We start from the raw sequence: 57,671 nt of genomic DNA, 5'->3' as shown, positions 1-57,671 counted from the left end.
GTGTACGAACTGGAGCCGCGGGAGGCGGAGTTCTTCCAGGGCGACGCGCGCCGCCGCCACGTACGCCTGAGGTACGCGCACACCGACGGGGCCTGGACGAAGGAGCTCCTCTGGCCCTGACCCGGTCCTCGGGCGCTCTCAGGCCGGCCGGAAGACGGGCACGGCGAACCCGCCCCGATCCCTCCGGAAGGCGACCCGCAGCTCCATCCCGACCCGCAGCTCCCCTTCCGGGCACTCCACGACCTCGGTCATCATCCGGGGCCCTTCGGCGAGGTCGACGACGGCGGCCACGTACGGGGTGCGTTCGCCGAAGGGCGGCAGGTCGTTGCGGTGGACCACGGACCAGGTGTAGAGGACGGCCCGCCCGTCGGCGGCCCGCCACCGGACCACCTCGGGGTCGTCGCTCCAGCAGTAGGGGCAGAACTCGCGGGGGTAGTGGTGCGCGCGCCCGCACGCGTCGCAGTGCCGCAGCAGCAACCGGCCCTCGGCGCAGGCGTCCCAGTAGGTCCGGGTGAAGGCGTCGGCCTCGGGAACGTCGAAGCGCGGCGCGGCGCCCATCAGAACAGCCCCAGCGCGGCGTCGAGCGACCAGCTCTGCCAGGACATGGCGAACAGCGCGACGACCGAGATGAGCGCCATCATCGCGTTCTGCCCCTGCTCGGCCCAGTCATGGATCATGAGCGTGAAGTACAGAAGGTTGAGCAGCAGCCCGCCCACGAGCGCGACAGGCGTCAGCAGTCCGAGCACGAGCCCGAGCCCCAGGGCCAGTTCGGCATAGACGACGACATACGCCATCGTCCTCGGCCGGGGCCGCACGACGACGTCGAACCCGCTGCGCACGGCGTTCCAGCGGTGTTGTCCCGCCACGTCGGCCGCCCACGCGATCCCGGTGCCGCGCTCGAGCCACCCCTTCTTGTCCTTGTGCCGCCAGCTCTCCAGCCACCACAGACCGAGGCCGATACGGAGCACGGCGAACCATTCGGCGCCGCTGAGCCCTATCGCGTCCATGCGCGTCAGCCCCCTCCCGCCCTTCCGCGAACCACATTCCTGACGGTACGTCAGTTCAGCGCACGGGCGCCGCGCACGCAAGAGCCCGCACCCGCACCACACGCCGCCCGCCCTTCCCCGTGATCGATTCGCAACCGATTCCGGTCTCGCCCGAGACCCACCAAGTGACCGCGCGATTACGCTCCCGCACATGACCGCCCCCACACCCCCACAGGCCGCCCGCAGCCATGAACGTCCGCCCGTGTACGTGATCGGCGGCGGACCAGGCGGCCTGGCGGCGGCGGCAGAGCTGAAGGCGCACGGCGTCCGGGCCGTCGTCCTGGAGAAGTCCGACCGGGTCGGCGCCTCCTGGCGCCGCCACTACGACCGCCTCCACCTGCACACCACGCGCCGCCTCTCCGCCCTCCCCGGCCTGCCGATGCCGCGCCGTTTCGGCCGCTGGGTGTCGCGCGACGACGTCGTGCGCTACCTGGAGAAGTACGCCGAGCACCACGACCTGGAGGTGGTGACCGGGGTCGAGGTCACCGGCGTCGACCGGGCGCCCGACGGCGCCGGATGGCTGCTGCACGCGACCGGCGGCCGCGAGCTGACGGCGACCGCCGTGGTGATCGCCACCGGCTACAACCACACCCCGCGCCTGCCCGCCTGGCCGGGCGCCGACACGTACCCGGGCAGGCTCCTGCACGCGAGCGAGTACCGCGCGCCCGGCCCGTACGCGGGTCAGGACGTGCTCGTCGTCGGCGTCGGCAACACCGGGGCCGAGATCGCCGTCGACCTGGCGGAGGGCGGCGCCGCGCGCGTCCGCCTGGCCGTGCGCACCGCGCCGCACATCGTGCGCCGCTCCACGTTCGGCTGGCCGGCCCAGCGCACCGGCATCCTCTGCCGCCGCCTGCCGGTACGACTCGTCGACCGGATGGCCCGCCCGCTGGCGAAGCTGAGCGTGCCGGACCTGTCGGCGCGGGGGCTGGCGCGCCCGGAGACGGGCCTGTACTCACGGGCCCGCGCGGGCGCCATCCCGGTGCAGGACGTGGGCCTCATCGCGGCGGTGCGCGCGGGCAAGGTAGAACCCGTGGCGGCGGTCGAGTCGTTCGAGGGCGCGGAGGTGGTCCTCGCCGACGGCACCCGCGCGACCCCGGACGCGGTGATCGCGGCGACGGGCTACGACCACGGCCTGCACCACCTGGTGGGCCACCTGGACGTCCTGGACCCGGTGACCGGCCGCCCCCGCCCGCACGGCCGCCGCACCCTCCCGTCGGCGCCCGGCCTCTACTTCACCGGCTACACGAACCCGATCAGCGGGATGCTCCGCGAGCTGGCCCTGGACGCGGAGCGGATAGGCAGGGCACTGGCGAAGACACCGCGCTAGAGCGACCGGCTCCCGCCTCCCCGGCCGGGCGACAGCCTTTGCCTGCACACCTGTTCCTGACGGAGCGTCAGTTCAGTAACCTGACTGGGCGTCAGTTACTTCGTGTTGTCGCTGTCACACAGGAGCGGGCGGACCGATGCTTGGATCGACTTACGGCACCCTGACCACCGACTCCCGCCGGGCCCGCGTCATCGCCTGCGGTGAGCACCCCGGCCCCGCCGTGCACGGCAGAACGGGCACCGACGACCGCGACGTGAGCGGCCGCCCGCTGCACGCCGACGTACCCGACCTGGACCGCTTCTTCCGCCCCGAGACCGTGGCCGTCGTCGGGGCGTCGGACGCCGAGGGCCGCCCGCACACGGGGATCACGCGGCAGCTGAAGCGCTGGGCGGAGCGGGTGGGCGCGCGCCTGTACCCGGTGCACCCGACGCGCGAGACGGTCTTCGGCCTGCCCTGCTTCCCGTCCGTGCGGGACCTGCCGGTCCAGGTGGACCTGGCGGTGCTCCTGATGGCGGACCCGCTGCCGGTGATCGGGCAACTGGCGGACGCGAAGGTGAAGTACGCGGTGGCCTTCGCGTCGGGGTTCGCGGAGACGGGCGAGGAGGGCGCGGCGGCCCAGGAGCGGCTGGCGGAAGCGGTCGCCCGCTCGGGGATGCGCCTCCTGGGCCCGAACACCAACCTGAACGCCTTCGAGCACTTCCGCGAGGATCTCGACGGCCCGGCGATCGCGCTGATCACACAGTCCGGCCACCAGGGCCGCCCCGTCTTCGCCCTCCAGGAGCTGGGCATCCGCCTCTCCCACTGGGCCCCGACGGGCAACGAGGCCGATCTGGAGACGGCCGACTTCATCCAGTACTTCGCACGCAGGCCCGAGGTGGGCGCGATAGCCGCGTACATAGAGGGCCTGAAGGACGGCCGCGCGTTCCTGCTGGCCGCCGACCGGGCCGCGCGCGAGGGCGTGCCCGTGGTGGCGGTGAAGGTGGGCCGCACGGAGACGGGCGCCCGCACGGCCGCCTCGCACACCGGAAAGCTCACGGGCGCGGACGCGGTGGTGGACGCGGCGATGCGCCAGTTCGGCGTGGTGCGCGTGGACGGCCTGGACGAACTCCAGGACACGGCGGCGCTCCTGGCCCGCGCGCGGGCGCCGCGGGCGGAGGGCGTGGCGGTGTACTCGATCTCGGGCGGTACGGGGGCCCACTTCGCGGACCTGGCGACGGCGGCGGGCCTGCACCTCCCGCCCCTCTCGGAGCAGAAGCAGGCGGAGCTGCACGCGTGGATCCCCGACTACCTGAACGTGGCGAACCCGGTGGACAACGGCGGCCACCCGGTCGGCGACCGGCGCGGCCGCAAGATCATCGACGCGATCCTCGCGGACCCCTCCATCGGCGTCCTGATCTGCCCCATCACGGGCCCCTTCCCCCCGATGAGCGACAAACTGGCGCAGGACCTCGTGGAAGCGGCGGAGCACACGGACAAACTGATCTGCGTCGTCTGGGGCTCCCCGGTGGGCACCGAACCCGCCTACCGGGAGACACTCCTGGCCTCCTCCCGGCTGGCGACCTTCCGCACGTTCGCCAACTGCATCACAGCGGTCCGCGCCCACCTGGCCCATCACCGCTTCAAGGCCACCTACCGCTCCCCCTTCGACGAGGCGCCGCGCACCCCGTCCCCCTCCTTCCGCAAGGCGCAGGCCCTGATGCGCCCCGGCAGGCAGCTCAGCGAGCACGCGGCGAAACAACTGCTGCGGGCGTACGGCATCCGCGTACCGCGCGAGCAGCTGGTGACCAGCGCGGCGGCGGCCGTGCGCGCCGCCTCCCTGGTCGGCTACCCGGTGGTGATGAAGGCCTCGGCGCCCCAGCTGGCGCACAAGTCGGAGTTGGGCCTGGTCAAGATCGGCCTGACCTCGGCGAGCCAGGTCAGGGACACCTACCGCGACCTGACCGACATCGCCCGCTACGAGGGCATCGACCTGGACGGCGTGCTGGTCTGCCAGATGGTCGAGCGCGGCGTGGAGATGGTCGTAGGGGTGACGAGAGACGACCTGTTCGGCCCGACGGTGACGGTGGGCCTGGGCGGCGTACTCGTAGAGGTCCTGCGGGACACGGCGGTGTGCGTACCCCCCTTCACGGAGCACCAGGCACGAGCCGCCCTCGACCGGTTGCGCGGCCGCGCCCTCCTCGACGGGGTGCGAGGAGCGCCGCCCGCCGACCTGGACGCACTGGTCGAGGTGGTCCTGCGCGTCCAGCGCATGGCCCTGGAGCTGGGCGACGACCTGGCGGAGCTGGACATCAACCCGCTGATGGTCCTGGAACGCGGCCAGGGAGCGGTGGCCCTGGACGCCCTGGCCGTCTGCCACTGACCGGGAGCGCACCGATGCGGCCGACCGTCCTGCACACCACGGAGAACAACGTCTCCTGGATCACGCTGAACCGCCCGGAGGCCATGAACGCGCTCACCTGGTCCCAGCGCGAACGCGTCATAGAACTCCTGGAGGAGGCCTCCGCGACCCCCGCCGTCCGTGCCGTGGTCCTGACGGCGACGGGCAAGGGCTTCTGCGCGGGCGCGGACCTGCGCGACACCCCACCGACGACCGGGCCACGCGTCACCGGCGACGTCTCCCGCACGATCCGCCAGGGGGCCCAGCGCCTGATCGCCGCGGTGCTCGACTGCGAGAAGCCGGTGACAGCGGCGGTCAACGGCACGGCGGCCGGCCTGGGCGCGCACCTGGCGCTCGCCTGTGACCTGGTCCTGGCGGCGGAGTCGGCCCGTTTCATCGAGGTCTTCGTCCGCCGCGGCCTGGTCCCGGACGGCGGCGGCGCCTACCTCCTCCCCCGCCTCATAGGCCCCCACCGCGCCAAGGAACTGATGTTCTTCGGCGACGCGTTACCGGCAGCGGACGCGGAACGACTGGGCCTGGTCAACAGGGTGGTACCGGACGAAGACCTCCCGCGGACGGCACGTGAGTGGGCCGAACGCCTGGCGAAGGGCCCGACCCGCGCCCTGTCCCTGACCAAGCAACTGATCAACGCGTCCCTGGCCACGGACCGGGCCACGGCGTTCGCGGCGGAGGCGACGGCGCAGGAGCTGAACATGGGAACCCACGACGCGAACGAGGGCGTGGCAAGCTTCAGGGACCGCCGCGCCCCCCACTTCGAGGGCCGCTGAATCTCTCGTCGCGACGCCCCTTCCCATCTGACGCTCCGTCAGCTCTACTGCTGGACATGATGGGACATGCGGGTATGGCGGCCACGGTCGTCCGCTACCTCAGGTCGGTCGGCTCCCCCACGACGGCGGGCCCGGTGGACGCCCTCCCCCGCCCCGACCTGAGAGCGGTGGGCGACGACGAACGGCTCCCGGTCGACCCGGCCGAGTTCCGCCGGGTGCTCGGCACCTTCGCGACGGGCGTCACGATCATCACGGCGGCCGTCCCCGGGGAGGGCCCGGCCGGTTTCGCCTGCCAGTCCTTCGCGTCGCTCTCCCTGGACCCGCCCCTGGTGGCGTTCATGGTGGCGCGCACCTCCACGACATGGCCGCGGATCGCCCGCGCCGGCGTCTTCTGCGTCAACGTACTCAGCGCGAACCAGGACGAACTGTGCCGCGCCTTCGCCGTCAGCGGGGCGGACAAGTACGCGGGGGTCGGCCACAGCGCGGCGCCGGTGTCGGGCTCACCGCGCCTGGACGGGGCGGCGGCGTGGATCGACTGCGCGATCCACGCGGTCCACACGGGCGGCGACCACCTGATCGTGGTGGGCAGGGTGACGGCCCTGGGCACCCACGCGGAGGACCGCACCCCGCTCCTGTTCCACCGGGGCCGCTTCAAGCACCTAAGCGACTGACGACGAGCGCCCCCGCCGGACGACGAGCGACATGAGAGCGGCAACAGCGCACAAAGCACCGGCGCCGTACCACACCACGTCGTACGAGCCGAAGGCGTCCCGCGCAAGCCCCCCGAGAAAGGCGACCACCGCGGCCCCCACCTGATGGGAGGCGAGCACCCACCCGAAGACGATGGCGCTGTCCTCCCCGTAGTGCTCACGGCACAGGGCGATGGTGGGCGGCACGGTGGCGACCCAGTCGAGCCCGTAGAAGACGACGAAGAAGACCATGGGCGGATGGACGCTGGGCGCCAGCAGAACGGGCAGGAACAGCAAGGAGATCCCGCGCAGCGCGTAATACCCGGCGAGCAGCCGCCGCGCGTCGAACCGGTCGGTGAACCAGCCGGACGCGACGGTGCCGACGATGTCGAAGACACCGATGACGGCGAGCAGCGAGGCGGCCGCGGGCACGGGCATGCCGTGATCGTGGGCGGCGGGCACGAAGTGCGTCTTGACGAGCCCGTTGGTGGAGGCGCCGCAGATGGCGAAGGCCCCCGCAAGCAGCCAGAACGGCCCGGTGCGCGCGGCCTTGACGAGAACGGTGACGGCACGCCGGGCGGCCCCCGTGACGGGAGCGGGCTTGGCCACGAACTCAAGAGAACCGTACGGCGCGAGCCCCACATCAGCAGGGTGGTCCCGCAGAAGCAGCCAGACGAACGGCACCACGGAGAGAGCCGCGAGGGCGACGGTGACGGCGGCGGGCCGCCACTGATGCTCCTCGACGATCCAGGCGAGCAAGGGCAGAAAGACAAGCTGCCCGGAGGCCCCGGCAGCAGTCAACAACCCCGTCACAAGTCCACGCCGGGCGACGAACCACCGATGGGTGACAGTGGCGGCAAAGGCAAGGGCCATGGCCCCGCTCCCCAGCCCGACCAGCACCCCCCAATACAGGACGAGCTGCCAGGCGGCACTCATCCAGACAGTCAGCAACGACCCGCCGGCGATGACGACGAGGGCGACGGCGACAACCCTCCGGATGCCGAAGCGGTCCATGAGGGCGGCGGCGAACGGGGCGGTGACCCCGTACAGGGCGAGGTTCACGGAGACGGCGAACCCGATGGTCCCCCGGGACCAGCCGAAGTCGTCGTGGAAGGGCTCGATGAGGAGACCGGGCAGGGAGGCGAAGGCGGCGGCACCGATGATCGTCACGAAGGTGACGGCGGCGACGGCCCAGGCACGGTGGGGCCGCCGGCGTCGAGGGGGAGACGGGGCGAGGGAAGCGGATGGCGTCTGCGTCGTCACAGCCCGAGAATCCACCACCGCCCGCCTCGGATCGAGTGGCCCGACTGCCACCCTTCGCTAGGATCGGGCCATGCATCGCGTAGCAGTCCTGGCCCTGGACGGAGTGATCCCGTTCGAACTGGGCATTCCCCAGCGCATCTTCGGCCGCGCGAGAACAGCCGACGGCGCCCCCGCCTACTCGGTCATCACCTGCGCGGTCCGCGAGCCGGGCCCGGTGATGACGGACGCCGACTTCGCGATCCTCCTGGAACACGGCCCCGAAGCCCTGGCGACGGCGGACACGGTGATCATCCCGGCCTCCTACGAACTGGGCGAGGTCTACGAGGAGGGCCGTCTGACCCCGGACCTCACCAAAGCATTCGCCCACATCCGCCCGGGCACCCGCCTGGTGTCGATCTGCACGGGCAGCTGGGTCCTGGCCGCGGCGGGCCACCTGGACAACCGCCCGGCGACGACACACTGGGCGGACGCGGCCGCCTTCCAGCGCATGTTCCCGGCGGTCCGGGTCGACCCGGACGTCCTCTTCATCGACGACGGGGACGTCCTGACCTCAGCCGGAGTGGCCGCGGGCATCGACCTGTGCCTTCACATCGTGCGCCGCGACCACGGGGCGGCCGTCGCCAACGACGTGGCCCGCCGCACAGTGGTGCCGCCCCACAGAGACGGCGGCCAGGCCCAGTTCATCCAACGCCCGGTCCCGGAACCACACGCGACGACCACCACCAGGGCCCGATCATGGGCCCTGGCACACCTCCACGACCCCATCCAGCTGCGCGACATGGCGGACCAGGAGTCGATGTCGGTCCGCACGTTCACCCGCCGCTTCCGCGAGGAGACCGGCATCAGCCCCGGCCAGTGGCTCACCCAGCAACGCGTGGAACGGGCCCGCCACCTCCTGGAGACCTCGGCCCTCTCCATCGACCAGGTGGCACGCGACGCCGGCTTCGGCACGCCCCAGTCGATGCGCCAGCACCTACAGGCAGCACTGGGAGTGACGCCGACGACCTACCGCAGAACGTTCCGGGCGACAGCGAGCGCCTGAAGCCACCCACCGGCGCGAGGCCGCGTACGAGACGGGAGGGGCCGGTCGGGGCATGTGCGCGCGCAGCACAGTACACGCGGTGACGAGGCCCGAAGCAACGGACGAGGCCATCAAGATGGCGAGCACGCACATGCCCCGACCGGCCCCGCCCCCACCCTCGCACCTGCCGAAACGAAACGGATGGCCGCTGACAGAAGCGGAAGTCCCACCCTCCATTCCTGCGGGAGGGGGCCAGAACGTGAGTATCAGAACGTGAGTATCAGAACGTGAGCACCCCCCGGGCAACCCGCCCGCCCTCGGCATCCGCAACGGCACCAAAGAACTCCTCGACGGGATAGGTCCGAGTGACCAGCTCATCGAGCAGCAGCCGCCCTTCGCGGTACAGATCGGCGTAGAGCCGGATGTCCCGCTGAGGCCGGGAGGACCCGTACCGACACCCGAGCACGGATTTGTCGAGGAACAACGCGGCAGGCACGAAGGAGGCCTCAGCGTCGGCCGCGGGCATCCCGAGCAGGACGGCCTGCCCGTGCCGATCCAGCAGTTCGATGGCGGCCCGCACAAGGTCGACCCGCCCCACACACTCAAAGACGTGATCGGCCCCGTCGGGAAGAAGCCCCCGTACGTCATCGACGGAGGTCAGAAAATCAGTCGCCCCGAACACCCGGGCAAGACGTTCTTTCTCCGGATTGGAATCAACGGCGACGATCCGCAACGCCCCGGCGATCCGGGCCCCTTGCAGCACATTCAGCCCCACCCCACCGGCCCCGATGACCACGACGGAGTCCCCCCGATCGACCCGCGCCCGATTGAGCACGGCCCCCACCCCGGTCACCACCCCGCACCCGATCAACGCGGCGGAGGTCAGCGGAATCTCCTTGGGTATCTTCACGGCCTGGACGGCTTTGACGACGGTCCGCTCGGCGAAGGCGGAGTTGGAGGCGAACTGATAGACGGCCTCCCCGCCCGGCCGGGAGAACGGCCGCCGGGGCGCCCCGATGGCCGCACGGCACATGGTGGGCCGCCCCCGGTCGCACTCCGCACAGGCCCCGCAGTTGGCCAGCGTGGAAAGAGCAACGTGATCTCCTACGCCCACATGCGAAACCCCGTCCCCCACGGCCTCGACGACCCCGGCCCCTTCATGCCCGAGAACGACGGGCCGAGGAAACGGAATAGTCCCGTCGACCACACTCAGGTCGGAGTGACAAAGCCCGGCAGCGGCAACACGCACAAGCACTTCCCCGGCGAGAGGCTCTCTCACCTCAAGGTCGTCCACCACCCGGACCCGCCGCCCGTCGAACAGAACACCCCTCATGACGACGCCTCCTTGGGCAGGCCGAGCACCCGCTCGGCGATGATGGTGCGCTGAATCTCATCGGCCCCGCCATAAATGGTGTCGGCGCGACTGAAAAGAAAGAGAAGCTGCTGCCGATCGAGCTCATAGGGAGCGTCAGCGGACCAGTCACACCCCGAAATACCGCCGGCGGCCCCCCGAACCCGCACAGCAAGCTCCCCGAGCCGCTGATGCCACCGCCCCCAAAGCAACTTGGCCACACTGGATCCCCCCGGAACGGACCCGCCACCCACCATCCGCAAGGCGTTCCACCGCATGACCCGCAATTCGGCCCACAACTTGAAACATTCCCCGCTCACCACGGGATCCCGGAGAGCCCCACACGCACCGGCAACCCCGACGACGGACCGCAACTCCTCCTCGAACCCGATCTGCTGAGCAAGCATGGAAACCCCCCGCTCCACCCCGAGCAGCCCCATGGCAACCGGCCACCCGCCCCCACTTCCCCCACCACACACTCGGCGACGGCCCCGTCGAAGAAGACCTCATTGAATTCACACCCCCCGGTCAGCTGCCGAATGGGCCGCACATCAATGCGCCCGGGCTGATCCATGGGAACCAGCAGAAAGGAAAGCCCCCGATGCCGCCGGGACCCCACCTCCGTACGGGCCAGCACAAAACACCAGTCGGCGACATGCGCGAGCGAGGTCCACACTTTCTGCCCACTGACCCGCCACCGCCCATCTCGCCCCGGGACGGCAGCGGTCCGCAAGGAGGCAAGATCGGATCCGGCCCCGGGCTCGCTGTACCCCTGGCACCAGAGCTCCTCCCCCCGGGCGATCCCCGGCAGGAACCGCTGCTGCTGGGCCGCGCTCCCGTAGGCCAGCAGGGTGGGAGCCAGCAGGTTCTCCCCGATGTGCCCGCACCGCCCGGGCGCCCGGGCCCGCGCGTACTCCTCGGCGAAGACGACCTGCTGGGTCAGAGACCCCACCCGGTTCCCGAACCCGCCGCGCCCCCACCCGAGCCCGATCCACCCACCCCGCCCGAGCTCCCGCTCCCACTCCCGCCGCTCGGCGACCCCGAGATGCTCCCGCCCGGGCCCGCCCATCCCGACGAGCCCCGCGTACTCCCCTCGAAGACGAGAGGAAAGCCAGCCGGCCACGTCTTCCCTGAACGCGCTGTCCCCCTCACCGAACCCGAACTCCACCCCACCCACCCCACTTTTCACTGATTGGGCCGCTCTTCGGCATGGGCAGCCCGGGCCATCTCCTCCAGAACCTCGAGCATCGGCATGGGATCACTCCCCACAGCCCCGGGCAGAACCTCGGCGATCCGCTCAGGAGTCCAGCGCTTCTCGGCATAAACGGCCCGGATCTCCCGAGGCTGAGCCCACAGCGCGATCTTCGCCCCGGCAACGGTATAAACCTGCCCGGTGATCCCGGCAGCCCGAGCAGACTCGCTCAACAGATAAACGACGAACGCGGCAACATCCTCAGGCTCCCCCATCTCTTTCAGCTCGACAGGAACATTCGCGGACATCCGAGTACGAGCAACAGGCGCAACGGCATTGGCGGTGACGCCGTACTTATGCAGCCCCAAAGCAGCACTGCGCACCAACGAGATGATCCCGCCTTTGGCGGCGCTGTAGTTGGCCTGGGAGACGGACCCTTGATGGTTCCCGCTGGTGAACCCGACCAGCACACCGCTCCCCTGCGCACGCATCACCCGAGAGGCAGCCCGAAAGACGGTGAAGGTCCCTTTCAAATGGGTGGCGACGACGGGATCCCATTCCTCCTCGGACATGTTGAAGAGCATCCGCTCACGAAGAATCCCGGCAACGCAGACAACACCGTCGATCCGCCCGAACTCCTCCACGGCGACGTCGACCACCCGCTGCCCCCCGGCCATGGTGGAAACATCGTCGGCGACAGCGACAGCGCTCCCACCCGCGGCGCGGATCTCCTCGACCACCCCCACCGCGACCTCGGAAGCGGGCTCCGCACCGTCGACACGGACCCCGTAGTCGTTGACGACGACGTGCGCCCCCTCCGCGGCACAGGCGACCGCGACGGCCCGCCCGATGCCGCGCCCGGCGCCCGTCACGGCGATGACCTTGCCGGCCAGAAAGTCCCCCACGCCCGTCCCCTTCTGCCAAATCTGACGACCCGTTAGATTTACCGTCGAGCCAGATTCTACGACCCGTCAGATACGGGAAGACAAGACCCGGGAGGCCGTCGATGCCGCTGCCCGCCGAGTTCCACGAGATCGCGAAGCGCGTGAACAACTGGGGCCGCTGGGGCCCGGAGGACGAAACCGGGACCCTGAACCTGATCACGAACGACGCGGTCCACAGGGCGGCGGCCGAGATCCGCACGGGCCGCCGCGTCCCGCTGGCCCTCCCGCTGAAGGAGGACGGCGTCCAGTCGGGCCTGATCCCGGGCCGGATCAACCCCCACCACACGATGGTCCAGATCAACCAGCGGATTTTCGGCCCCGACACGGTCGCGACCAGCGACGACTCCGTGACGATGGGGCTGCAGGCGGCCACGCACTGGGACGCGCTGACCCATGTCTCGCACTCGGGCCGGCTCTACAACGGCCGCCCGGCGGACACGATCACGGCGCACGGCGGCGCGGAGTTCAGCGGCATCGACAAGGCCCTGTACGTCGTCTCGCGCGGTGTGCTGCTGGACGTGGCGGCGGCGAAGGGCCTGGACCGGCTGCCGGGCGACCACGCGGTGACGCCCGAAGACCTGGACGAGGCGGCGGAGTTCGGCGGGGTGACGGTCCGCGCGGGCGACATCGTGCTGGTGCGCACGGGCCAGATCCAGGTGTATCTGTCCGGCGACAAGCACGGCTACGGCTACCCGTCACCGGGCCTTTCGCTGCGTACCCCGGAGTGGTTCCACGCCCGCGACGTGGCGGCGGTCGCGAACGACACCCTGACGTTCGAGATCTTCCCGCCGGAGATCGAGGACCTGTGGCTGCCGGTGCACGCGCTGCATCTGGTCGAGATGGGGATGCTGCAGGGCCAGAACTGGAATCTGGAGAGTTTGTCCACAGCCTGTGGAGAAGAGAACCGCTACACGTTCTTCCTCTCGGCGATGCCGGAGCCGTTCAAGGGGGCGACGGGCACCCCGGTGGCTCCGGTGGCGGTGCTCTGAAACCCGGCCAGAGCACCTCCACGGCAACGATCCGAACTTCGCCGAGGGCCCCCGTCACAAGGGCCCTCGACGTCCCCTCGCAGCGAATCGCTGACCATAAGCGTGATCAAACGGACACCCGGCGTCAACACCCGTCCGGGTATTTGCACTTAATGCGGCAATCCTCCGGGCGCGCACGGAAGCACTGCGCGGGGGCGAACCCGGCGCACGGCCACGGCCACGGGCACGGGCACGGGCACGCACACGCAACGCACACGCGAAGGACGATCACACGGCCTCGAAGGCCGCCCCGCCGTACGCGCCCACACCACCGACGACGGCCCCGGCGCACCGGTCGAGTTCGCACCAGATGGCTTTGCCGCCGCCCTCGTGCCGCCAGCCCCACCGGTCGGCGAGCCCCTCGACCAGTTCGAGCCCCCGCCCGTTGGTCTCCTCGCGGTCCGCGTGCCGGGGCGTGGGCGGCCGGGCACTGGCGTCGGCGACCTCGACGCGCACGGTGCCGGGACACTGCTCCTGGACGCCGGGCAGCACCATCCGCAGGACGGCGGGCCGCCCGGTGTGCACGACGGCGTTGGTGACCAGTTCGGAGACGAGCAGGATCAGCGTCTCGGCCAGCGGCTCGTCGTCCTGTATCCCGGACCCGGCGAGGCGGGACCGCACCCATTTGCGGGCCCGTCCCACTTCCGCGGGGTCCGCCCCGACATCCAACTGAACCTGAAGCACCTGCACCGCTCACACCATCCGAACCGGCGGACACGTCGCCTCGCGCCACTGACCATCCTGGACACTGCCGGGGATCACGGACCGTGATCCCCTTGCTGCACAGCATGGTTGACGTACAGTCACCCCAACAAGCGCTTCGGGCATATTCCAGCGCGAAGGAGTACGCGTGCGGCATACTGTGCGACGCGTCTCGCGGGGGGTCGAACAGGCGGGCATGCGGCTCCGTCCTGCGCTGCGAGCGGCACACATCCCTGGTCCCGGAGCCGCCTCTGAGGCGACGCCGACACCGTCGTCGGGGATCAGCACCACTCGCATCTGCCACAAGGTACCCGAGCCGACGGCCGACTCCGCGCCGTGACGAGCTTCCCGAAGGACACAACCCGGTATCGACGCACCGTCACTGTCCGTACACCCTTCCTCAAGGCGTGCCGAGTGCGGCGGCGAGCGTCTCCTCGGCGGCCCGCGCGCCGCCCGCCAACTCGGCGCGCACCCAGGCCCGCTTCAGATGCAGATGGACGTCGGCTTCCCAGGTGAAGCCCATGCCGCCGTGCACCTGGAGGCAGTCGCGGGCGCCGCGCACGGCGGCCTCGTCGGCGAGCAGCCCGGCGGCGGCGACCTCGACGGGGTCGCCGGTGACGGCGGCGGCGTAGACGGCGACGCGGGCCAGCTCGACCCGTACGAGCATGTCGGCGCACAGGTGTTTTATTGCCTGGAAGGCCCCGACGGGCCGGCCGAACTGCTCGCGCTGCCGTGCGTGTTGCACCGCCATGTCGAGCGTGCGCCCCGCGGACCCGAGCTGCTCGGCGGCGTAGAGAAGCCGCGTCTCGGGCGGGACCGGCCTCTGATCGGAGGACACGACGTGCAGCGGCGTGAGCGGATCGACCGACTCGATCAAAACCCCACCCGCACCATCCCCTCTCCCACCATCTCCGCCCGCACCATCCCCGCCCCCACCATCTCCGCCCGCACCATCCTCGCCCCCACCATCCCGGCGCCCACCACCCCTGCGCCCACCATCCCCGCCCCACCCGCGCACCACATCAGCCGCACCCATCCACGGCACGAGCCCCCCGCTCGCCTCCGTCACCACCACCTCGCCCCGGGCCGCCCCCGGCACCTTCCCGGCCGCGAGGAACGTCGGCACGACCGGACCCGGCAGCAGCGCCCGCCCGCACTCCTCGAACACCACGACGGCCTCCGGGAGCCCGAGCCCGGTGCCGCCCTCGGCCTCGGGCAGGCGGAGCGAGAACAGCCCCGCGTCGCCGAGCTCCCGCCACAGGCCGCGGTCGAGGGCGGGCCGTTCGACCGCGCTCCGCAAGGCGTCCCGCCCGAACCGCCGGGCCAGCAGCCCCCGCATCCCGTCCCGCAGGCCGACCTGCTCGGCCGACAGCCGGAAGTCCATGTCAGCCCCCTCCCCCCGCCCCGGCGCCCTTGGGCAGCCCGAGGATGCGCTCGGCGACGATGTTCCGCTGGATCTGCGAGGTACCGGCGGCGATGGTGTACGACAGCGACGACAGCCGGTCCAGCGTCCACTCCTGCCCGGTGTCCAGTGAGGCCGCGCCACCGAGCACCATGGCGGCGACGTCGTACAGCCGCTGCCGCGCGTGCGAGTACCGGAGCTTGAAGACGGACCCGCCGACGCCCGGCACACCGCCCCCGCCGGCCTGCGCCTCGCTCACGTTCCACTGGGTGAGCCGCCACAGGGCGCTGAACTCGGCGTGAAGGAGGCCGAGTTCGCGCCGCAGCACGGCGTCGTCCCACCGCCCGCTCTTTCGCGCGTGGCCGGCCAGCTCGCCGAGGACCCGTCGGCAGGCGACGACCTCCCCCACGAACGCGGTCCCGCGCTCGAACGACAGGGTCACCATCGTGACGCGCCACCCGTCGTTCTCGTCGCCGATCCGGTGGCCGACCGGCACGCGTACGTCGTCGAGGAACATCTCCGCGAACTCCGTGGACCCGGCGAGCGTGCGCAGCGGCCGGACGGTGATGCCGGGCGCGTCCATCGGCATGGCCAGCCAGGAGATGCCGCGGTGTCTGGGCGCGTCGGGGTCGGTGCGGACGAGCAGTTCGCACCAGTCGGCGACCTCGGCGTGGGAGGTCCAGATCTTGGAGCCGTTGACGACATACGTGTCGCCGTCGCGCACGGCGCGCGTCCGCAGGGCGGCGAGGTCGGACCCGGCGTCCGGTTCGCTGAACCCCTGGCACCACACCTCCTCGCCGCGCAGGATCGGGGGAAGCCAGCGCTCCCGCTGTGCCGCGCTGCCCTCGGCGGCGACGGTCGGCCCCGCGTGCAGGAGGCCGACGAAGTTCGCGCCGACGTACGGGGCGCCGGCCTTCTCGGTCTCCTCCAGGAAGATCAGCCGTGTCGTCGGCGAGGCGTCCCAGTGGACGCCGCCGTACCCGACGTCGTGGAGCCGGCGCTGCCATCCGGTGTCGTAGGCGCGCCGTCGGGGCCAGTCGCCGGGCGACGGCTTGGCGGGAAGGGCCGGCAGCTCCGCGCTCAGCCACTCCCGCAGCCGCGCCCGGAACTCCTCCTCCTCATCGGTGTACGTGAGGTCCATGGTCTGAAGCCCCTCCGCGCGCGGCACCTGGGCGGCGTATCTGATGACCCGTCAGACGCAGGCTAGCCCCGCACCCCTGGACCGACAAGGAGCGCGGTCCTACCCTCGACGCTAATTCTGACGCACCGTCAGTTGCCGGAGCCGGGATGCCGGGCACTCCTTGGGGGTCACGCCATGACGCACGCCACCGCACACGCCCTGGCCGCCTCCCGCACCCTGTGGGAGCTGGTCGAACGCCGCGCCGCGCACACCCCCGACCGCCCGGTCCTCCTCCAGGGCGACCGCACGCTGACCTTCGGCGAGCTGCGCGACCGCTCCGAGCGCGTGGCGGCGGGGCTGTACGGCCTCGGCGTGCGCCCCGGCACCGTCGTCGCATGGCAGTTGCCCACCCGCATCGAGACGGCCCTGCTCTCCTTCGCCCTCGCGCGCATCGGCGCGGTCCAGACGCCCGTCATCCCGTTCTACCGGGACCGTGAGGTCGGCTTCGCGCTGCGGGAGTCCCGGGCCGACTTCTTCGCGACCCCGGGCGTCTGGCGCGGCTTCGACCACACGGAGATGGCGCACCGGCTCGGCGCGCGCGGCGTCTTCGAGGCGTACGAGGACCTGCCCGAGGGCGACCCCGCCGTCCTCCCCGCGCCGCCCGCCTCCGGCACCACGGTCCGCTGGATCTACTGGACGTCCGGCACGACCTCCGACCCCAAGGGCGTCCTGCACACCGACCGTTCGCTCATCGCGGGCGGCTCGTGCCTCGCGCACGCGCTGCGCCTGTCCGCCTCGGACGTCGGCTCGATGGCCTTCCCGTACGCGCACATCGCGGGCCCGGACTACACGGTGATGCTGCTCCTGTACGGGTTCCCGGCCGTGCTGTTCGAGCACTTCGCACTGCCGGACGCGCTGGCGGAGTACCGGCGCCACGGCGTCACGGTCGCGGGCGGTTCGACGGCGTTCTACTCGATGTTCCTGACCGAACAGCGCAAGGCCCCCGACCGGAAGCTGATCCCGACGCTGCGTCTCCTGGCGGGCGGCGGCGCGCCCAAGCCGCCCGAGATCTACCACGCCGTGGTCCGCGAGATGGGAGTGCGGCTCACGCACGGGTACGGCATGACGGAGGTGCCGATGATCACGATGGGGGCGCCGGACGACACGGCGCACCACCTGGCGACGACGGAGGGCCGCCCGCCCGAAGGCATGGAGATCCGCGTTGTGGACGAGGCGGGCAAGGAGGTCCCCGCCGGGGTCGACGGCGCGGTCCGGCTGCGCGGGGAGGCCGTCTGCCAGGGCTATCTGGACCCGTGCCAGAACGCGGACGCCTTCGACACCGACGGCTTCCTGATCACCGGCGACCTGGGCCACGTCCTGCCCACGGGGCATCTCGTCCTCACCGGCCGGGCCAAGGACATCATCATCCGCAAGGGCGAGAACATCTCCGCCAAGGAGATCGAGGACCTGCTGCACCGGCACCCGGCGGTCCAGGACGCGGCGGTCGTCGGCCTGCCCGACGCGGAGCGCGGGGAACGGGTGTGCGCCGTCCTCGAACTCCGGCCGGGCAAGGCCCCGTTGTCCCTTGCCGACCTCACGACGTACTTGCGAGGTCAGGGCCTGTCCACATTCAAACTGCCGGAACAGCTGGAGATCCTCGACGCCCTCCCCCGCAACGAGACGCTCCGCAAGGTCCTCAAGTACAAGCTGCGGGAGCGCTACGCGCGCGAGGAGGGCCCGGACGTCACTCGGGGACGGTGAAGTACCGGGCGAAGCCCTGGACGACGTCCTCCTCGGAGATCCGCCCGTCACCGTCCGCGTCGAGCGCGGCGATGGCCGTGGAAGCGGCCTCGCCCTCGACGCCCAGCGCCGTGAGCACGCGCCGCGCGGCGTCCGCGCCGACACCCGCGCCCTCCGGGCCGGCGATCGCGATGGTGGCCCGCAGGAACGGCCGCGCGATCTCGGCGAACCGCTCCGGGCTGTCCCGCAGCCGCTTCACCGCCCCGGTCACGAACTCGCCCCGGGTCACCCGCTGGTCCCCGTCCACGTCCGCGATCCCGGCCATGCCCTGCCAGAACGCCTCCGCGCCCGCGAACAGGTCCTGGCCCTTGTCGCAGCGGGCCGTCGTGTCGAACTCGGCCAGCACCGCCTTCGCCGCGACGTAGAAGTCCTCGCGGTCGATGTAGCCGTTGCCGTCCTGGTCGAAGCCGGCGAACCGGTCCGCGATCCTCCGCTCGTCCATGCGCTTGAGCCGCCTCTCACATCGGTGGTCCTGGGTCATGGGGCCTGTCCACCAGGGAGGGTACGACGGACCGGGCGCCCCGGGGCAGAGAGGAGTGCGCGGTAGGGCCCCGGGGCCGGGGGTCAGGCCGACAGCGGCTCCGCCTCGTCGTCCACCGCCGCCGCGACGTCCGGGTAGCACTCGAAGAGACGACGGACACCGAGGGCGCCGAGGACCCGGTTCACGTGCGAGCCGTCGACCGCGCCCTGCGCCGGGAGTATCAGGCGCAGACGGCCCTGGCACGACCGCATCAGCCGCCGCGTCGCGACGAGGACACTGACCCCGCTGGAATCACAGAACAGCACGTCGGAGAGGTCGAGCACGAGGCTGTGGCGGCCGTCGGCGACCGCGTCGTGCACCCGCTGGCGCAGCGCCGGGGAGCTCACGAGATCCATCTCGCCCGACACCCGTACGACGGCCCACTCGCCCCGCCCTGTCTCGCTCACCCTGAGCGTCACGCGCCACGCCTCCTCTCGCACCACCACCGAACCGGAACTGCTCATTACGTTTGCACTGCGCGGCTGCCCGGCCCGCAGTGCGCCGAAACACCCGGCGTCCCCGGTTCCTTATCACCCACCACCGTCCCACGCCGCGCAATGCGGCAAAGGAACGTGCGTTGTCGGCACCGCGGACTACATTCGACTATGGAGGCAATCAGTTCAGAGTTGGAGTGCAAGCGTTCAGTCCAGCATTTCAGGAGTACGGGCGGTCGTGAGGGGGCCCCATGCCCAAGGACACTCCGTCCCGCTGGGACCGGAGGATGCAGCAGCGCCTCGCGCACGGCGAGGCCGCCGCGCTCGGCGAGCTGTACGACCGGTTCGCGTCCCTGGTGCACGGCCTGGCCCACCGCGTCCTGGAGGACGAGGACGCCGCCGACCAGATCACCCGCGAAGTCTTCGCCCGGATCTGGGAGAACCCCGAGGCCTACGAACCCAAACAGGGCCCGCTGCGCTCCTACATCGCCACACTCGCCCACCACCAGGCCGTCCGACTGCTGCGCCAGACCGAGTCCGCCGCCCTCGTCCGCACCGGCCTCGGCACCACCGAGGACCTGGAGCGCAAGGTCCGCCACGCCTCCGCCGCCGCCCGCGCCGACTACATCGTGACATCGATGCCCGCCCCGCTGCGCGCCGCTCTCGAACTCGCCTACTTCCAGCGCCGCGATTACCGCCAGACCGCCGCCGACCTCGGCGTCACCGAGGACGAGGCGCGCCGCCGCCTCCGCCTCGGCCTCCAGCTGCTGTCCACGGCGCACGACAGCGGCACGCCGCCCGACCGGTACGGGAGGCCGGCATGAGCGGACCGCACGGACCGGGCCGCTCCGGCCCCTACGACGACGAGCCGGACCGCGGACCCTACGGCGCCACGGACGCGCCCCGCATACCGGTCCCCCGCGTCTCCGTCGAGGACGCCGGGCCGCTCCCCGACCTACCGGCGGTGGGACCCCTCGTGCTCGAGCACCGCGTCCTGAAGTCCCTGCTCGGCGCGTGGGCCCTCGCCGCCTGCTCGCCCGAGGAGGCCGCGGCCGTCGACGTCCACCTGGACGAGTGCGGCGACTGCGCCGAAGAAGCGCTGCGGCTGCGCGACGCCGTCGGGCTGCTGCACCCCGAGGAGTCCCTCGACCTCGACCCGATGCTGCGCTCCCGCGTCCTGGAGAGCTGCCTCAACCGCCGCCCCGCCCGCATCCCCGTCCCCGACTGGGCCACCTCGTACGACGCCGAGACCGCCCGCCTCGACGCGCTCCTCAAGGACATCGGCGACAGCGACTGGCACGCGCCCGTGCGGCTGCGCTGGTACGAGCACGACGAGCAGGTCAGCCGCCGCACCACGGTCGCCGGAGTGATCGCCCACCTCACCAGCGTCGACGGGCTCGTCGCCCGCGCCCTCGGCCTCGACGACCCCTGCCCGGGCACCCCGTCCGCCCTCGACGGGCTCGGGCCCACCGCGCGCACGGAGGCCCACTGGAAGGCGACGTCCACGCCGCCCACCCGGGCCGTCCGCGAGCCCTGGCGGGACCAGTCCCACGCGCTGATCCGCACCGTCTCCTTCGCCGGGTCCGACACCGGTGGCTCCGGCGGCCTCCCCGTCCCCTACGGCGACTTCGACCTCGCCCTGCGCGACGCGATGATCGACCGGGCCTTCGAGTGCTGGATCCACGCGGGTGACATCGCCGACGCCGTCGACTACCCGTACGAGCCGCCCGCCCCGCGCCACCTCAACCGCATGATCGACCTGGCGGCCCGGATGCTGCCCGGTTCGCTGGCCGCGCGGGGTGCCTCCGGCGGGGGTGGGCGCAATGTCCGCCTGGAGATCGAAGGCGCGGGCGGCGGTGAATGGCTCATCGCCCTCGACGGGGAGGCGCCGGGGCGCGAAGTGGCCCACGTCGCCCTGGACGGCGTCGAGTTCTGCCGGCTGGCGGCGGGACACGTGTCTCCCGACGAGGCGGCAGCGGGCCAGGTGGGCGACCGCCAGGCCATCCGAGACGTCCTCTCAGCGACAGCGTCCCTGAGCCGCCTGTAGCGGTTTTCCGAGTGCGGGTCTCGTCGTGGCTGGTCGCGCAGTTCCCCGCGCCCCTGAGATGCGCACTTCGTGCGCCATCTCAGGCGTGGGCGGGGGGGAAGGCGCGGCGAAGCCGCAGGCCTTCAGGGGCGCGGGGAACTGCGCGAGCGACCACGACGGCGGCGCACCCGAAAACCGATGGGGTCGCCGCACGAAGTGCGCACCCTAGGGGCGCGGGGAACTGCGCGACCAGCCACGACGGCGGCGCGGACGCGCGGACGCGGCTAGGCGAAGACGACCGTGCGGCGCCCGTTCAGGAGAATGCGCCGCTCCGCATGCCACTTGACGGCCCGCGCCAGCGCCTGGCACTCGACGTCCCGCCCGATCGCCACCAGCTGATCCGGCGTGACGTCATGCCCGACCCGCTCGACCTCCTGCTCGATGATCGGCCCCTCATCAAGATCCGCGGTGACATAGTGCGCCGTCGCCCCGATGAGCTTCACGCCCCGCGCATGCGCCTGGTGATACGGCTTCGCCCCCTTGAAGCTCGGCAGGAACGAGTGGTGGATGTTGATGATCCGCCCGCTGAGCTGCTTGCAGAGGTCGTCCGACAGCACCTGCATGTACCGCGCGAGGACGACGAGCTCGACCCCTTGCTCCCGCACCAGGTCGAGAACCTGCTGCTCGGCTTCCGGCTTGGTGTCCTTGGTGACCGGGATGTGGTGGAAGGGGATGTCGTAGGAGGCGACGAGCTCGCGGAACTCGGTGTGGTTGGAGACGACCGCGGCGATGTCGACGGGCAGCGCGCCGATCCGGGCCCGGAAGAGGAGGTCGTTCAGGCAGTGCCCGAACTTGCTGACCATGAGGACGACCTTCATCCGGTCGGAGGCCCGGTGGATCTGCCAGTCCATCCGGAAGGAGTCCCCGATGGCGGCGAAGCTGGCCCGCAGCTTGTCGACGGTGACGGGGGCGTCCGCGCTGAAGTGGACGCGCATGAAGAACAGTCCGGTGTCGTGGTCACCGAACTGCTGGCTGTCCTCGATGTTGCAGCCGGTCATGAAGAGGTAGCTCGACACGGCGTGCACGATGCCCTGCTTGTCGGGGCAGGAGAGGGTGAGGACGTACTGCTCGGGGCCGGTGGCGACAGGCGCGGACGAGTTCATGCGAAAAGGTTCGCACATCACTCTCCGCTCGCTCCATTCAAGCGATGTTCTACGCGGCCCGCGTCATGATGTGCAGCACTTCGAGGGTGTGCGGCGCCGTGTCGGGGTCCTCCCCGTCGCTCGTGGCGAGGCGAACGTGCGCGTCGCGGGCGGAGCGGACGGCGTCCGGCCAGCCGGGGTCGTCGAGGTAGGCGGAGACGGGCGCGTCGGGCCCGACCTGGTGCATGATCCGCAGGACCCGGAGCACGGCCGTGTCGACGAGGGCCGCTTCCTGCGAGTCCCGGAAGATCGTGCCGACGTATTTCTCGGCGGACCAGTTGTCGAGCCAGGTGTCCTCGACGAGGCGGTACACGGCGTCGGTCACGTCCCCGTACCCGTCCACACCCGCCAGCCAGACGTCCCGCTGGAACGAGGGGTCGGAGAGCATGTGCAGCGCGGAGCGCACATTGCTGCGCCAGCGCCACCACGGCATGTCGTTGAGTGGCATGCCGTCCATTTTCGACGAGCGACGGCCACGACGGGAAGACTTCTCCGAGCTTTGCACGGTCATCGATCGTACGTCCCGTGCCCGCGGGCCCCGATTCGCCCCCGTAATTCACCCTCGCGTCACCATGTGTTGCCCGTGGGTCACTCGGTGGTTAGAGACGTGACGGAATCGTGCGGGTCCATGACCGGTCGGCGCCACACCACGCTCAAGAACCTCTCCCGTCTCGCCGCCCTCGCCACGGGCGCGGCCCTGGTCGCCGGCTGCGGCCTTGTCCCCGGGACCACCGCGTCCGCCGGGGACGACACGGTCACCGTGATGACCTGGGCCCCGGAGCGGACCGCCGCCACCAACATGCCGGGGATGCCCGCCATGGCGCAGGCGTACGCGCGCTGGGTCAACGCCCACGGCGGCATCGGCGGCCGCAAGCTGAAGGTCCTCACCTGCAACGACCAGAACGACAGCGTGGCCGCCGCCAGGTGCGCGCGCTCCGCCGTCGACCAGGACGTCGTCGCCGTCGTCGGCTCCTACAGCCAGCACGGCCGCGCGTTCCTCTCCCCGCTGGAGTCCGCGGGCATCCCGTACATCGGCGGCTACGGGGTGAGCGAGACGGAGTTCACCAGCCCGCTGTCCTACCCGGTCAACGGCGGCCAGGCGGCCCTGCTCGCGGGCACCGGCGAACAACTCGCCGCCGACTGCGACCGCACCGTCCTGATCCGCCCGGACACCATCACCGGCGACGGGCTCGCCGCCGTGCTCAGCACCGGCCTCGCCCTGCGCGACCGGCCCGGCGCGCGGGACCTGCGCGCCGCGGAGGACGCCACCGGCTACGGCGACGAGGCCCGCGAGGCGCTGTCCACCGCGAGCGGCGACCCGACCGGTGACGGCTGCGTGGCCGCGGTGCTCGGCGACCGTACGGACACGTTCTTCGACTCGTTCCGGCGGCTGCGCGCGGACTATCCGGCGGTGCGCACGGCGACGGTCCTCGGCAGCGTCGACCAGTCCGTCATCAACCGCACGGGCGGCGCGCGAAGCCCGTACGAGGGCGCGTACGTGACCGGCTGGTACCCGGCGGCCGACGACGCGCGCTGGAACCCGATGCGCGAGGCGATCAACGAGCAGGCGTTCGGCGACAACCGGATCGACCCGGCGGACACGGGCGTGCAGACGACCTGGATCGCCTACACCGTCCTCAAGCGGGTCATCGAGGGGCTCGGCGACGGCGAGGTGTCCGCGCGGAGCGTCCGGATCGCTCTCGACAAGGGGCAACGGATCACGACGGGCGGGCTCACCCCGCCGCTGCGCTGGAACTACGCCCACCTGTCGGCCGCGGCCGGGTTCCCGCGCCTGGTCAACGCGCGGGTCACCTTCCAGCAGGTCCGCCAGGGCCGGCTCGTCGCGACCCGCAAGGGCCTGGTGGACGTGACGGACATCCTGGCGAAGGCGCCCTGAGCGGGCGCCCGGCCTTCTACAGCTGCACGGCGGTCCGCTGGGTGAGGCCGTACTTCGCGGCGATCTCGTTCCACAGCTTGGCGGCCTTCGCCTTCTGCGTGGACGCCGTCGAGCTGGCGGAGTCGCCCGCGTGGCGCTCCCCGGTCACCTTGGCGTGCCCCTTGTGGCAGCCCTTCTTCCCGGCCGCCTGGTCGCCCCACGCCGCGTAGTGGGTGTCCGCGGAGGCGGACGCCTTCCACGCCTCGGTGAGCGCCGTCTTCAGCTCGGCGTTGGCCGGGAGCTTGTCGACCGCGAGGCCGTTGAGCCGCGTCACCAGGTTGTTGCGCTGGGTCGCGGCGTCCCGCAGGGCCTGCGAGGCGGGGCCGAGTTTCTTGCAGGCGCCGATGTTCCCGACGGCCCCGACGACGGCCTCGCGGCTGTTGCCCGAGTCGGCGAGCAGCTTGTCCAGGGCGACGGCCTGCTCCTTGGCCGGGTCGGCGGCCGGCGCCGAGGACTCGGCGGAGGCGGCGGGCGAGGAGTTCGACACGGTCTCGGTCGAGTCCGTCTTCTTGTCGTCGTCACCGCCGCCGCTGAGCATGGCGCCCGCACCGATCCCGACGACGAGGAGTCCGACACCGACGGCCGCGATCATCGGCAGCTTCGATCCGGTACGGCTCTTGCGGCGCGGCGGCTCGGGCTCGTACGCCTGCTGCTGCCCGTACTGCTGGTGCTGCGGGGGCTGCTGGTGCTGCGGGTGGGGCTGGTTCGGGCGGCCGTACTGGGGCGGCGGCGTCTGCTGGGCCTGCGGGTCGAACCGCGGCATCTGCTGCGTCGCCCCGGCGGCGCTCTCCGGCTCCGTGCGGAACAGGGCGTCGAACTCGGCCGGCGGCTGCCGCTCACCCGGCTCACCCGGCCGGACGTCGTAGGCACCGCCCTGCGGCTGCTGAGCCTGGTGCGCCTGCGGCGCCTGCGGCGACGGCTGCGCGGGCACCGGCGGAATGTACTGCGTCGCCTCGCTGTCCGGGCCGCCCGGCACCGCGTCGGGCAGCGCTCCGGGCATCGGCTGCCGGACGGCGCGGCCGAGGAACTGGGTGGCGTCGGGCGCGGGGGCCTCGGGCGGCAGCGGCGCGGCCCCGGTCTGCGGCGCCTGATGCGGCTGATGCTGCTGACCCTGGTGCGGCTGGTGCTGCTGCGCCGGATACGGCTGATGCTGCTGGTACTGCTGGTGTTGCTGGTGCGGCTGATCATGCGCCTGGGGCTGCTGGGGTATGGACTGCATCGGCGGTACCGGCGCTATGTACTGCGTGGCATCGCTGTCCGAGCCGCCACCGGGAACACCGGGAACACCGGGGGCACCGGCGTACGGGGCGCCGTAGGCCCCGCCCTGCGACGCGTCGTACCCACCGGGCACGGCCGGCGGCAACGGCTGCGCCTGGTGCTGCGGCAGAGGCTGCTGCGCGGCCGGCTGACCCCACTCGTACGTCGGCATCGGCCCGGCCGCCTGAGCCTGCTGCGACTCGGGCCCCCACGGCTGGCCCCACGGGGACGCGCCCGCGGGCCCCGCCTGGTCGCCGAACGTGCCGGGCAACAGGGGAGCACCGCCGTCGGCGGGCAGCACGACGCCTTCATGCGCCTGCCGTGCCGCGGGAAGATGCGGGTCTTCACCCTGTCCGCGCTGCTGCGTCACCGGGACTCCTACGTAGGGGGGTCGGAATCGTCGGCTCACGCTACCGGGTCCCCGCACGCCCTTGCTACGCACCTCAAATCCGGGGAGCCTCCCCCGCGACAGGAGTAACAAAACAGGCCTGGTGGGCGCTGTTTACCCCGGCGCCCCGAGATCCTCGCCACGTCACGGGGAATCAGGCGGCCTGGAGCTCCATCCGCGCCCCGAACTCCCGTACGACGGCCTCCTCGGCGAACGGTTCGAGCCGTTCCTTGAAGTCCTCCAGGTACTCGGCGCCCCGGTTGGAGCGCAGCGTGCCGAGCAGCTCCACGGCCCGCACGCCCGTGGCACAGCCCTGTTCCACCTCGCGCTGCTGCACCTGGGCCGTGGCGAGCAGGATCAGGCCGATCGCGCGCCGCCTGGCCCGCGACTCCGGATGCCCGTCGAGGGACTCCTGCGCACATCGCGCCGCGTCCGCGGCCTGCCCCAAGTCACGGTGGCAGTGCGCGAGTTCGTCGGCCAGATACGCGTGGTCGAAATGGCTGATCCACGCCGGGTCGTCCCCGGAGTCCGCCTGGCCGTCGGCCCGCTCCATCGCGGCGACCGCCGCGCCCGACGCGGACTGGGCGGACCGGGCGTCCCCGAGAAGAGCGTGCCCGCGCGCCTCGGCGGCGTGGAACATCGCCTCCGCCCGCGGTGGCACGCGCCCGCGCGCCCCCTCCTGCGCCGCGCGGGCGAGCTGTGCGATCTCGCGCGGATTGCCGAGCTGCGCCGCCAAGTGGGACATGGACGCGGCCAGTACGTATCCGCCGTAGCCCCGGTCGCCGGCGGCCTGGGCGAGGCGCAGCGCCTGGATGTAGTAGCGCTGGGCGAGGCCCGGCTGCCCGGTGTCGACCGCCATGTACCCGGCCAGCTCCGTCAGTCGCGCGACGGCAGCGAACAGTTCGCGCCCGACCGATTCCCGGTAGGCCCCGCCGAGCAGCCCGCTCACGACGCTGTTCAGGTAGTGCACGAGCACCGGGCGGACGTGCCCGCTGCCGTACTGGTGGTCGAGTTCGGTCAGCGCGCGCGTCATCGCCCGTACCGCCGCCACGTCGGAGGCGCCGACCCGTGCCCCGGCGGCCCGCGCGACCTGCGAGTCCGGCACGGAGATCAGCCAGTCGCGGCTCGGCTCCACGAGCGCGGACGACGCGACCGAGGCGCCGGACAGGAAGTCCCTGCGGCCCACGTCGCTGCGCCACAGTTCACACACCTGCTCGACGGCGCCGACGACGGTCGGCGAGAACTGCAGGCCGACCCCGGACGCGAGGTTCTTGCCGTTGGCCATGCCGATCTCGTCGATCGTCACGGTCCGGCCGAGCTTGCGGCCGAGCGCCTCGGCGATGATCCCCGGCGCCCGGCCGCGCGGCTGCTGCCCGCGCAGCCACCGGGCCACCGACGTCTTGTCGTACCGCAGATCGAGCCCGTGCTCCGCTCCGCACATGTTGACCCGGCGGGCCAGGCCCGCGTTGGAGCAACCCGCTTCCTGGATGAGTGCCTGCAGCCGTTCGTTGGGCTGTCGCGCGACGAGTGGCCGTGCGGCCATGGCGTACCCCCTGCTGTGCCCGTCTCCCGGAATCCGGCTGCTCCGGCAGCCGGTCGTTGGATCACTGCCCGGCGGAGAAACGGAAGATGCACCACAAACGGGTACCAAACCGCGCACCGGATGTGACGCCACCCGGGCCGGACCCCGCACGGTCTCCGCCGCGTTCTCCGTCTCGTTCCCCCACCGCACTACCCATCGCCCGCTGCCGCCTCGCGTGCGCGCCCCCACCCGTGCATCCATGCGCCCCACATGCGGGAACGATGCTCCCCCGCCGCCCTCGCGCACGCCCGTAACCCGGATGGGCGAGGGGAGTTGAGAACGTCGTGGAAGAGACCATCGCAGGTACATCGGACGTCACCGCTCCCGCCACCGCCGCCGGACAGATCCCGCAACAGCGCGGGGAATCCCTGCTCGACACGGCCGTGCGCTACGCGGAGGAGCGGCACTGGGACGTGTTCCCCGGCACCTGGCTGGAGTTCGACGACGGCGTGCAGCGCTGCTCGTGCGGCGACGTCCGCTGCCCCGCGCCCGGCTCCCACCCCGCGCGCCCCGACTGGGCCGCGCAGGCCACCGGCAGCGCCACGGCCGCCCGCCGCCTGTGGTCCAAGCAGCCGAGGGCGTCGATCCTGCTCCCCACCGGCCGCACGTTCGACGCGATCGACGTGCCGGAGACCGCCGGGTTCCTCGCGCTCGCCCGCATGAAGCGCATGGAGCTCACCCTCGGCCCCGTCACCTGCACCCCCGACCGCCGCATGCAGTTCTTCGTCCTGCCCGGCGCCGGTCTCAAGGTCCCCGACCTCGTCCGCAAGCTCGGCTGGCCGCCCGCCTCGCTCGACCTGACCACCCTCGGCGAGGGCGGCTACGTGGCGGCGCCGCCGACCCGCTTCGGCAGCAAGGGCGCCGCCCAGTGGGCCTGCCGCCCCACCGCCGCCAACCGCTGGCTGCCGGACGCGGAGGAGCTGATCTCCCCGCTGGCGTACGCGTGCGGGCGCGAGGGACGACGCGGCTGAAGATCGCGGGTGCGCCGGGGGCGGCCCGCGTAGGGTGCGCAGACGTACGCCGACGAAGGGAGCGCCCCCAGGTGACCTCCGCCGAGGAGACCGCAGCCGTACGCGTCCACGACCTCTGGAAGTCCTTCGGACAGCAGACCGCCGTCGCCGGGATCGAACTGACGCTCCCGGCGGGCCGGTTCATCGGGCTCGTCGGGCCGAACGGCGCGGGCAAGACCACCACGCTCTCCATGGTCACCGGGCTGCTCCGCCCCGACCGCGGCACCGTGCACGTCGCCGGGCACGACGTATGGGCCGACCCCGCCGAGGTCAAGGCCCGGATCGGGGTCCTGCCCGAAGGACTGCGCCTCTTCGAACGGCTCTCGGGGCGCGAACTCCTCGCCTACACCGGCCGCTTGCGGGGGCTGCCCGGCGCGGAGGTCGACAAGCGCGCGGCCCAGCTCCTCGACGTGCTCGACCTCGCCCAGGCCCAGCACAAACTCGTCGTCGACTACTCGACCGGCATGCGCAAGAAGATCGGGCTCGCCGCGGCCCTGCTCCACAACCCCGAAGTCCTCTTCCTGGACGAACCGTTCGAGGGCGTCGACCCCGTCTCCGCGCAGACGATCCGGGGCGTCCTGGAGCGCTTCACCCGGGGCGGCGCGACCGTCGTCTTCTCCTCCCACGTCATGGAGCTGGTCGAGTCGCTGTGCGACTGGGTCGCCGTGATGGCGGCGGGCCGCATCCGCGCGCAGGGCCCCCTGGCCGAGGTCAAGGGCGAGGCGCGCTCCCTCCAGGAGGCGTTCCTCACCCTCGTCGGCGCGAGCGGACGGGACGACGGCACCTCCCTCGACTGGCTGGGCGGCAAGCGGTGACCGGCGCCGCCCCCGTCGCGGAACCGGCTCGGCGGCCCGCACCGACCGGCGTCCTCGTCCGGCTCAAACTGGCCCTGCTCCGCAACGGCCTGCGCCAGTCCGCCGGACGCCGCGCGGCCTACATCGCCTCGGCCGTCGCCGTCCTGCTCGTCGGGGCGCTCCAGCTCCTCGGCCTGATCCTCCTCCACGGCACCGAGCACGCCGCCACCGTCGCCACCCTGCTCACGGCCGTGCTCGCGCTCGGCTGGGCGGTGTTCCCCCTCTTCTTCCCGAGCGGCGACGAGACCCTCGACCCGACCCGTCTCGCCATGCTCCCGCTCCACCCGGACCAGCTGGTACGGGGCCTGCTCGTGGCCTCCCTCGTGGGCATCGGGCCGCTCTTCACCCTCACCCTGGCGGCGGGCGCGGCGTACGCGGCGGCGGGCGACCCGGCCTCCACGGTCGTCGCGGTGCTCGCCGTCCCGCTCACGGTCCTCACCTGCGTGGCGCTCGCGCGCGCCGTCGCCGCCGCGAACATCCGGCTCCTCACCAGCCGAAGGGGCCGTGACCTCGCCGTCCTCAGCGGCCTGGTCGTGGCGATCGGCGCGCAGCTGGTGAACTTCGGGGCGCAACGGTTGAGTTCGGCGGGCGGGGTGGGCGCGCTCGACCCGGTGGCGCGGGTGCTGCACTGGATCCCGCCGGCGTCGGCGATGGGCGCGGTGGACGCGGCGGCGCACGGCGCGTACGTGACGTCGGCGGCGCGCCTGCTGCTGACGGCGGCCGGGTGCGTCGCCCTCCTCGGTGTGTGGCGCAGGGCGCTGACCCGCCTGATGACCGCGCCCGACGGCTCGACGCTCCAGGCCGCCGAACCGGCCCGGCGCGACCGCCGCACGAGCCGTCCGCGCCGCCGCCTGCTGCCCGAGGGCCGCACGGGCGCGGTCATGGAGCGCGGCCTGCGCTACGTGTGGCGCGACCCGAAGACGAAGGCCGCCTGGGTGACATCCCTGGCCATCGGCCTGATCGTCCCGGTCTTCAACGCGCTCCAGGGCACCGGATCCGTCTACTTCGCGTGCTTCGCCGCCGGGATGCTCGGCATCCAGATGTACAACCAGTTCGGGCAGGACACCTCGGCGTTCTGGACGGTGGCGATGACGATCTCCACCCCGCGCGACGCCTACGAGGAACTCCGCGCCAGGACCCTGGCCCTCCTCCTGATCACCCTGCCCTACGCGGCCCTCGTCACCGTCGTCACGACGGCGATGCTCGGCGCCTGGGCGGACCTCCCCGAGGTCCTGGGGCTCTCCTTCGCGCTGCTCGGCGCGATGCTCGCGACGGGCGCCTGGTCCTCGGCCCGCTTCCCGTACTCGATCCCGCAGGAGGGCTACAAGAACGTGGCCCCGGGGCAGGCCGGTCTCGCCTGGATAGGGATCTTCGGCGGCATGGTCGCGGCGGCGCTCCTGTGCGCCCCCGTCCTGGCCCTCACGATCACCCTGCACGCCACGGGCGCCGACGCCTGGACCTGGACGCTGCTCCCGGTCGGCGCGGCCTACGGCGCGGCGGCGACCTGCCTCGGCCTGCGCCTCGCGGCCCCGCGCACGGCGGCCCGGCTGCCGGAGATCCTGACGGCGGTGAGCAAGGGCTAGGCGAACCACGACCTGGGACCCGCCCGCTCGGGAACGCAGACGACCCGCGAGCCGTGGTTCCTCCCGTGCGAGACGGTCGGAAGCCGGCCGGACGTACCGGCGGCTCGCGGGTCGGGTGACTGCTGGGAATAGGGCCGGCTGCACGCACACCACACGTGCCGGTCCGGCGCCGAATTCGAGATGCGACGTCGGGCCGCTAGCCCGCAGTCACCTCACGCGTCCGGTATTCATACATCTGCCGAACCACCTCCCTTCTCGTGTACCACCCACCTTAAGAAGGCTCCCTCCACGCTTCAACCGGTTTTTCGAGACCTTGGAACGCGGGCTGCTAGCTTCCCCGGCCATGACAGCCATGGCAGGCATGACGAAGCAGCAGGAGCGGACCAGGGCCGGGTACGACGGGGTCGTCGAGTTGTACGCGTCGTTGTTCGGGGGGCGGCTCGAGGAGCAGCCGTTCTCGCGCGGGATGGTGTCGACCTTCGCCGAGCTGGTGCGGAAGTCCGGGAACGCTCGGGTCGCCGATGTGGGGTGCGGGCCGGGGCATGTGACGGGGCTGCTCGGTGAGATGGGTCTTGAGGCCGTCGGGTTCGATCTGTCGCCGGGGATGGTCGAGTACGCGCGGCGGGCCGAGGCCGGGCCGCGGTTCGAGGTGGCGCGGATGGAGGCCCTGCCGGTGGCGGACGGGGCGTTCGGCGGGGTGGTGGCGCACTACTCGGTGATCCACACGCCGCCCGCGGAGCTGCCGGGGCTGCTGGCCGAGCAGGTGCGGGTGCTGGCTCCAGGCGGGCTCTTCCTGGTGTCGTTCTTCGCCGTCGAGGGGGCGGGCGCCCCGGTGCCGTTCGAACACAAGGTGGCACCTGCCTACAGTTGGCCCGTGGAGCGGTTGGCGGAGATGCTGGTGGCGGCAGGGCTGGCGCCGTTCGCGCGGCTGGTGCACGATCCGGCCTCCGAACGGGGCTTTCTCGACGCCCATCTGCTGGCCCGCCGCGCTTGACTCCCGCTGGTTTTCGCGAAGTTGACCGAACTCCGTGTGGGATGCGTCACGTTCGAGTTGAATGATCTGGAGCAGTACACACAGCCTGCAGGGGGTGCCAGGTGAGTGCTTCCCGGCGTAGTGGGACCGCCGACGCGCTCGGGCCCGACGAGCCCGAGCGGGACGGGGCCGATCTGCTGGCCGCGTTGCTGGACGGGATGGACGCCGCGCTGTGCGCGTTCGACGCCGATGGGGTCGTGACCCATTGGAACCGGGAGGCCGAGCGGATCCTCGGCTGGTCGGCGGCGGAGGCCGTGGGGCGCACCGGATTCGCGGGGTGGGCCGTGCGGCCCGCCGACGCCGACGAGGTGCAGGAGCGGCTGCTGGCCGCGATGCACGCGCCGGGGCGGCAGGTGAACGAGTTCGCGCTCGTCACCAAGGACGGGGGGCGCGTTCTCGTCCGTACGCAGTCCGCCGTCGTGCGGGGCTCCGACGGGAAGCCCGCCGGGGTGTACTGCGCGTTCAGCGAGGTCCACGCGCAGATCGATCTGGAGCGGTCCATCGCGCTCAGCGAGGCGCTGTTCGAGGACGCGGTGTGGGGCGTGGTCCTGGTCGACGCGGACCTGCGGCCCGCCGTGGTGAACGCGCACGCCGCGAAGGCGCTCGGCTCCGGGCGTACGGCGCTGCTGGGGCGGCCGCTGGGTGATCTGATCGGGCAGGGCGTGGAGGAGCTGGAGAGCGCGCTCACGCACGTCCTGTCGGAGGGGGTGCCGCCGCCGCCCATGGAGGTGTGGGTGACGTTGCGGCTGCCCGGTGAGGACGGGGCGCGGCAGGAGCGCAGGTGCTGGCGGAGCGGGTTCGTGCGGCTCGCGTCGCCGCTGACCGAGGAGCCGGTGCCGCTCGGGGTCGGCTGGCTGTTCCAGGACGTCACCGAGGCGAAGGTCATCGAGCAGGAGGCCGCTCAGCTCCGCTTCCGGGCGCATCAGCTGCACCGGGCCGCTCGCGCCGCCGCGGAGTGCGAGGATCCGGGCGAGGCCGCCACCGTGCAGCTGGACTTCGCGCTGGCCGGGTTCGCGGACCACGCGGTGATAGATCTGGTGGTGGGCGAGGATCCGTTGCGGCTGGTGCGGGCGGCGGTGACGCCGTCGGGCGCGCCCGGGGCGACGCTCCTGGCGACACGGAGCACGGTCCCGGTGCGGTACGGGGAGGGGCATCCGGCGTTGCAGTGCGTGGACCGGGCCGGTTCGGTGCGGGCGGCGGCGCCCGACGCCGACGGGGCGGGCGCGGCGCGGTGGGCGGCGGCGCGGCAGTGGCCGGAGGGGTCGGTGTACGCGCTCTGCTCGGCGCTGCGCAGCAGGGGCCGGACGCTGGGCGTGGTGACGTTCCTGCGGGGTGTGAGCCGGGCCGGGTTCGAGCGCGGGGACGCGATGTACGCGGAGAGTGTCGCGGTGCGGATCGCGGGGGCGGTGGATCTGGCGCTGCTCGCGGCGGAGGGCCCGGGATCTCCCTGAGCGCCTCCGCGGCCGGCGCATCTCAGTGCTGGTAGAAGATCCGGTCCCGGTACTCGGCGAAGACCTTGGCGTTCCAGGCGTGGCCGCCGTCCACGTTGCCCGAGCGGAGCAGGGGCGGCTGGATGCCGCGGTCGGCGAGGGTCGTGGCGCAGGTGGCGAGGGTGGCCTGCATGAGGGCGCTGGTGGTGACGGTGGAGGCGGAGGCGAAGGGGGCGTCGACGCCTTCGTGGCCGAGTTCCGCGTCACCGACGTCGATCTTCGAGTCCAGGACGATGTCGCAGTGGTCGCGCAGGTACGTGCCGGAGGCGTGGCGCGACGTGGGGGCGTCGGGTCCGCTCGCGTAGGCGAGGGAGGTGACGCCGATGACCTTGAGGCCGATGGCGCGGGCGTTCATGGCCATCTCGACGGGGAGGGCGTTGCGCCCGGACAGGGAGATGATGACGAGCGCGTCGCCCGCGGTGGCGGGGCTGGAGTCGAGGACGGCGGCGGCGAGGCCGTCGACCCGCTCCAGGGCCGAGCCGAGGGTGGCGGGCATGACGTCGACGCCGACGGCGCCGGGGACGGCGAGCAGGTTCATCAGGGCGAGGCTGCCCGCGCGGTAGACGACGTCCTGCGCGGCGAGCGAGGAGTGTCCGGCGCCGAAGGCGAAGAGGCGGCCCCCGGCGACGACGGTGTCGGCGAGCAGGGTGCCGGCGGCGGCGATGTTCTCCGTCTCCTCGTCGCGGACCCGCTGGAGCAGGCCGATCGCGGCGTCGAGGTACTGCGTGGCCGGCTTGCTCTCGCGCATCGGCGTAGCCCCCTGGGTTCGTGGTGTCGCGGATCACGGTGCGGTCTGGACCAGCGCCGTGTCAATACGCCCCGGGGCCTGCCGGGCCGCCGTTCCCCTGGTGCGGGACGGTTGTCAGCGGTATGCGTCAGAATTGGGGGCAGGGCCAGCGCATCGAGCGACGCGGCGAGCCAGCGGGGCCGCACGCGGAGCAGGAAGCTACACGAGGGGCACGTATGTCCGGACTGATCGACACCACGGAGATGTACCTCCGCACCATCCTCGAGCTCGAAGAGGAAGGTGTGGTCCCCATGCGCGCCCGGATCGCCGAGCGGCTCGACCAGAGCGGCCCGACGGTGAGCCAGACCGTGGCCCGTATGGAGCGGGACGGCCTGGTGGCCGTCGCCGCCGACCGGCACCTGGAGCTGACCGACGAGGGGCGCCGGCTCGCCACGCGCGTGATGCGCAAGCACCGGCTCGCCGAGTGCCTCCTCGTCGATGTGATCGGCCTGGAGTGGGAGCAGGTGCACGCGGAGGCCTGCCGGTGGGAGCACGTGATGAGCGAGGCCGTGGAGCGCCGCGTCCTCGAACTGCTGCGGCATCCGACGGAGTCGCCGTACGGGAACCCGATCCCGGGCCTGGAGGAGCTGGGCGAGAAGGACGGGGCGGACCCGTTCCTGGACGAGGGCATGGTCTCGCTCGCGGACCTGGACGCGGGAGGGGACGGCAAGACGGTCGTCGTGCGGCGCATCGGCGAGCCGATCCAGACGGACGCGCAGCTGATGTACACGCTGCGGCGGGCGGGTGTGCAGCCCGGTTCGGTGGTCAGCGTGACGCAGTCGCCGGGCGGGGTCCTGGTGGGCAGCAGTGGTGAGGCGGCGGAGCTGGCCTCGGACGTCGCCTCGCACGTCTTCGTCGCCAAGCGCTGAGCTCGGCCACCGGTAGGTCAACGGGGGTGGGGCGAGCGGCAGTTGTCCGTCGCGCCGCCCGCGCCGCGCCCGCACGCAGAAAGCAAGATTCACTGTGCGGAATCGCAGCGGCGGGACGGCGGGCGTGCAAGGCTGTCGCGTGAGGCATATGACCGTAGGGGGCCTGGTATGGACCTGCCGTTCGGCGTGCGACGGGCTCGGGCTTGGCGGGGTGTACGAGAAGGCGAGGGCCCCGGCGCCTTGCGGCGCCGGGGCCTGTCCTCCCCTGTGCTGACCCGGAGCCCCGAGCTCCCAGGGTCATCCCCTTCGGACCCTCATCCCCGAGCGGTCCGCCTCCCGAGGGAAAGATCCCCTCGGCGACGCAGGTCATTCCTTGAGCGACGTCACTCAAACGAGGGGTGTTGCCCCGCCGCTTCATGGACAGCACCACGCTCTCGAAAGATTGTTCGATAGCGTGCACGGGTACGCGACCACAGGCGCGACCACAAGGGGGTGCCAGGGCCTATGGCACAGCGCATCGACGTGACCGGGGCGGGCGGGGCCCGTCTGGCCGCTTGGGAATACGCCGACCCGCCCAAGTCGGGCAACGGCGTGCGCACCCCGGGGGTTCTGCTGCTGCACGGCTTAATGGGGCGGGCGTCCCACTGGACCGGCACCGCGCGCTGGCTCGCCGAGCGCCACCGGGCGGTCGCCCTGGACCAGCGCGGCCACGGGCAGAGCGACAAGCCGCCGCAGGGCCCGTACGACCGGGAGGCGTACGTCCTCGACGCGGAGGCGGCCCTCGTCCAGCTCGGTCTGGAACCCGCCGTGCTGATCGGGCACTCGATGGGCGCCCTGACGGCCTGGCAGCTCGCCGCCCGCCGCCCCGACCTCGTCCGGGGCCTCGTCATCTGCGACATGCGGGCCTCCGCGCTCGGCGCCGCCTCGCAGCGCGAGTGGGAGAACTGGTTCAGGGCGTGGCCGGTGCCGTTCTCGACGCTCGCCGACGTACGGAAGTGGTTCGGCGAGGACGATCCCTGGGTGGAGCGGCCGAACCCGGCGCGCGGGGAGTTCTACGCCGAGGTGATGGCCGAGTCCCCCGACGGCTGGCGGCCGGTGTTCTCCCGCCGTCAGATGCTGGAGGCACGCTCCACCTGGGTGTACGACGCGCACTGGGAGGAACTGGCCGCCGTGCAGTGCCCCACGCTCGTCGTGCGCGGGCTCGACGGGGAGCTGGGCCGGGCCGAGGCGCAGGAGATGGTCCGGGTGCTGCCGCGCGGACAGTACGCGGAGGTGGCCGACGCGGGCCATCTCGTCCACTACGACCAGCCCGAGGCGTGGCGCATGGCGATCGAGCCGTTCCTGGACGGGGTCCTGGCGGAGTTGTGAGCCGGGCCCCTTTACGGGCTCAGGCGTTCGACGCGCCAGGCGCCGTCCCCGGTGGCGACGTACCGCAGGCGGTCGTGGAGCCGGTTCTCGCGGCCCTGCCAGAACTCGACCTCCGTCGGCGTGACGCGGAAGCCGCCCCAGTGCGGCGGCACCGGGATCTCCGCGCCCGGCGGATAGCGGCGGACCAACGCGGCGTACGAGGCGTCGAGTTCGGCCCGGTCCGCGAGGACCGCCGACTGCGCGCTGGCCCAGGCGCCGAGCTGCGAGCCGTGCGGCCGCGAGTGGAAGTACGCGGCCGTCTCCTCCCGCGACGTCCGCGCGGCGGTGCCGGTGACGAGAACCTGGCGGTACATCGGATGCCAGGGGAAGACCAGCGCGACGTGCGGGTTCACGGCCAGGTCCCGGGCCTTGCGGGAGCCGTAGTTGGTGTAGAAGACGAAGCCGTCGTCGTCGAAGGACTTCAGCAGGACCGTACGGGAGCTGGGGCGGCCCCCGGCGTCGGCGGTGGAGACGACCATCGCGTTCGGCTCGGCCGGCAGGGCGCCGGGGGTCGCCGCCTGCTTGAACCAGCGCGTGAACTGTTCCATGGGGTGCGCGGCGAGATCGGACTCCAGGAGGCCACCGTCGTCGGGGCGGTACTGCCTGCGCATGGCGGCGGGGTCGGGGGCGCGGTAACCATCGGCGTCGTGGGCGTTCACAGCGTCATCCTGCCGCAGAGCGCACCCCGGGGGTGAGACATGGCACTCAGTGCCGCGGACTCTCGCCAATCGTGGCACTGAGGGTTATCGTCCAGGGGCCGAGTGACGCCGCGGTCCACGGGGCATCACGGGGTTACCGACCCGGAGCGCGAGCCGCCATGACCGCGTATCCGAGCCTCGGTGGCGCAAAGTAGCCAGCACAGTCCCGCAGGACGCACCAGACCGGCACCGTCCCGCGGGACGCACCCGCACACGCTGAAGCAGCCCACGTATGCAGAGGAGCCGCCCGATGTCCGACCCCGGCTTTGTACCTGGCCTCGAAGGAATCGTCGCGTTCGAGACGGAGATCGCCGAACCGGACAAGGAGGGCGGCGCCCTGCGGTACCGGGGCGTCGACATCGAGGATCTCGTCGGCCACGTGTCGTTCGGCAACGTCTGGGGGCTGCTCGTCGACGGCGCCTTCGACCCGGGCCTGCCGCCCGCCGAGCCCTTCCCCATCCCCGTGCACTCCGGTGACATCCGCGTCGACGTGCAGTCCGCGCTCGCCATGCTCGCGCCCGTCTGGGGCCTCAAACCGCTCCTCGACATCGACGAGGCGCAGGCCCGCGACGATCTCGCCCGCGCCGCCGTCATGGCCCTCTCCTACGTCGCCCAGTCCGCGCGCGGGCAAGGCGTCGCGATGGTGCCGCAGAGCGAGATCGACAAGGCGAAGTCCGTCGTCGAACGGTTCATGATCCGCTGGCGCGGGGAGCCCGACCCCAAGCATGTCGCCGCCGTCGACGCGTACTGGACCAGCGCCGCCGAGCACGGCATGAACGCGTCCACGTTCACCGCGCGGGTCATCGCCTCCACCGGGGCGGATGTCGCTGCCGCGCTGTCCGGGGCCGTCGGGGCGATGTCCGGGCCGCTGCACGGCGGGGCGCCGTCCCGCGTCCTCGGGATGATCGAGGAGATCGAGCGGACGGGTGACGCCGAAGGGTTCGTCCGCAAGGCGCTCGACAAGGGGGAGCGGCTCATGGGGTTCGGGCACCGGGTGTACCGGGCCGAGGACCCCCGGGCGCGGGTGCTCCGCCGGACCGCGCGCGAGCTGGGGGCGCCGCGGTTCGAAGTCGCCGAGGCGCTGGAGAAGGCGGCGCTGGCCGAGCTGCACGCCAGGCGGCCCGACCGCGTCCTCGCCACCAACGTGGAGTTCTGGGCGGCCATCGTGCTCGACTTCGCGGAGGTGCCGGCGCACATGTTCACGTCGATGTTCACGTGTGCGCGGACCGCGGGGTGGAGTGCGCACATTCTTGAGCAGAAGCGGACGGGACGGCTTGTTCGTCCCTCGGCCAGGTATGTGGGGCCGGGGTCCCGGTCGCCGCGCGACATCTCCGGGTTCGCGGGGATCGCCGAGTAGTTCGGGGGGCCCGGAGCGTTTGCCGGCCGCGGGCGCGGGGACCTGCTCACACAGTTCCCCGCGCCCCTGACGGGGCGGCCCCTGTCGCGCCGCTTTCGCGTGCCGGTCGCGGGGTGGTTGCTCGCGCAGTTCCCCGCGCCCCTGACGGGGCTGCCCCCTCGCGCCGCCTTCACGCACCCGTCGCGTCGTGGTTGCTCGCGCAGTTCCCCGCGCCCCTGACGGGGCTGCCCCCTCGCGCCGCCTTCACGCACCCGTCACGTCGTGGTTGCTCGCGCCGTTCCCCGCGCCCCTGACGGGGCTGCGGCTTCCCCCGCTCACGCCTGAGATGGCGCACGTAGTGCGCGTCTCAGGGGCGCGGGGAACTGCGCGACCAGCCACGACGGTGGCGCACCTCACCACCGGGGGAATGCCGCACGCAGTGCGCATCCCAGGGGCGCGGGGAACTACGCGACCAGCCACGACGCGGGCGGCACGACCCCACCGCTTCCGCCGCTACGGCGAAAGCGCCCGGTCCACGATCCCGGCCCACTCGGAGACGACCCGGTCGCGTCGCGCGCTGTCGTCCGTGAGGAGGTGGGCCAGGCCGAGGCCGCGGGCCATGTCCAGGAGGCCCTGGACCACCTCCCGCGCCCCGGGCACCGACTCGTCCGCCCCGAGCAGCCGCACAGCGATCCGGTGCGTCTCCCGCCCGACCCGCGCCTCCAGCTCCGCGACCCGCTCCCCGAGCGCCGGTTCGTTGGAGGCCGCCACCCACAGGTGCAGCGCCGCCCGGAACAGCGGCCCGGTGTAGAGGTCGACCAGGGCCGCGACCGCCTCCGCCCGCCCCTGCGGACGCAGCCCGCGCAGAGCGATGGACCGTTCCTCGGCGACGTACTCGACCGCCGCCGTGAACAGGTCCTCCCGGGTGGGGAAGTGGTGCTGGGCGGCGCCGCGCGAGACTCCGGCGTGTTCGGCGACGACGGAGACGGTCGAGCCGGACCAGCCGTGCGCGGCGAGGCACGCGACGGCGGACTCCAGGAGTTTTTGCCGGGTGGCGCGCGAGCGGTCCTGCTTCGGTGGGGTCACAACACCCATGCGGGGTCCCGTCGTTCGAGAAAGGCGGTCATCCCTTCGCGGGCCTGGGCCGAGCCGAACAGCCGCGCCGACAGCGCCGTGAGGGACTCGGCGTCCCGGTCGAAGGCTTCCAGGACCTTAACCGTGAGCAGGCGTTTGGTCTCGGCCAGGCCTTGCGGGGACGCCTTGCGCAGCCCGGCGAGGAGGGGGGCGAGGACCTCGTCCACGTCCGCCCCGGCCACCGCCCCGGCCGCCACCGTGGCCGTAGCCGCAGAAGTGGCCGCAGCCGTCACCAGTCCGATCCGCGCCGCCTCCGCCGCGTCGAACCTCTCCCCCGTCAGGTAGTAGCGGGCGACGGCGCGCGGGTCGAGCCGGGGCAGCAGCGGCAGGGAGATCACGGCGGGGGCGACCCCGATGCGTACTTCGGTGAACGCGAAGGTCGCCGCCTCCGACGCCACCGAGATGTCGCACGCGCCGAGCAGCCCGAGCCCGCCCGCGCGGACGTGCCCGTCGACCCGTGCCACCACCGGTTTGCGCAGGGCGACGATCTGCCGGAGGAGCCCGACGACGGCGTCCGGATCGGGCGGGTCGCGCAGGTCGGCGCCGGCGCAGAAGGTGTTGCCGGTGTGGGCGAGGAGGACGGCTCGTACGTCGCGGTCCTTCTCGGCCTCCCGCAACCGGTCCGCCACTTCGCCGACCAGCGCCGACGACAGCGCGTTGCGGTTCCCCGGTGAGTCGAGCGTGAGGGTGGTGATGCCGCGTTCGTGTGCGGCCCGGACGAGGTTCTCCGACGGCACTAGCCCTCCCTCAGTTCGCGGCGCAGGATCTTGCCGGACGCCGCGCGCGGCACGTCGTCGATGAAGGCGACGCGGCGGATCTTTTTGTACGGGGCGACGCGTCCGGCGACGTACGCCGTCACGTCCTCCGCGGTGAGCGCCTTGTCGGCGCGGACCACGAACGCCTTCGGGATCTCGTTGCCGTCCTCGTCCGTGACCCCGATGACGGCCGCGTCGGCGATGCCGTCGTGGGTGAGGAGGAGCGCCTCCAGTTCGGCGGGGGCCACCTGGAACCCCTTGTACTTGATCAGCTCCTTGACGCGGTCGACGATGAAGAGCCAGCCGTCGGCGTCCACGTGGCCGACGTCGCCGGTGTGCAGCCAGCCGTCGCCGTCGATCATGTCGGCGGTGGCCTGCGGGCGGCCGAGGTAGCCCTTCATGACCTGCGGGCCGCGGATGAGGACTTCGCCGGGTTCGCCGGGGGCGGCGTCCTTCGCCGGGTCGTCGAGGGAGATCAGCCGCATCTCGGTGGAGGCGATGAGCTTGCCGACGGTGCCGGGCGGCGCGTCTCCGGCGTTCAGCGGGACGACGTGGGTGCCGGGCGAGAGTTCTGTCATCCCGTACGCCTGGCCGACGGGCGGCAGGCCGAGCCGGCGCGAGCAGGCCCCGGCGAGTTCGGCGTCGAGGGGCGCCGCCGCGCTGATGATGTAGCGCAGGGAGGAGAGGTCGTAGCCCTCCACCGCCGGGTGTTTCGCGAGGGCCAGGACGATCGGCGGGGCCACGTACAGCGCGTTGATGCGGTGTTTCTCGATCGCCGCGAGGAACGTGTCGAGGTCGAAGCGCGGGAGGACGACCACGGTCGCGCCTTGCCGCAGCGGGGCGTTCATGAGCGCCGTCAGACCGTAGATGTGGAAGAAGGGCAGGACGGCGAGGATGCGGTCGCCGGGGCCCATGGGGATGCAGGGTTCGAGCTGGGAGAGGTTGGTGGCGATGTTGCGGTGGGTGAGCATGACGCCCTTGGGGACGCCGGTGGTGCCGGAGGAGTAGGGCAGCGCCGCCACGTCCTCGGCGGGGTGCAGGGTGACCGACGGCTCGGGGGCGTCGGTGCCGAGCATGTCGAGGAGCGAGCGGTGGCCCGAGTCCCCCGCCGGGTCGCAGACGAGGATCTCCCGGATAGAGCCCGCGAGTTCGGCGGCGGCGCGGACCGCGTGGAGGAGCGGGGTGACGGTGACGATCCAGGACGCGGCGGAGTCCCGTAGCTGCTTGGCGAACTCGTCCGGGGTGGCCAGGGGGTGCACGGTCGTCACCGAGGCGCCTGCGCGCGTGGCCGCGTAGAAGGCCACCGGGTAGGCGACCGTGTTGGGGCTGTGCAGGGCGACGACGTCCCCCTTGCGCACGCCCGCCTCCGCGAGCCCCGCGGCGATCTTGCGGTGGAACTGGTCGACCTGCGCGTACGTGAGCGTCGTCCCGGCCACCCCGTCGACGAGGGCGGGGGTGTCGCCGCGGGCGGCGGCGTTCCCGAGCACGGCGTCGTGAATGGCCTGGTCGACGACGGCGACGTCCTCGTACTCACTCCTGTGCACCATGCTGAACTCCTCGCCCTTGAGGGAGATTGAGAGAGATGGATGGCTCAGTACGACTTGGGCAGTCCCAGGCTCTGGTGGGACACGTAGTTGAGGATCATTTCCCGGCTCACGGGGGCGATCCGGGCCACGCGCGAGCCGGTGATGAGGGAGGCGAGGCCGAACTCGCGGGTCAGGCCGTTGCCGCCGAGGGTGTGCACGGCCTGGTCGACGGCGCGCACGCAGGCTTCGGCGGCGGCGTACTTGGCCATGTTGGCGGCCTCGCCCGCGCCGAGGTCGTCGCCCGCGTCGTAGAGGCGGGCCGCTTTCTGCATCATCAGGCAGGCCAGTTCCAGTTCGATGTGGACCTGGGCGAGCGGGTGGGCGATGGCCTGGTGGGAGCCGATCGGGGCCTTCCACACGGTGCGTTCGTTGGCGTACTCGACGGCGCGGCGCACGGCGTAACGGCCCATGCCGATGGCGAACGCGGCGGTCATCACGCGCTCCGGGTTGAGCCCGGCGAACAACTGGAGGAGCCCCGCGTCCTCGTCGCCGACGAGCGCCTCCGGGGGCAGCCGCACCGCGTCGAGGGTCAGCTCGAACTGCTTCTCGGGGGCTTGCAGCTCCATGTCGATCTGACGCCGCTCGAAGCCGGGGGTGTCGCGTTCGACGATGAAGAGGCAGGGCTTGAGGTTTCCCGTACGGGCGTCGGAGGTGCGGCCCACGATGAGCGTGGCGTCGGCGATGTCGACGCCCGATATGAACACCTTGCGGCCGGTGAGGACCCAGGAGCCGTCGTCGTCCTTGCGGGCGGTGGTGGTGATGCGGTGGGAGTTCGAACCGGCGTCGGGTTCGGTGATGCCGAAGGCCATGGTGCGGCTGCCGTCGGCGAGCCCCGGCAGCCAGGCGCGTTTCTGCTCCTCGGTGCCGAAGCGGGCGATCACGGTGCCGCAGATCGCGGGCGAGACGACCATCATGAGCAGCGGTGATCCGGCCGCGCCCAGCTCCTCCAGGACGATGGAGAGTTCGCTGATGCCGCCGCCTCCGCCGCCGTACTCCTCGGGCAGGTTCACGCCGAGATAGCCGAGTTTGGCGGCCTCGGCCCACAGCTCCTCGGGGTGGCCCCCGGCGGCGGTGACCCTGGTCATGTAGTCGCGGCCGAACCGCTTGCCGAGCGCGGCGACGGCGGCGCGCAGCGCCTGGTGTTCTTCGGTCTCGAGGACGGGGCTGTTCACGACGCTTCCTCCTGGACCGCGGCGACTTCCGCGGCTTCCGTGACGACGGCGAGCAGGGCGCCGACCTCGACCTGGTGGCCGACGGCGGCGTGCAGAGCGGTGAGCGTTCCGGTGGCGGGAGCGGCGATGCGGTGCTCCATCTTCATCGCCTCCAGCCAGATCAGGGGCTGCCCGGCGGTGACGGTCGCGCCCTCGGCGAGCCCGTCGGCGACGCGGACGACGGTGCCGGGCATCGGGGCGAGCAGCGAGCCGGGTGCGCGCTGGGCGCTGGGGTCGGTGAAGCGGGGCAGGGCGGTGAGGGCGGCGCCGTTGACGTACACGCGGTCGCCGTACGAGGCGATCGCGTACGGGCGCCGTACGCCGCCGGCTTCGAGGACGACGCGGTCGGGCGCGGCGTGCACGACCAGCACCCCGTCGGCTTCGAGGCGGCCGCCGCGGGTGTGGCGGTAGCGGACCTCGTGCTCGGTGCCGTCGGGTTCGCCGCGGTAGCGCTTGAGCTGCGGCTGCGAGGGCACGTTTCGGAAGCCGCCGAAGCGGTGGCGGGCGGCGCCGGCCAGGGCGGCGACGAGTGGGGCGTACGGGTCCGGGGCCGGGTCCGTCAGGTCGGCGAGGTGTCGCTCGTAGAACCCGGTGTCCATCCGGGCGCCGGTGAACTCGGGGTGGCGCAGGGACCGTACGAGCAGGTCGCGGTTGGTGACCGGGCCGTGCACCTCGGCGCGTTCCAGGGCCCCGGCGAGGGCGCGGACGGCGGCGGCGCGGGTCGGCGCGTGCGCGACGACCTTGGCGAGCATGGCGTCGTAGTGGACGCCGATGGTGTCGCCGTCGGTGTACCCGGTGTCGAGGCGTACGGGGCCGGGCACGGAGAGCCGGTGCAGGGTGCCGGTCTGCGGGGCGAAGGAGGCGGCGGGGTCCTCGGCGTAGAGGCGGGCCTCGACGGCGTGGCCGCGCGCGGCGGGCGGTCCGGGGTCGAGCGCGTCGCCCTCGGCGATCCCCAGTTGCAGGGCGACGAGGTCGAGGCCGAACACGGCTTCGGTGACGGGGTGCTCGACCTGGAGCCGGGTGTTCATCTCCAGGAAGTGCGCGGTGCCGTCGGCCGCGACGAGGAACTCGACGGTTCCGGCGCCGATGTAGCCGGTGGCCCGTACGGCGCGCTCGGACAACTCGTACAGGTGGCTGAGGAGTTCCTCCGTGATGCCCGGGGCGGGCGCCTCCTCGACGACTTTCTGGTGCCGCCGCTGGAGGGAGCAGTCGCGGGTGCCGAGCGTCCACACGGTGCCGTGCGCGTCGGCGAGGACCTGCACCTCGACGTGGCGCCCGCCCTCGACGTACGGCTCGACGAAGACCTCCCCGTCGCCGAAGGCGGAGAGCGCTTCGGCGCGGGCGGCCTCCAGCTCGGCCTTCAAGTGGCCCAGTTCGCGTACGACCCTCATGCCGCGCCCGCCGCCGCCCGCCGCGGCCTTCACGAGCACGGGCAGGTCGGCCTCGGTGACGTCGCCGAGCGGGGCGATGCCCATGAGTTCCTTGGCGCGTGTCTTGGACGCCATCGCCTCGATCGCCTCGGGCGGCGGCCCGATCCAGACGAGCCCGGCGTCGGTGACGGCGCGCGCGAACGCGGCGTTCTCGGAGAGGAAGCCGTAGCCGGGGTGGACGGCGTCCGCGCCCGCGTCGAGGGCGGCCTTCACGACGAGGTCGGCGCGCAGGTACGTGTCGGCGGGTGTGGCGCCCGGGAGGCGGACGGCGAGGTCGGCCGCGCGGACGTGCAGGGCGTCGGCGTCCGGGTCGGAGTGTACGGCGACGGTACGGATGCCCAGGTCACGGCAGGTGCGGAAGACGCGGCAGGCGATCTCGCCGCGGTTGGCGACGAGTACGGAGCTGATCACTGAGGTAGGCATGGGGCTCACATCCGGAAGACGCCGAAGCCGCCGCGGGCGCCCTCGTACGGTGCGGTGTGGATGGCGGACAGGCAGATGCCGAGGACGGTGCGGGTGTCGCGGGGGTCGATGACGCCGTCGTCGTAGAGCCGTCCGGAGAGGAACATCGGCAGCGACTCGGACTCGATCTGCTGCTCGACCATGGCGCGCAGCGCGGCGTCCGCCTCGTCGTCGTAGGGCTGTCCCTTCGCGGCGGCGGACTGCCGGGCCACGATCGAGAGGACGCCCGCGAGCTGTTGCGGCCCCATGACGGCGGCCTTGGCGCTGGGCCAGGCGAAGAGAAAGCGCGGGTCGTAGGCGCGGCCGCACATGCCGTAGTGCCCGGCGCCGTAGGAGGCGCCCATGAGGACGGAGAGGTGCGGGACGCGGCTGTTGCTGACCGCGTTGATCATCATCGAGCCGTGTTTGACGATGCCGCCCTGCTCGTACTCCTTGCCCACCATGTAGCCGGTGGTGTTGTGGAGGAAGAGGAGGGGGATGTCGCGCTGGTTGGCGAGCTGGATGAACTGGGCGGCCTTCTGCGACTCCTCGCTGAAGAGCACACCCTGGGCGTTGGCGAGGATGCCGACGGGATAGCCGTGCAGGGTGGCCCAGCCGGTGACGAGCGAGGCCCCGTAGAGCGGTTTGAACTCGTCGAAGTCGGAGGCGTCGACGATACGGGCGACGACCTCGCGCGGGTCGAACGGCACCTTCAGGTCGCCCGGCACGATGCCGAGCAGTTCCTCGGGGTCGTACTTCGGCGGCTCGGCCGCCACCGAGGGGTCGGCGTACGCCTTGCGGTGGTTGAGGCGGGCGACGACGCGGCGGGCCTGCCGGATCGCGTCCTGCTCGTCGAGCGCGAAGTAGTCGGCGAGCCCGGAGGTGCGGGCGTGCATCTCGGCGCCGCCGAGCGATTCGTCGTCGCTCTCCTCGCCGGTCGCCATCTTGACGAGGGGCGGTCCGCCGAGGAAGACCTTGGCCTTCTCCTTGACCATGATCACGTGGTCGGACATGCCGGGGATGTAGGCGCCGCCGGCGGTGGAGTTGCCGAAGACGACGGCGACGGTCGGTATCCCGGCGGCCGAGAGCCGCGTGATGTCGCGGAAGATCGCCCCGCCGGGGATGAAGATCTCCTTCTGGCTGGGCAGGTCGGCGCCGCCGGACTCGACGAGGGAGATGCAGGGCAGGCGGTTGGCGAAGGCGATCTCGTTCGCCCGCAGGGCCTTCTTCAGCGACCAGGGGTTGCTGGCGCCGCCCCGCACGGTGGGGTCGTTGGCGGTGATGAGGCACTCGACGCCCTCGACCACCCCGATGCCGGTGACGAGGGAGGCGCCCACCGTGTAGTCGCTGCCCCAGGCGGCGAGCGGCGACAGTTCGAGGAAGGGCGTGTCCGGGTCGAGGAGCAGCTCGACGCGTTCGCGGGCGAGCAGTTTGCCGCGCTTGCGGTGCCGCTGCACGTACTTCTCGCCCCCGCCCGCGAGGGCTTTCGCGTGCTCGGTGTCGAGCGCGGCGAGCTTGTCGAGGAGGGCCGCGCGATGGGCGGCGTAGTCGTCGGACCGGGTGTCCAGGGCGCTGGCCAGGACGGTCACAGGAGTGCCTCCGGTAGGTCGAGGTGGCGGGAGCGCAGCCATTCGCCGAGCCCCTTGGCCTGCGGGTCGAAACGGGCCTGCGCGGCGACGCCCTCGCCGAGGATCCCCTCGACGGTGAAGTTCAGGGCGCGGAGGTGGGGGAGGACGTGGCGGGTGACGGGCAGGTCGGCGGTCTCGGGGAGGAGTTCCCGGAGCCGCTCGACGGTGAGGGTGTGCACGAGCCAGGGCCAGGCGGCGTCCGTGGTGGCCCACACCCCGATGTTGGCGTCGCCGCCCTTGTCACCGCTGCGGGCGCCGGTGACGCGGCCGAGCGGGGCCCGGCGGGTGTTTCCCTGCGGCGGGGCCTGCGGAAGCGCGGGTTCGTCGACGGGGGCGAGGGCGCGGGTCGGCCCGGTGCACGCGCCCACGTCACGCCGCTCCCCGTCCGGAAGGACGGCGATGTGCGGCACCTCCTCCCGCTCCACGTAGGCGGCCTCGAAGACGCCGTACGGGGCGCCCTTGCCGGGCGGGGCGGTGACGTGGAACCCCGGGTAGGAGCCGAGGGCCAGCTCGACGGCGGCGCCGCTGAGGGCCCGTCCGACGGCGTCCTGGTCCTGGTCGCGGACGACGAGCCGGAGGAGGGCGCTGGCGGTCTCCTCGGTGCCGGAGTCGGGGTGGTCGGTGCGGGCGAGCTCCCAGTGGACGTGGTGGGGGCGGGCCTTGGCGGTGGTGGCGAGTGCGTGTTCCATCTGCTCGCGGACGAGTGCGGCCTTGGCCTCGATGTCGAGCCCGGTGAGCACGAAGACGACCTCGTTGCGGAAGCCGCCGAGCCGGTTCAGGCCGACCTTGAGGGTGGGCGGCGGGGCCTCGCCGCGTACGCCGTGGATCAGGACGCGGTCCGCGCCGTCCTGCCGGAGCCGGACGGTGTCGAGGCGGGCGGTGACGTCGGGCCCGGCGTACCGGGCGCCGCCCGTCTCGTAGAGGAGCTGGGCGGTGACGGTGCCGGTGTCGACGAGGCCGCCGGTGCCGGGGTGCTTGGTGATGACGGCGGACCCGTCCTCGTGGATCTCGGCGAGCGGGAAGCCGGGGTGGAGCAGGGTGCGGCGGTCGTGCCGCCCGAACTGGGAGTAGTTGCCGCCGGTGGCCTGGGTGCCGCACTCCAGGACGTGCCCGGCGACGACCGCCCCGGCGAGCCGGTCGTACGCGTCGGGGGCCCAGCCGAAGTGCCAGGCGGCTGCCCCGCTGACCAGGGCGGCGTCGGTGACGCGGCCGGTGACCACGACGTCGGCCCCGGCGTCCAGACAGGCGGTGATGCCGGCGCCGCCGAGGTAGGCGTGGGCGGTGAGGGCGCCGGGGAACCGGCCGGTGGGGAGCAGGTCGTCGCCCTCGACGTGGGCGACGCGCAGGGGCACGGAGAGGCGGTCGGCCAGGGCCCGTACGGCGTCGGCGAGTCCGGCCGGGTTGAGCCCTCCGGCGTTGGCGACGATCCGCACCCCGCGCTCGACGGCGATCCCGAGACACTCCTCCAACTGCTGCAGGAACGTACGGGCGTACCCGCGCCCGGGGTCCTTCAGCCGGTCGCGGCCGAGGATGAGCATGGTCAGCTCGGCGAGGTAGTCACCGGTGAGGACGTCGAGCGGCCCGCCGGTGAGCATCTCCTTCATGGCGTCGAAGCGGTCGCCGTAGAACCCGGAGGCGTTGCCGATGCGGAGCGGGGGCGGGGTCACCGGGCCGCTCCCTTCGGGGGCCGCCCCTGCCCCGGGGGCCCGGCGAAGGCCTGGGCGATGCCGAGCCAGCGGTCGGCGTCGGCCCCTTCGGCGCGGAGGGCGAGGTCGTCGCGGTGGGCGCGCTGGGTGACGAGGAGGCAGAAGTCGAGGGCGGACCCGGTGACGCGCTGGGCGGCGTCGTCGGGCCCGTACGCCCACATCTCCCCGCTCGGGGCCACGAGTTCGACGCGGAACTCGGCGCCGGGTGCGGGCAGCCCGTGCACGGCGTACGCGAAGTCCCGGGCACGTATGCCGATCCGGGCGACGTGCCGCAGCCGGTCGGTGGGCGTGCGTGCGACGCCGAGCGCGTCGGCCACGTCCTGGCCGTGGGCCCAGGTCTCCATGAGCCGCCCGGTCGCCATGGAGGCGGCGGACATGGGCGGCCCGTACCAGGGAAACTTGGTCCTGGTGGCGGCTGCGCCCCGCAACACCTTCTGCAACTCTTCCCGCCCGTCCCGCCATTGAGCGAGCAGGGCGGCGGGTTCCTGAGCGGCCCCGGCGTCGGCCCCGTCGTCGACGAACGAGTCCGGCGCGGCGACGGCCTTCTCCACCTCCCCCGCGAACGCGCCCGGGTCGTTCATCGCGAGCAGCGCGGCGCGGTCGGTCCAGGCGAGGTGGGCGATCTGGTGGGCGACGGTCCAGCGCGGCGCGGGTGTCCGCAGCGCCCATCGTCCGGGCTCCAAGTCCCGTACCAGCTCGTCCAGTTCCTGGCTCTCGGCCCGCAGGTCGTCGAAGACGGACAGCGGTTCGGACACGGGTCGCTCCCCTCCGGGGCGTTGCGTGGCGCGGTTGCTCCGGAGCATGGCAGCGGGCCCAGAAACAAGCAAGCGTGCTTGCATGAAAATCTCGGAGCCGATGGCGGCGACGGCGGGGGCCCGCCGCTGTCGGCGGCCGGACACCGATTACCCGCTGTGACGCGTTGATCAAGGCTGCTAATCTCACCCTGCCCGCGCGGGGACGATCGGCGCTCTCAGCAGCCTCCTCCGCAGCGGCCACCCTGGGGAGGGACTCTTTTCGTGACCGTGACTCGTCCGTTGTCGTCGCACAGACGGGCCGCGCGCCGTTCGCGCGCGTTCGGCCCCATCGCTCTCATGGTCACGCTCGCCGTGACCGGCACGACGGCCGGTGCGGTGGGCACCGCGACGCCCGCCGTCGCCGCGACCGCCTCCACCGACCCCGTCGTCGTCAGCGCCGGCGACCGCTTCGTGCCGCGCGCGACCATCGTCCTGAACGCCGGGAAGACCGGGTTCCTGACCGCGCGGGAAGGGGACGACAAGCTCCGGTGGATCGACTACGCCACCGGCGCGGCGACCGTCCTCGACCACCGGCTGCCGACGCCGCTCACGTACGACGTGGACAGCTTCCGGTTCGGCTCCTACCCGGCGGACTTCGGCCACGGGTCCGACACCGTCGCCGTCTACGCCGACTCCCCCGCGCCGCACGTGACGCTCCAGCAGGGGGCCGACGCCTCCGGGGCCGTCGTCGTGGCCGTTCCTGACGGGCAGTCGTACGTCGCCACGTACGGGGACACCGTCATCACCCGCACCGGCACCGAGAGTGAGACGACCGGCCTGCATCTGCTGCGGCGCGGCGACGACGGGCAGATTCAGGATCAGGAGCTGGCCGGTCTGCCGCAGGGCTGGAACCTCACCGTCAGCGAGGGCGACGCCCGGTCCGTGGCCGTGCGGGGCATCAAGTGGGACGACGACACGATGTCCCAGGGCTGGTGGGTCGTCGACCTCGCCACCGGGAAGCTGAAAGCCCTTGCCCCGCGGGGCGAGAGCGTCTCCTTCGACCAGGACAGCGTCTTCCACCTCGGTGCTCCCGAGAGCTACGCCGCCCAGGTGTACGACCGGAACGATCTCGACGCCGAGCCCGTCACCCTCGACCTGCGGGACGTGGCGTACGACGACATCGTCCGGCGCTTCGGCGACGACCTCGTCACCGTGACGCCGCCCAACCCGGGCGACAACGAGTACCGAGGCAACGACCTGGTGCTCCGCGACACCGAGGGCCGGTATCTGAAGTCCCTGCTGGCCGTCGCCTCCACCTCCGTCAGCCGCACGCCCGACGGTTCGCTCCTCGTGGCCGGTGCGGAGACGGATACCGCCGAGGGCGCCCTCGACTGGGGCTACTACCTCTTCACCCGCGCCGCCGACGGCACCATCACCCGCAAGCGGCTCGCGGACATCGAGAACCGTGAGGCCAGGCCCGCCGGTATCGCCCTGGGCAGCGGCATCCTCACCACCGCCGACGACTCGCAGATCTACGAGCCGAGCACGTACGTCGGCGGGTACCGCAGTACGTGGCTGAAGACCTCGGGCCGCCCGGAGGAGATCGACTCGACCGTCGACGGCTACATGGCCGGCCGGGACGACGACTGCGGCAACTCCCAGGGCGAGTACTGCGCCACCCTGTTCGCGAGCGGCGACGGCTTCCACGGCCGCAAGGCCGGGACCGAGCAGGACGTCACCATGCTCTACAAGAACGGCGCCGCCTCGTGGGGGCCGCGGTTCGACTCGGGGCTCGCCAACCCGCAGCTCGTCGACCTCTCCGGCCGGTTCGGTGTGGTGAACCAGGCCGCGGGCGGACGTCAGTCCATCCTCGAGTTCACCGGGCCCGACTCCGGGAAGGGGCTGCTGAAGCGGCAGCCCGTCGCCGCCTCGGTCTGGGGCAGCACGCTGTGGAGCGCCGCCGGGCGCTGGGACGACGTCAGCTCCGGCGTGTCGACCAAGGTGACCGCGCAGACCCTGCCGTCCGGCACCGCCGCCGAGGTCTTCGACGCCGGGTGCGTCGCCAAGGACCTCCAGGCCGTCGGGCGTTTCGTCTACTGGCGGTGCAGCGACTCCTACGACTACTACCGGGGCGCCGGTGTCTACGACCGGCAGAGCAAGGCGGTCGTGCGGCTCGGCACGGACGCCACGCTCCTCGGTGACGGTTACCTGGTGCGCCGGTCCGACGCGGCCGGCCTCACCCTCGTCGACCTGCACGGCGGCCTGACGACCGCGACCAAGGAGGCGGACCTGCCGCAGCGCGTCGCCGTCACCGCCGCCGACCTCGGTGACCGCACCGGGCGCCGCTCCGGTTGGACCGTCGACCGGTTCGGCGGGCACATCGCCTACGTGGGCGCGGACCGCCACGTGCGGATCGTCCCGTCGGGCGTTCCCGCCTCCAAGGTCGCCGTCATCGACGCGGAGACCCCGGCCGGCCTGGACCTCAAGGCCGACGCCGCTGCCTGGTCGCCGCGCTGGTGGCTGTCCAAGCCCGCCGCCTCGTGGTCCCTCGCGCTGAAGCACAAGGCGTCCGGCAAGGTCGTCCGGACGCTGACCGGCGGCGAGGTCCGGGGGCAGCTCACCACCTCCTGGGACGGCAAGGACGCGAGCGGCAGGCTCGTCGCCAACGGGGCCCACACCTGGACCCTCACCGTGCGGCCCGCCGACGGGGCGGGCGGTGACCTCACCGTCTCCGGGACCGTGGGCGTGCGCGGCGGCGCCGCCGTGTGGCGGGACATGGGCGGGGACGACGGCATCGGCGACCTGCTCACCATGGAGCCGGACGGGGCCACGTTCCTCTACAAGGGCGTGGGCGACGGCACGCTGGCCGCGCGCGTTGCCGCGGGCGGCACCACGTTCGACCCGAGCACGCTGCTCGTGCCCGTCGGCGACGTCGACGGCGACCGCTGCGACGACGTGCTGGCCCGTGTCGGCAACCAGCTGCGCGCCTACCGCCCCGGCTGCGGGAAGATCGTCTCCGCGTCGTCGCCGTACACGGTGATCGGTTCCGGCTGGGGGCAGTACGACCGTCTGACGTCGCCCGGCGACCTCAACGGTGACGGCTACGTCGACCTCATCGCCCGGCAGACCACCACCGGCGACATGTACTTCTACGCCGGTACCGCCGACCACACCCTGAAGACGAAGGTGCGGATCGGCACCAACTGGAAGCTGTACACGCGGATCGTCGGCGCGGGCGACCTCAACGGCGACGGCCGCGGCGACCTGCTCGGCGTCGACAAGTCCGGCTACCTGTGGCGCTACTACGGCACGGCGGCGGGCGGCGTCACCGCCCGGGTCAAGATCGGGCCCGGCTGGGGGGCCTACACCGCGCTCGCCGGCCCCGGCGACCTGACCGGGGACGGCCGCGCCGGTCTCCTCGCCCGCGACTCCGCGGGCAAGCTGTGGCGGTACGCGTCCAAGGGCGACGGCACGTACGCGCCGCGGGTGCTGGTCGGCACGGGCGGCTGGAACAGGTTCAAGGACCTGCACTGAGACACCCGCACGTGTCTCACCCCGACCGGCGCCGCCGCCCCACCTGCGTCCGCACCGCCCCCATGCTCGCCCCGATGACCAGGGCGATCGCCAGCGCCTGGAGCCACGTCAGGGCCTGGCTGAGGACGAGGAAACCGGCCAGCGCGGCGATCGCCGGTTCGAGGCTCATCAGCACCGCGAACGTGGACGCGGGCAGGCGGCGCAGCGCGATGAGTTCGAGGGTGTAGGGCAGGACCGAGGAGAGGACCGCGACGGCCGCGCCGAGGCCGATCGTCACCGGGTCGAGGAGCCGGCTGCCGGCCGTGACGATACCGAGCGGAAGGCTGAGCACCGCCGCCACGGCCATCGCGAGGGCGAGCCCGTCGGCCTGCGGGAACCGGCGGCCGGTGCGGGCGCTGAAGATGATGTACGCCGCCCACATGCCGCCCGCCGCGAGCGCGCAGACGACGCCGACCATGTCCAGGCCGCCGACGCTCTCCCCGGCGCCGCCGAGCAGGAAGACGCCGCACAGGGCGAGCCCCGCCCACAGGAAGTTGATCAGCCGGCGCGAGGCGAGCACGGAGAGCGTGAGCGGGCCGAGCACCTCGAAGGTGACGGCGAGGCCGAGCGGGATACGGGCCGCGGCCTGGTAGAAGATCATGTTCATCCCGCCCATGGCGATGCCGAACGCGACGACCGTCCCCCAGTCCGCGCGCGAGTGCCCGCGCAGCTTCGGCCGGCAGACCACCATCAGCACCAGCGCCGCGACGACCAGGCGCAGCGTGACGACGCCGACGGCGCCCGTGCGCGGCATGAGACTGACCGCGAGCGCCCCGCCGAACTGCACGGACACGCAGCCCGCGAGGACGAGGCCGACGGGCCCGAGGGAGGTGTGCCGGCCCCCCGCGTCGGCCCCCGCGCCGTCGGTCCCGGCGAGGACAGCGGCCTCGGGCACGGCAGGCTGCTGCTGTTCGGTGCGCGAGCCGTTCACAGGGCTTCGATCCTCCTAGAACCAGAACTGGGATCGAGTCCAATATTTTGAACTCGTACGTCTACGGTACTGCACTGAGCGTCGCCCGTGAACTCCCACGCTAGAAGCCCCGGGCGTGCCCCGTGAAATGCCTTCTGCGCTCCGGTTATGCTCCGCGGACATGAGCCGGAGCCCTCATCACGCCATCGAACTGCGCCACCTGCGCTGTTTCCTCGCGATCGCCGAGGAGGGCGCCGTCACCCGCGCCGCCGAACGGCTGCGCCTCACCCAGCCCGCCGTCTCCCGCACCCTCGCCGCACTGGAGAACGCCCTCGGCGTGCGCCTCGTCGACCGCTCCACGCACCACCTCGCCCTCACCCCGGAGGGCCACGCGTTCCGCGAGAAGGCGGCGGTCGCCGTCGCCGCGTTCGAGGACGCGCTCGCCGCCGCCCGCACGGTCCGCCGGCCGCTGCGCCTCGGCCACGCGTGGTCGGCCGCGGGTGACTTCACGACCCCGCTCCTGCGCCGCTGGCGGCAGGCGCACCCGGACGTACCGCTCGAACTGCTGCGGATCGACGACCGTACGGCCGGGCTGCTGCGCGGCGCAGTCGACGTGGCGCTGCTCCGCGGCTCCGTCGACGCGCCCGGCCTCGTCACCGAACTCCTGCACCGGGAGACGCGGGTCGCGGCGCTCCCCGCCGACAGCCCGCTCGCCCGGCGGCCCGCGCTCACCCTGGCCGACCTGTGCGCCGAGACGATCGCCCTGAACACGGTCTCCGGCACCACCACCCTCGCCCTGTGGCCGCCGACCGCCCGGCCGACCCGGACCCTGGCCGTCGCCAACACCGACGACTGGCTCGCCGCGATCGCCGCCGACCAGGCCGTCGGCATCACCTCGACCGCGACGGAGCGGATGCACCCGCACCCCGGCGTCGTCTACGTCCCCGTCACGGACGCCCCGCCCCTCCCCGTCCACCTGGCCCACCGCAAGGGCCCCGGCCACCCGTCGACCACGGCTCTGATCGCCCTGGCCCACGAGATCGCGGGGGCGGGTCAGGGCTGAGACCCGCCGGACGGGTCGGGGCGGCGACCCGCCGGGCAGATCAGGACTGGGACCCGCCGTGCGGCGTATCCGGCAGCCCGTCCGCCAGGACCTCCGCCAAGTGCCTGGCCCGTACCCCCGCCAACTGCTCCACCTGCGTCCGGCACGAGAACCCGTCGGCCAGGATCAGCGTGTCCTCGCCCGCCGCCCGGACCGCCGGGAGCAGCGACTCCTCCGCGCAGGCCACCGACACCTCGTAATGCCCGCGCTCGAAGCCGAAGTTGCCGGCGAGGCCGCAGCACCCGCCGCTCAACTCCCCCTCCAGACCGGCCTTCTCCCGTAGGTTCCGGTCCGCCGCGTCCCCGAGGACCGCGTGCTGGTGGCAGTGCGTCTGGCCGGTCACGGGCCGGTCGATCCGGGGCGGCGTCCAGTCCGGCGCGAACCGCTCCAGCGCCTCCGCGAAGGTGACGACCCGCTCCGCGAGCGCCGCCGCGCGCGGATCACCGGGCAGCAGCTCGGGCAGGTCGGAGCGGAGCGCCGCCGCGCAGGACGGCTCCAGGACGACGACGGGCGCCCCTGCCGCGAGCACCGGTTCCATCAGCTCCAGGGTGCGGAGCTGCGCGGCGCGGGCGTGGTCGAGCTGCCCGGTCGACACGTAGGTCAGGCCGCAGCACACCCGCGCCGACGGCAAGGTCACCGTCATCCCGGCCGCCTCCAGGACCCGTACGGCCGCGTCCGCGACGCCCGGCGCCAGATGGTCGGTGAACGTGTCGGGCCACAGCACGACGGTCGCCCCCGGGCCCCCGCCCGGAGCGGACGCGCGCCGCCGCCACCCCCGGCTGAAGGCCCGCGCGGCAAGACGCGGCACATCCCGCTCCGCGGCGATCCCGCCGGCCCGCTTCACCAGGGAGGCCACGCCGGGAACGGACGCCAGCCGGTTGAGCAGCCGCGCCGACCGCGTCCGCTCGACCAGGCGGAGCCACCGCGGCAGCCGGCCCATCGCGTAGTGCGCCATGGGGCGGCGCCGCCCCGCGTAGTGGTGATGGAGGAACTCCGCCTTGTACGTGGCCATGTCGACCCCGACCGGACAGTCGCTCCTGCACCCCTTGCAGGACAGGCACAGATCGAGCGCGTCCCGCACCTCCGTGGACCGCCAGCCGTCGGTGACGACCTCCCCGGCGAGCATCTCGTGCAGCAGCCGCGCCCGCCCGCGCGTGGAGTGCGCCTCGTCCTTGGTGGCCCGGAACGAGGGACACATGACCCCGCCCCCCGAACCCGCCGTCTCCGTGCGGCACTTGGCGACCCCGACGCATCGCCGCACGGCCGCCGAGAAGTCGCCGCCGTCCTGCGGATAGCCGAAGACGACGTCCACCGGTTCGCGCGGCAGCACGGCGAACCGCAGGTTCTCGTCGAGCCGGGCGGGCCGCACGAGCACGCCGGGGTTCAGCACGTCGCCCGGATCCCACACCCCCTTGACCCGCTCGAAGAGATGTACGAGCTCCTGCCCGTACATCGTCGGCAGCAACTCGGCGCGCGCCTGCCCGTCCCCGTGCTCCCCGGACAGCGACCCGCCGTGCGCGACGACGAGCGCGGCCAGCTCCTCGGAGAACCGCCGGAAGCGCGCGACCCCGCCCCCCGTCAGCAGATCGAAGTCGATCCGTACGTGAATGCACCCGTCACCGAAGTGCCCGTACGGGGTTCCGCGCAGCCCGTGCTCGCGCAGCAGCCCCCGGAACTCCCGCAGGTACCCGCCGAGCCGCGCGGGCGGCACCGCGCAGTCCTCCCAGCCGGGCCACGCCTCACTGCCGTCCGGCATCCGCGTCGCCGTACCGCTGGCGTCCTCGCGGACCCGCCACAGCGCGCGCTGCCCGGCCGGGTCGTCGACGACCAGCGCGTCATGCACGTCCGCCGCCCGGACGATCCGCTCGGCGGCGGCCCGCGCCTCCCCCGGCGTCGCCCCGCCGGTCTCCACGAACAGCCACGCGCCGCCCTTCGGCAGCCCCGCCCGGTCCCCCGGTACGAGATCGGCGGCCATCCCCTCCACGGTCAGCGGCCCGTACGGCAGCAGGCCCGCGGCGGCCTCCGCGGCGGCGCTCTCGTCGCCGTAGGCGAGCACGGCGAGAGCGGTGGCCCGCGGCGCCTCCACCAGCTTCACGGTCGCCTCCGTGACGAGGCCGAGGGTGCCTTCGCTGCCGCAGAAGAAACGGGCCAGGTCCGTGCCGTGCTCGGGCAGCAGCGCGTCCAGGGCGTAGCCGGAGATCCGGCGCGGCAGTCCGGCGTACGGGGCGAACCCGGTGCGGATGCCGGCCAGTTCCCGCGCGACGAGTTCTTCCAGCCCCCGGGGTGCGCCGCCCCACCCCTTCCCCAGCCGGTACGCGGTGCCGTCCGCGCCCGCGACGTCCAGTGCGAGGACGCTGTCCGCGGTCGTTCCCCAGGCCACGGAGTGCGCGCCGCACGAGTTGTTGCCGATCATCCCGCCGAGCGTGCAACGGCTGTGCGTGGACGGGTCCGGCCCGAACCGCAGCCCGTGCGGGGCGGCGGCCTGCTGGAGCCGGTCCAGGACGAGTCCGGGCTGTACGCGGGCGACGCGTGCGGCGGGGTCGATCTCGATCACCCGGTTCATGTACCGGGTGAAGTCGACGACCACGCCGGTGCCTGTCGCCTGGCCTGCGATGGAGGTGCCTGCGCCGCGCCCCACGACGGGCACGGCGCGCTCCGCGCAGAGGGCGAGGACCGCGCGGAGGTCGTCCGCGTCCCTGGGCGCGACGACGCCCCGCGGGACGCGGCGATAGTTGGACGCGTCCATGGTGTACAGCGCCCGCGTCCCGACCCCGAAGTCGACATCCCCACGGACACGCCCCCGCAGAACCCGCGCAATATCCTCATCCTCAGCCATACGCCCAGCATGCCCACGCTTGCACGCCGACCGCGGCCCCGGTGGGGGCTGGTCGCGCAGTTCCCCGCGCCCCTGAGATGCGCACTGCGTGCGCCATCTCAGCGCCCCTGTGGCGGCGGCGAAGCCGCGTCGCAGGGGCGCGGGGAACTGCGCGACCGGCCAC

At 72.6% G+C, this 57,671-nt stretch carries 47 protein-coding genes and 1 pseudogene (1 of these 48 cut by a window edge); 21 read left to right on the top strand and 27 right to left on the bottom strand.

Features of this window, described 5'->3' with window-relative positions; translation table 11 throughout:
- On the top strand, window positions 1-120 hold the final stretch of the coding sequence (locus tag C1N81_RS26425) for a pyridoxine/pyridoxamine 5'-phosphate oxidase (protein WP_394433141.1). The gene continues 555 nt to the left of window position 1, outside the view; the window shows 120 of its 675 coding nt (coding positions 556-675); the start codon falls outside the window, past its left edge; the stop codon is at window positions 118-120.
- Between the two features lie 18 nt (window positions 121-138).
- Here the strand turns inward: C1N81_RS26425 and C1N81_RS26420 are convergent, their stop codons facing one another.
- Together C1N81_RS26420 and C1N81_RS26415 are read right to left on the bottom strand one after the other, a co-directional pair.
- Window positions 139-558 (bottom strand): Zn-ribbon domain-containing OB-fold protein, encoded by a 420-nt coding sequence (locus tag C1N81_RS26420; protein WP_394433139.1) that lies wholly within the window; start codon window positions 556-558, stop codon window positions 139-141.
- A complete protein-coding gene (locus tag C1N81_RS26415; RefSeq protein ID WP_394433137.1) occupies window positions 558-1,007 on the bottom strand; it encodes a DoxX family protein in 450 nt (149 codons plus the stop codon). Before C1N81_RS26415 ends, C1N81_RS26420 begins: the two co-directional genes overlap by 1 nt.
- A gap of 190 nt (window positions 1,008-1,197) precedes the next feature.
- On the opposite strand from C1N81_RS26415, the gene C1N81_RS26410 reads away from it, so the two are divergent.
- The 4 genes from C1N81_RS26410 (at window position 1,198) to C1N81_RS26395 (ending at window position 6,209) form a co-directional block, all read left to right on the top strand.
- Window positions 1,198-2,373, top strand: coding sequence for a flavin-containing monooxygenase (locus C1N81_RS26410; RefSeq protein ID WP_394433135.1), 1,176 nt, complete (start codon window positions 1,198-1,200; stop codon window positions 2,371-2,373).
- 136 nt (window positions 2,374-2,509) lie between these two features.
- Window positions 2,510-4,732, top strand: a complete 2,223-nt coding sequence (locus tag C1N81_RS26405) for an acetate--CoA ligase family protein (protein ID WP_394433133.1) — start codon at window positions 2,510-2,512, stop codon at window positions 4,730-4,732.
- A gap of 14 nt (window positions 4,733-4,746) precedes the next feature.
- Window positions 4,747-5,538, top strand: a complete 792-nt coding sequence (locus C1N81_RS26400; RefSeq protein WP_394433131.1) for an enoyl-CoA hydratase/isomerase family protein — start codon at window positions 4,747-4,749, stop codon at window positions 5,536-5,538.
- Window positions 5,539-5,597: 59 nt separating this feature from the next.
- A complete protein-coding gene (locus tag C1N81_RS26395) occupies window positions 5,598-6,209 on the top strand; it encodes a flavin reductase family protein (protein ID WP_394438243.1) in 612 nt (203 codons plus the stop codon).
- Here the strand turns inward: C1N81_RS26395 and C1N81_RS26390 are convergent.
- Complete coding sequence (locus C1N81_RS26390) at window positions 6,198-7,490, bottom strand: MFS transporter (protein WP_394433129.1); 1,293 nt, start codon at window positions 7,488-7,490, stop codon at window positions 6,198-6,200. The genes C1N81_RS26395 and C1N81_RS26390 overlap by 12 nt on opposite strands.
- A gap of 70 nt (window positions 7,491-7,560) precedes the next feature.
- Here C1N81_RS26390 and C1N81_RS26385 point away from each other — a divergent pair, with 70 nt between their 5' ends.
- A complete protein-coding gene (locus C1N81_RS26385; protein WP_394433127.1) occupies window positions 7,561-8,532 on the top strand; it encodes a GlxA family transcriptional regulator in 972 nt (323 codons plus the stop codon).
- A 259-nt stretch (window positions 8,533-8,791) separates the two neighbouring features.
- Here the strand turns inward: C1N81_RS26385 and C1N81_RS26380 are convergent, their stop codons facing one another.
- From C1N81_RS26380 to C1N81_RS26370, 3 genes and pseudogenes are all read right to left on the bottom strand, one after another.
- Entirely contained in the window at window positions 8,792-9,844 is a 1,053-nt protein-coding gene (locus tag C1N81_RS26380) for an alcohol dehydrogenase catalytic domain-containing protein (RefSeq protein WP_394433125.1), read from the bottom strand.
- Window positions 9,841-11,030: pseudogene (locus C1N81_RS26375) on the bottom strand (acyl-CoA dehydrogenase family protein). The gene C1N81_RS26380 and the pseudogene C1N81_RS26375 overlap by 4 nt, the downstream one beginning before the upstream one ends.
- Before the next feature lie 17 nt (window positions 11,031-11,047).
- The gene (locus C1N81_RS26370) at window positions 11,048-11,959 is read right to left on the bottom strand and encodes an SDR family oxidoreductase (RefSeq protein ID WP_394433123.1); all 912 of its coding nucleotides are present in this window, start codon (window positions 11,957-11,959) and stop codon (window positions 11,048-11,050) included.
- A gap of 101 nt (window positions 11,960-12,060) precedes the next feature.
- Between C1N81_RS26370 and C1N81_RS26365 the strand changes: the two genes are divergently transcribed.
- Window positions 12,061-12,987: a cyclase family protein gene (locus tag C1N81_RS26365; protein WP_394433121.1), complete on the top strand. Its 927-nt coding sequence runs from the start codon at window positions 12,061-12,063 to the stop codon at window positions 12,985-12,987.
- A gap of 267 nt (window positions 12,988-13,254) precedes the next feature.
- Here the strand turns inward: C1N81_RS26365 and C1N81_RS26360 are convergent, their stop codons facing one another.
- From C1N81_RS26360 to C1N81_RS26350, 3 genes are all read right to left on the bottom strand, one after another.
- Entirely contained in the window at window positions 13,255-13,716 is a 462-nt protein-coding gene (locus tag C1N81_RS26360) for an ATP-binding protein (RefSeq protein ID WP_394433119.1), read from the bottom strand.
- 412 nt (window positions 13,717-14,128) lie between these two features.
- Window positions 14,129-15,112, bottom strand: a complete 984-nt coding sequence (locus C1N81_RS26355; RefSeq protein ID WP_394433117.1) for an acyl-CoA dehydrogenase family protein — start codon at window positions 15,110-15,112, stop codon at window positions 14,129-14,131.
- A gap of 1 nt (window position 15,113) precedes the next feature.
- Window positions 15,114-16,271: an acyl-CoA dehydrogenase family protein gene (locus tag C1N81_RS26350; RefSeq protein WP_394433115.1), complete on the bottom strand. Its 1,158-nt coding sequence runs from the start codon at window positions 16,269-16,271 to the stop codon at window positions 15,114-15,116.
- 174 nt (window positions 16,272-16,445) lie between these two features.
- Here C1N81_RS26350 and C1N81_RS26345 point away from each other — a divergent pair, with 174 nt between their 5' ends.
- Window positions 16,446-18,011 (top strand): class I adenylate-forming enzyme family protein, encoded by a 1,566-nt coding sequence (locus tag C1N81_RS26345; protein WP_394433113.1) that lies wholly within the window; start codon window positions 16,446-16,448, stop codon window positions 18,009-18,011.
- Here the strand turns inward: C1N81_RS26345 and C1N81_RS26340 are convergent.
- Both C1N81_RS26340 and C1N81_RS26335 read right to left on the bottom strand, forming a co-directional pair.
- Window positions 17,995-18,492, bottom strand: coding sequence for an EF-hand domain-containing protein (locus tag C1N81_RS26340; RefSeq protein ID WP_394433111.1), 498 nt, complete (start codon window positions 18,490-18,492; stop codon window positions 17,995-17,997). The genes C1N81_RS26345 and C1N81_RS26340 overlap by 17 nt on opposite strands.
- Window positions 18,493-18,614: 122 nt before the next feature.
- Complete coding sequence (locus tag C1N81_RS26335; protein ID WP_394433109.1) at window positions 18,615-19,034, bottom strand: STAS domain-containing protein; 420 nt, start codon at window positions 19,032-19,034, stop codon at window positions 18,615-18,617.
- A gap of 221 nt (window positions 19,035-19,255) precedes the next feature.
- Here C1N81_RS26335 and C1N81_RS26330 point away from each other — a divergent pair, with 221 nt between their 5' ends.
- Window positions 19,256-19,828 (top strand): sigma-70 family RNA polymerase sigma factor, encoded by a 573-nt coding sequence (locus tag C1N81_RS26330; RefSeq protein ID WP_394433107.1) that lies wholly within the window; start codon window positions 19,256-19,258, stop codon window positions 19,826-19,828.
- Window positions 19,825-21,051: a maleylpyruvate isomerase N-terminal domain-containing protein gene (locus tag C1N81_RS26325; RefSeq protein ID WP_394433105.1), complete on the top strand. Its 1,227-nt coding sequence runs from the start codon at window positions 19,825-19,827 to the stop codon at window positions 21,049-21,051. The genes C1N81_RS26330 and C1N81_RS26325 overlap by 4 nt, the downstream gene beginning before the upstream one ends.
- A gap of 263 nt (window positions 21,052-21,314) precedes the next feature.
- Here the strand turns inward: C1N81_RS26325 and purU are convergent, their stop codons facing one another.
- Together purU and C1N81_RS26315 are read right to left on the bottom strand one after the other, a co-directional pair.
- Window positions 21,315-22,193, bottom strand: a complete 879-nt coding sequence (purU, locus tag C1N81_RS26320) for a formyltetrahydrofolate deformylase (protein WP_394433103.1) — start codon at window positions 22,191-22,193, stop codon at window positions 21,315-21,317.
- A 49-nt stretch (window positions 22,194-22,242) separates the two neighbouring features.
- Complete coding sequence (locus tag C1N81_RS26315; RefSeq protein ID WP_394433102.1) at window positions 22,243-22,743, bottom strand: SCO4402 family protein; 501 nt, start codon at window positions 22,741-22,743, stop codon at window positions 22,243-22,245.
- A 117-nt stretch (window positions 22,744-22,860) separates the two neighbouring features.
- On the opposite strand from C1N81_RS26315, the gene C1N81_RS26310 reads away from it, so the two are divergent.
- Window positions 22,861-24,129: an ABC transporter substrate-binding protein gene (locus tag C1N81_RS26310; protein ID WP_394433100.1), complete on the top strand. Its 1,269-nt coding sequence runs from the start codon at window positions 22,861-22,863 to the stop codon at window positions 24,127-24,129.
- Window positions 24,130-24,145: 16 nt separating this feature from the next.
- On the opposite strand, the gene C1N81_RS26305 is transcribed toward C1N81_RS26310, so the two are convergent.
- Both C1N81_RS26305 and C1N81_RS26300 read right to left on the bottom strand, forming a co-directional pair.
- Window positions 24,146-25,795, bottom strand: coding sequence for a hypothetical protein (locus C1N81_RS26305; RefSeq protein WP_394433098.1), 1,650 nt, complete (start codon window positions 25,793-25,795; stop codon window positions 24,146-24,148).
- A 172-nt stretch (window positions 25,796-25,967) separates the two neighbouring features.
- Window positions 25,968-27,356 (bottom strand): tetratricopeptide repeat protein, encoded by a 1,389-nt coding sequence (locus tag C1N81_RS26300; RefSeq protein WP_394433096.1) that lies wholly within the window; start codon window positions 27,354-27,356, stop codon window positions 25,968-25,970.
- A gap of 323 nt (window positions 27,357-27,679) precedes the next feature.
- Here C1N81_RS26300 and C1N81_RS26295 point away from each other — a divergent pair, with 323 nt between their 5' ends.
- From C1N81_RS26295 to C1N81_RS26275, 5 genes are all read left to right on the top strand, one after another.
- On the top strand, window positions 27,680-28,366 hold the full coding sequence (locus tag C1N81_RS26295) for a bifunctional DNA primase/polymerase (RefSeq protein WP_394433094.1): 687 nt from the start codon (window positions 27,680-27,682) through the stop codon (window positions 28,364-28,366).
- Between the two features lie 71 nt (window positions 28,367-28,437).
- Entirely contained in the window at window positions 28,438-29,220 is a 783-nt protein-coding gene (locus C1N81_RS26290; RefSeq protein WP_394433092.1) for an ABC transporter ATP-binding protein, read from the top strand.
- A complete protein-coding gene (locus tag C1N81_RS26285) occupies window positions 29,217-30,842 on the top strand; it encodes a transporter (protein WP_394433090.1) in 1,626 nt (541 codons plus the stop codon). Before C1N81_RS26290 ends, C1N81_RS26285 begins: the two co-directional genes overlap by 4 nt.
- A 343-nt stretch (window positions 30,843-31,185) precedes the next feature.
- Window positions 31,186-31,836: a class I SAM-dependent methyltransferase gene (locus tag C1N81_RS26280; protein WP_394433088.1), complete on the top strand. Its 651-nt coding sequence runs from the start codon at window positions 31,186-31,188 to the stop codon at window positions 31,834-31,836.
- 101 nt (window positions 31,837-31,937) lie between these two features.
- On the top strand, window positions 31,938-33,326 hold the full coding sequence (locus C1N81_RS26275) for a PAS domain-containing protein (protein ID WP_394433086.1): 1,389 nt from the start codon (window positions 31,938-31,940) through the stop codon (window positions 33,324-33,326).
- Window positions 33,327-33,348: 22 nt separating this feature from the next.
- Here C1N81_RS26275 and C1N81_RS26270 read toward each other — a convergent pair whose 3' ends face one another.
- Window positions 33,349-34,113 (bottom strand): SIS domain-containing protein, encoded by a 765-nt coding sequence (locus C1N81_RS26270; RefSeq protein WP_394433085.1) that lies wholly within the window; start codon window positions 34,111-34,113, stop codon window positions 33,349-33,351.
- Window positions 34,114-34,328: 215 nt separating this feature from the next.
- Between C1N81_RS26270 and C1N81_RS26265 the strand changes: the two genes are divergently transcribed.
- Both C1N81_RS26265 and C1N81_RS26260 read left to right on the top strand, forming a co-directional pair.
- The gene (locus C1N81_RS26265; protein ID WP_394433083.1) at window positions 34,329-35,021 is read left to right on the top strand and encodes a metal-dependent transcriptional regulator; all 693 of its coding nucleotides are present in this window, start codon (window positions 34,329-34,331) and stop codon (window positions 35,019-35,021) included.
- Between the two features lie 504 nt (window positions 35,022-35,525).
- Window positions 35,526-36,389 (top strand): alpha/beta fold hydrolase, encoded by an 864-nt coding sequence (locus tag C1N81_RS26260; RefSeq protein WP_394433081.1) that lies wholly within the window; start codon window positions 35,526-35,528, stop codon window positions 36,387-36,389.
- An 11-nt stretch (window positions 36,390-36,400) separates the two neighbouring features.
- On the opposite strand, the gene pdxH is transcribed toward C1N81_RS26260, so the two are convergent.
- Window positions 36,401-37,105, bottom strand: coding sequence for a pyridoxamine 5'-phosphate oxidase (gene pdxH, locus C1N81_RS26255; RefSeq protein WP_394438241.1), 705 nt, complete (start codon window positions 37,103-37,105; stop codon window positions 36,401-36,403).
- 271 nt (window positions 37,106-37,376) lie between these two features.
- Between pdxH and C1N81_RS26250 the strand changes: the two genes are divergently transcribed.
- Window positions 37,377-38,483, top strand: coding sequence for a citrate synthase 2 (locus C1N81_RS26250; protein ID WP_394433080.1), 1,107 nt, complete (start codon window positions 37,377-37,379; stop codon window positions 38,481-38,483).
- 492 nt (window positions 38,484-38,975) lie between these two features.
- On the opposite strand, the gene C1N81_RS26245 is transcribed toward C1N81_RS26250, so the two are convergent.
- The 8 genes from C1N81_RS26245 to C1N81_RS26210 are packed head-to-tail and all read right to left on the bottom strand — an operon-like array spanning window position 38,976 to window position 49,108.
- Window positions 38,976-39,557, bottom strand: coding sequence for a TetR/AcrR family transcriptional regulator (locus C1N81_RS26245; protein ID WP_394433078.1), 582 nt, complete (start codon window positions 39,555-39,557; stop codon window positions 38,976-38,978).
- Window positions 39,545-40,333, bottom strand: a complete 789-nt coding sequence (locus tag C1N81_RS26240; protein WP_394433076.1) for an enoyl-CoA hydratase family protein — start codon at window positions 40,331-40,333, stop codon at window positions 39,545-39,547. The genes C1N81_RS26245 and C1N81_RS26240 overlap by 13 nt, the downstream gene beginning before the upstream one ends.
- A complete protein-coding gene (locus C1N81_RS26235; RefSeq protein ID WP_394433074.1) occupies window positions 40,333-41,898 on the bottom strand; it encodes a 4-coumarate--CoA ligase family protein in 1,566 nt (521 codons plus the stop codon). Before C1N81_RS26235 ends, C1N81_RS26240 begins: the two co-directional genes overlap by 1 nt.
- Before the next feature lie 44 nt (window positions 41,899-41,942).
- Window positions 41,943-43,109 carry an acyl-CoA dehydrogenase family protein gene (locus C1N81_RS26230; RefSeq protein ID WP_394433072.1) on the bottom strand — a complete coding sequence of 389 codons (1,167 nt, stop codon included), beginning with the start codon at window positions 43,107-43,109 and terminating at the stop codon, window positions 41,943-41,945.
- Complete coding sequence (locus C1N81_RS26225; RefSeq protein WP_394438239.1) at window positions 43,106-44,989, bottom strand: acetyl/propionyl/methylcrotonyl-CoA carboxylase subunit alpha; 1,884 nt, start codon at window positions 44,987-44,989, stop codon at window positions 43,106-43,108. The genes C1N81_RS26230 and C1N81_RS26225 overlap by 4 nt, the downstream gene beginning before the upstream one ends.
- A gap of 17 nt (window positions 44,990-45,006) precedes the next feature.
- Window positions 45,007-46,608: an acyl-CoA carboxylase subunit beta gene (locus tag C1N81_RS26220; protein ID WP_394433070.1), complete on the bottom strand. Its 1,602-nt coding sequence runs from the start codon at window positions 46,606-46,608 to the stop codon at window positions 45,007-45,009.
- Window positions 46,605-48,251, bottom strand: coding sequence for an acyclic terpene utilization AtuA family protein (locus tag C1N81_RS26215; protein WP_394438237.1), 1,647 nt, complete (start codon window positions 48,249-48,251; stop codon window positions 46,605-46,607). Before C1N81_RS26215 ends, C1N81_RS26220 begins: the two co-directional genes overlap by 4 nt.
- 59 nt (window positions 48,252-48,310) lie before the next feature.
- Entirely contained in the window at window positions 48,311-49,108 is a 798-nt protein-coding gene (locus C1N81_RS26210; protein ID WP_394433068.1) for a TIGR03084 family metal-binding protein, read from the bottom strand.
- A gap of 261 nt (window positions 49,109-49,369) precedes the next feature.
- Here C1N81_RS26210 and C1N81_RS26205 point away from each other — a divergent pair, with 261 nt between their 5' ends.
- The gene (locus tag C1N81_RS26205) at window positions 49,370-52,621 is read left to right on the top strand and encodes an FG-GAP-like repeat-containing protein (protein WP_394433067.1); all 3,252 of its coding nucleotides are present in this window, start codon (window positions 49,370-49,372) and stop codon (window positions 52,619-52,621) included.
- Window positions 52,622-52,637: 16 nt separating this feature from the next.
- Here the strand turns inward: C1N81_RS26205 and C1N81_RS26200 are convergent, their stop codons facing one another.
- The gene (locus C1N81_RS26200) at window positions 52,638-53,555 is read right to left on the bottom strand and encodes an EamA family transporter (protein ID WP_394438235.1); all 918 of its coding nucleotides are present in this window, start codon (window positions 53,553-53,555) and stop codon (window positions 52,638-52,640) included.
- Between the two features lie 196 nt (window positions 53,556-53,751).
- On the opposite strand from C1N81_RS26200, the gene C1N81_RS26195 reads away from it, so the two are divergent.
- Window positions 53,752-54,633, top strand: a complete 882-nt coding sequence (locus C1N81_RS26195; RefSeq protein ID WP_394433065.1) for a LysR family transcriptional regulator — start codon at window positions 53,752-53,754, stop codon at window positions 54,631-54,633.
- A 40-nt stretch (window positions 54,634-54,673) separates the two neighbouring features.
- Here C1N81_RS26195 and C1N81_RS26190 read toward each other — a convergent pair whose 3' ends face one another.
- Window positions 54,674-57,508, bottom strand: coding sequence for an FAD-binding and (Fe-S)-binding domain-containing protein (locus C1N81_RS26190; protein ID WP_394433063.1), 2,835 nt, complete (start codon window positions 57,506-57,508; stop codon window positions 54,674-54,676).
- Window positions 57,509-57,671: the final 163 nt, after the last annotated feature.

This window comes from Streptomyces sp. SGAir0957, from assembly GCF_043523415.1.
Note: the sequence above shows the minus strand (reverse complement) of the source record. Positions and strands in the feature narration are given on the sequence as shown.

Coding starts and splice junctions, on each gene's coding strand:
- C1N81_RS26250 (WP_394433080.1), top strand. CDS start 37,377: ATGTCCGACCCCGGCTTTGTACCTGGCCTCGAAGGAATCGTCGCGTTC.
- C1N81_RS26300 (WP_394433096.1), bottom strand. CDS start 27,356: ATGGCCGCACGGCCACTCGTCGCGCGACAGCCCAACGAACGGCTGCAG.
- C1N81_RS26270 (WP_394433085.1), bottom strand. CDS start 34,113: ATGCGCGAGAGCAAGCCGGCCACGCAGTACCTCGACGCCGCGATCGGC.
- C1N81_RS26325 (WP_394433105.1), top strand. CDS start 19,825: ATGAGCGGACCGCACGGACCGGGCCGCTCCGGCCCCTACGACGACGAG.
- C1N81_RS26410 (WP_394433135.1), top strand. CDS start 1,198: ATGACCGCCCCCACACCCCCACAGGCCGCCCGCAGCCATGAACGTCCG.
- C1N81_RS26195 (WP_394433065.1), top strand. CDS start 53,752: ATGAGCCGGAGCCCTCATCACGCCATCGAACTGCGCCACCTGCGCTGT.
- C1N81_RS26340 (WP_394433111.1), bottom strand. CDS start 18,492: ATGGACGAGCGGAGGATCGCGGACCGGTTCGCCGGCTTCGACCAGGAC.
- C1N81_RS26395 (WP_394438243.1), top strand. CDS start 5,598: ATGGGACATGCGGGTATGGCGGCCACGGTCGTCCGCTACCTCAGGTCG.
- C1N81_RS26315 (WP_394433102.1), bottom strand. CDS start 22,743: ATGACCGTGCAAAGCTCGGAGAAGTCTTCCCGTCGTGGCCGTCGCTCG.
- C1N81_RS26345 (WP_394433113.1), top strand. CDS start 16,446: ATGACGCACGCCACCGCACACGCCCTGGCCGCCTCCCGCACCCTGTGG.
- C1N81_RS26350 (WP_394433115.1), bottom strand. CDS start 16,271: ATGGACCTCACGTACACCGATGAGGAGGAGGAGTTCCGGGCGCGGCTG.
- C1N81_RS26235 (WP_394433074.1), bottom strand. CDS start 41,898: ATGGTGCACAGGAGTGAGTACGAGGACGTCGCCGTCGTCGACCAGGCC.
- C1N81_RS26215 (WP_394438237.1), bottom strand. CDS start 48,251: ATGAAGGAGATGCTCACCGGCGGGCCGCTCGACGTCCTCACCGGTGAC.
- C1N81_RS26400 (WP_394433131.1), top strand. CDS start 4,747: ATGCGGCCGACCGTCCTGCACACCACGGAGAACAACGTCTCCTGGATC.
- C1N81_RS26415 (WP_394433137.1), bottom strand. CDS start 1,007: ATGGACGCGATAGGGCTCAGCGGCGCCGAATGGTTCGCCGTGCTCCGT.
- C1N81_RS26385 (WP_394433127.1), top strand. CDS start 7,561: ATGCATCGCGTAGCAGTCCTGGCCCTGGACGGAGTGATCCCGTTCGAA.
- C1N81_RS26310 (WP_394433100.1), top strand. CDS start 22,861: ATGACCGGTCGGCGCCACACCACGCTCAAGAACCTCTCCCGTCTCGCC.
- C1N81_RS26280 (WP_394433088.1), top strand. CDS start 31,186: ATGACAGCCATGGCAGGCATGACGAAGCAGCAGGAGCGGACCAGGGCC.
- C1N81_RS26420 (WP_394433139.1), bottom strand. CDS start 558: ATGGGCGCCGCGCCGCGCTTCGACGTTCCCGAGGCCGACGCCTTCACC.
- C1N81_RS26365 (WP_394433121.1), top strand. CDS start 12,061: ATGCCGCTGCCCGCCGAGTTCCACGAGATCGCGAAGCGCGTGAACAAC.
- C1N81_RS26260 (WP_394433081.1), top strand. CDS start 35,526: ATGGCACAGCGCATCGACGTGACCGGGGCGGGCGGGGCCCGTCTGGCC.
- C1N81_RS26355 (WP_394433117.1), bottom strand. CDS start 15,112: ATGGACTTCCGGCTGTCGGCCGAGCAGGTCGGCCTGCGGGACGGGATG.
- C1N81_RS26380 (WP_394433125.1), bottom strand. CDS start 9,844: ATGAGGGGTGTTCTGTTCGACGGGCGGCGGGTCCGGGTGGTGGACGAC.
- C1N81_RS26190 (WP_394433063.1), bottom strand. CDS start 57,508: ATGGCTGAGGATGAGGATATTGCGCGGGTTCTGCGGGGGCGTGTCCGT.
- C1N81_RS26335 (WP_394433109.1), bottom strand. CDS start 19,034: ATGAGCAGTTCCGGTTCGGTGGTGGTGCGAGAGGAGGCGTGGCGCGTG.
- purU (WP_394433103.1), bottom strand. CDS start 22,193: ATGAACTCGTCCGCGCCTGTCGCCACCGGCCCCGAGCAGTACGTCCTC.
- C1N81_RS26405 (WP_394433133.1), top strand. CDS start 2,510: ATGCTTGGATCGACTTACGGCACCCTGACCACCGACTCCCGCCGGGCC.
- C1N81_RS26330 (WP_394433107.1), top strand. CDS start 19,256: ATGCCCAAGGACACTCCGTCCCGCTGGGACCGGAGGATGCAGCAGCGC.
- C1N81_RS26245 (WP_394433078.1), bottom strand. CDS start 39,557: ATGGGTGTTGTGACCCCACCGAAGCAGGACCGCTCGCGCGCCACCCGG.
- C1N81_RS26265 (WP_394433083.1), top strand. CDS start 34,329: ATGTCCGGACTGATCGACACCACGGAGATGTACCTCCGCACCATCCTC.